General features: G+C 73.8%; 39 protein-coding genes (1 of these 39 running past the window's edge). 16 read left to right on the forward strand and 23 right to left on the reverse strand.

What is annotated here, in order from left to right:
• The 3 genes from IEZ06_RS14940 to IEZ06_RS14950 form a co-directional block, all read right to left on the reverse strand.
• On the reverse strand, window positions 1-1596 hold the 5' portion of the coding sequence (locus IEZ06_RS14940) for a polynucleotide kinase-phosphatase (RefSeq protein ID WP_268245603.1). 1068 nt of this gene lie to the left of the window's left edge; 1596 of the gene's 2664 nt are visible here — the first part of the coding sequence; its start codon is at window positions 1594-1596; the stop codon falls past the left edge of the window.
• 74 nt (window positions 1597-1670) lie between these two features.
• The gene (locus tag IEZ06_RS14945; RefSeq protein WP_189237293.1) at window positions 1671-3116 is read right to left on the reverse strand and encodes a 3' terminal RNA ribose 2'-O-methyltransferase Hen1; all 1446 of its coding nucleotides are present in this window, start codon (window positions 3114-3116) and stop codon (window positions 1671-1673) included.
• Between the two features lie 186 nt (window positions 3117-3302).
• The gene (locus IEZ06_RS14950) at window positions 3303-4226 is read right to left on the reverse strand and encodes an LLM class F420-dependent oxidoreductase (protein ID WP_189237294.1); all 924 of its coding nucleotides are present in this window, start codon (window positions 4224-4226) and stop codon (window positions 3303-3305) included.
• Between the two features lie 148 nt (window positions 4227-4374).
• On the opposite strand from IEZ06_RS14950, the gene IEZ06_RS14955 reads away from it, so the two are divergent.
• Window positions 4375-5439 (forward strand): glycoside hydrolase family 18 protein, encoded by a 1065-nt coding sequence (locus IEZ06_RS14955; RefSeq protein WP_189237295.1) that lies wholly within the window; start codon window positions 4375-4377, stop codon window positions 5437-5439.
• 40 nt (window positions 5440-5479) lie between these two features.
• On the opposite strand, the gene IEZ06_RS14960 is transcribed toward IEZ06_RS14955, so the two are convergent.
• Entirely contained in the window at window positions 5480-6736 is a 1257-nt protein-coding gene (locus IEZ06_RS14960) for a class I SAM-dependent RNA methyltransferase (protein WP_189237296.1), read from the reverse strand.
• A gap of 53 nt (window positions 6737-6789) precedes the next feature.
• Window positions 6790-8832, reverse strand: coding sequence for an APC family permease (locus IEZ06_RS14965; RefSeq protein ID WP_189237297.1), 2043 nt, complete (start codon window positions 8830-8832; stop codon window positions 6790-6792).
• Between the two features lie 116 nt (window positions 8833-8948).
• Here IEZ06_RS14965 and IEZ06_RS14970 point away from each other — a divergent pair, with 116 nt between their 5' ends.
• Together IEZ06_RS14970 and IEZ06_RS14975 are read left to right on the forward strand one after the other, a co-directional pair.
• Window positions 8949-9614 carry a potassium channel family protein gene (locus tag IEZ06_RS14970; RefSeq protein WP_068896028.1) on the forward strand — a complete coding sequence of 222 codons (666 nt, stop codon included), beginning with the start codon at window positions 8949-8951 and terminating at the stop codon, window positions 9612-9614.
• Window positions 9614-10273 (forward strand): potassium channel family protein, encoded by a 660-nt coding sequence (locus IEZ06_RS14975; RefSeq protein WP_068896030.1) that lies wholly within the window; start codon window positions 9614-9616, stop codon window positions 10271-10273. Before IEZ06_RS14970 ends, IEZ06_RS14975 begins: the two co-directional genes overlap by 1 nt.
• A 153-nt stretch (window positions 10274-10426) precedes the next feature.
• Here IEZ06_RS14975 and IEZ06_RS14980 read toward each other — a convergent pair whose 3' ends face one another.
• The 7 genes from IEZ06_RS14980 to valS form a co-directional block, all read right to left on the reverse strand.
• Window positions 10427-11086, reverse strand: a complete 660-nt coding sequence (locus IEZ06_RS14980; protein WP_189237330.1) for a DUF3159 domain-containing protein — start codon at window positions 11084-11086, stop codon at window positions 10427-10429.
• A 50-nt stretch (window positions 11087-11136) separates the two neighbouring features.
• Window positions 11137-11532, reverse strand: coding sequence for an OB-fold nucleic acid binding domain-containing protein (locus IEZ06_RS14985; RefSeq protein ID WP_189237298.1), 396 nt, complete (start codon window positions 11530-11532; stop codon window positions 11137-11139).
• A 113-nt stretch (window positions 11533-11645) separates the two neighbouring features.
• Window positions 11646-12311: a DUF3710 domain-containing protein gene (locus tag IEZ06_RS14990; RefSeq protein ID WP_189237299.1), complete on the reverse strand. Its 666-nt coding sequence runs from the start codon at window positions 12309-12311 to the stop codon at window positions 11646-11648.
• Window positions 12312-12351: 40 nt separating this feature from the next.
• Window positions 12352-12795, reverse strand: coding sequence for a dUTP diphosphatase (gene dut / locus IEZ06_RS14995; RefSeq protein WP_189237300.1), 444 nt, complete (start codon window positions 12793-12795; stop codon window positions 12352-12354).
• Window positions 12792-13346 carry a PaaI family thioesterase gene (locus IEZ06_RS15000; RefSeq protein ID WP_189237301.1) on the reverse strand — a complete coding sequence of 185 codons (555 nt, stop codon included), beginning with the start codon at window positions 13344-13346 and terminating at the stop codon, window positions 12792-12794. Before IEZ06_RS15000 ends, dut begins: the two co-directional genes overlap by 4 nt.
• Before the next feature lie 11 nt (window positions 13347-13357).
• A complete protein-coding gene (locus tag IEZ06_RS15005; protein ID WP_189237302.1) occupies window positions 13358-14704 on the reverse strand; it encodes an AI-2E family transporter in 1347 nt (448 codons plus the stop codon).
• 308 nt (window positions 14705-15012) lie between these two features.
• Entirely contained in the window at window positions 15013-17589 is a 2577-nt protein-coding gene (valS, locus tag IEZ06_RS15010; RefSeq protein ID WP_189237303.1) for a valine--tRNA ligase, read from the reverse strand.
• A gap of 107 nt (window positions 17590-17696) precedes the next feature.
• Between valS and IEZ06_RS15015 the strand changes: the two genes are divergently transcribed.
• Window positions 17697-17993, forward strand: coding sequence for a DUF4235 domain-containing protein (locus IEZ06_RS15015; RefSeq protein ID WP_189237304.1), 297 nt, complete (start codon window positions 17697-17699; stop codon window positions 17991-17993).
• A 93-nt stretch (window positions 17994-18086) separates the two neighbouring features.
• Here the strand turns inward: IEZ06_RS15015 and IEZ06_RS15020 are convergent, their stop codons facing one another.
• The 5 genes from IEZ06_RS15020 to IEZ06_RS15040 all read right to left on the reverse strand — a co-directional run bounded on the left by IEZ06_RS15020 (window position 18087) and on the right by IEZ06_RS15040 (window position 23219).
• A complete protein-coding gene (locus tag IEZ06_RS15020) occupies window positions 18087-19463 on the reverse strand; it encodes an alpha,alpha-trehalose-phosphate synthase (UDP-forming) (protein WP_189237331.1) in 1377 nt (458 codons plus the stop codon).
• 52 nt (window positions 19464-19515) lie between these two features.
• Window positions 19516-20322, reverse strand: a complete 807-nt coding sequence (locus tag IEZ06_RS15025) for a hypothetical protein (RefSeq protein WP_189237305.1) — start codon at window positions 20320-20322, stop codon at window positions 19516-19518.
• 90 nt (window positions 20323-20412) lie between these two features.
• Window positions 20413-20712 carry a DUF4193 domain-containing protein gene (locus IEZ06_RS15030; RefSeq protein WP_012893211.1) on the reverse strand — a complete coding sequence of 100 codons (300 nt, stop codon included), beginning with the start codon at window positions 20710-20712 and terminating at the stop codon, window positions 20413-20415.
• A gap of 271 nt (window positions 20713-20983) precedes the next feature.
• Window positions 20984-22285: a sensor histidine kinase gene (locus IEZ06_RS15035; RefSeq protein ID WP_189237332.1), complete on the reverse strand. Its 1302-nt coding sequence runs from the start codon at window positions 22283-22285 to the stop codon at window positions 20984-20986.
• Window positions 22286-22565: 280 nt separating this feature from the next.
• Entirely contained in the window at window positions 22566-23219 is a 654-nt protein-coding gene (locus IEZ06_RS15040; RefSeq protein ID WP_189237306.1) for a response regulator transcription factor, read from the reverse strand.
• A gap of 268 nt (window positions 23220-23487) precedes the next feature.
• On the opposite strand from IEZ06_RS15040, the gene IEZ06_RS15045 reads away from it, so the two are divergent.
• Window positions 23488-23652: a hypothetical protein gene (locus tag IEZ06_RS15045; RefSeq protein ID WP_189237307.1), complete on the forward strand. Its 165-nt coding sequence runs from the start codon at window positions 23488-23490 to the stop codon at window positions 23650-23652.
• Between the two features lie 132 nt (window positions 23653-23784).
• Here IEZ06_RS15045 and IEZ06_RS15050 read toward each other — a convergent pair whose 3' ends face one another.
• Window positions 23785-24579, reverse strand: a complete 795-nt coding sequence (locus IEZ06_RS15050; RefSeq protein WP_189237308.1) for an inositol monophosphatase family protein — start codon at window positions 24577-24579, stop codon at window positions 23785-23787.
• 165 nt (window positions 24580-24744) lie between these two features.
• Window positions 24745-26718: a S9 family peptidase gene (locus IEZ06_RS15055; RefSeq protein WP_189237309.1), complete on the reverse strand. Its 1974-nt coding sequence runs from the start codon at window positions 26716-26718 to the stop codon at window positions 24745-24747.
• 165 nt (window positions 26719-26883) lie between these two features.
• Here IEZ06_RS15055 and IEZ06_RS15060 point away from each other — a divergent pair, with 165 nt between their 5' ends.
• Window positions 26884-27852 carry a ferrochelatase gene (locus tag IEZ06_RS15060; RefSeq protein ID WP_203871933.1) on the forward strand — a complete coding sequence of 323 codons (969 nt, stop codon included), beginning with the start codon at window positions 26884-26886 and terminating at the stop codon, window positions 27850-27852.
• A gap of 86 nt (window positions 27853-27938) precedes the next feature.
• Here the strand turns inward: IEZ06_RS15060 and IEZ06_RS15065 are convergent, their stop codons facing one another.
• Entirely contained in the window at window positions 27939-29309 is a 1371-nt protein-coding gene (locus IEZ06_RS15065; protein ID WP_308427654.1) for a lytic transglycosylase domain-containing protein, read from the reverse strand.
• 117 nt (window positions 29310-29426) lie between these two features.
• On the opposite strand from IEZ06_RS15065, the gene IEZ06_RS15070 reads away from it, so the two are divergent.
• The 3 genes from IEZ06_RS15070 (at window position 29427) to sepH (ending at window position 34210) form a co-directional block, all read left to right on the forward strand.
• The gene (locus IEZ06_RS15070; RefSeq protein WP_189237311.1) at window positions 29427-30623 is read left to right on the forward strand and encodes an MFS transporter; all 1197 of its coding nucleotides are present in this window, start codon (window positions 29427-29429) and stop codon (window positions 30621-30623) included.
• A 15-nt stretch (window positions 30624-30638) separates the two neighbouring features.
• Complete coding sequence (locus IEZ06_RS15075; protein WP_189237312.1) at window positions 30639-31940, forward strand: D-arabinono-1,4-lactone oxidase; 1302 nt, start codon at window positions 30639-30641, stop codon at window positions 31938-31940.
• Window positions 31941-32545: 605 nt separating this feature from the next.
• Window positions 32546-34210 (forward strand): septation protein SepH, encoded by a 1665-nt coding sequence (sepH, locus tag IEZ06_RS15080; protein ID WP_189237313.1) that lies wholly within the window; start codon window positions 32546-32548, stop codon window positions 34208-34210.
• Window positions 34211-34339: 129 nt separating this feature from the next.
• Here the strand turns inward: sepH and IEZ06_RS15085 are convergent, their stop codons facing one another.
• Window positions 34340-35914, reverse strand: coding sequence for a PH domain-containing protein (locus IEZ06_RS15085; protein WP_229798164.1), 1575 nt, complete (start codon window positions 35912-35914; stop codon window positions 34340-34342).
• 119 nt (window positions 35915-36033) lie between these two features.
• Window positions 36034-36486 (reverse strand): PH domain-containing protein, encoded by a 453-nt coding sequence (locus IEZ06_RS15090; protein ID WP_189237314.1) that lies wholly within the window; start codon window positions 36484-36486, stop codon window positions 36034-36036.
• Between the two features lie 360 nt (window positions 36487-36846).
• Here IEZ06_RS15090 and IEZ06_RS15095 point away from each other — a divergent pair, with 360 nt between their 5' ends.
• Together IEZ06_RS15095 and IEZ06_RS15100 are read left to right on the forward strand one after the other, a co-directional pair.
• Window positions 36847-37830: an ATP-binding cassette domain-containing protein gene (locus IEZ06_RS15095; protein ID WP_189237315.1), complete on the forward strand. Its 984-nt coding sequence runs from the start codon at window positions 36847-36849 to the stop codon at window positions 37828-37830.
• Window positions 37827-38645, forward strand: a complete 819-nt coding sequence (locus IEZ06_RS15100; RefSeq protein ID WP_189237316.1) for an ABC transporter permease — start codon at window positions 37827-37829, stop codon at window positions 38643-38645. The genes IEZ06_RS15095 and IEZ06_RS15100 overlap by 4 nt, the downstream gene beginning before the upstream one ends.
• Before the next feature lie 110 nt (window positions 38646-38755).
• On the opposite strand, the gene IEZ06_RS15105 is transcribed toward IEZ06_RS15100, so the two are convergent.
• Entirely contained in the window at window positions 38756-42148 is a 3393-nt protein-coding gene (locus IEZ06_RS15105; protein WP_189237317.1) for an AfsR/SARP family transcriptional regulator, read from the reverse strand.
• Window positions 42149-42268: 120 nt separating this feature from the next.
• Between IEZ06_RS15105 and IEZ06_RS15110 the strand changes: the two genes are divergently transcribed.
• From IEZ06_RS15110 to IEZ06_RS15130, 5 genes are all read left to right on the forward strand, one after another.
• The gene (locus IEZ06_RS15110) at window positions 42269-42835 is read left to right on the forward strand and encodes a YbhB/YbcL family Raf kinase inhibitor-like protein (protein ID WP_189237318.1); all 567 of its coding nucleotides are present in this window, start codon (window positions 42269-42271) and stop codon (window positions 42833-42835) included.
• 183 nt (window positions 42836-43018) lie between these two features.
• Complete coding sequence (locus tag IEZ06_RS15115; RefSeq protein WP_189237319.1) at window positions 43019-44647, forward strand: hypothetical protein; 1629 nt, start codon at window positions 43019-43021, stop codon at window positions 44645-44647.
• A gap of 73 nt (window positions 44648-44720) precedes the next feature.
• The gene (locus IEZ06_RS15120; protein ID WP_189237320.1) at window positions 44721-47078 is read left to right on the forward strand and encodes a SulP family inorganic anion transporter; all 2358 of its coding nucleotides are present in this window, start codon (window positions 44721-44723) and stop codon (window positions 47076-47078) included.
• A gap of 6 nt (window positions 47079-47084) precedes the next feature.
• Window positions 47085-48101 carry an NAD-dependent epimerase/dehydratase family protein gene (locus IEZ06_RS15125; protein ID WP_189237321.1) on the forward strand — a complete coding sequence of 339 codons (1017 nt, stop codon included), beginning with the start codon at window positions 47085-47087 and terminating at the stop codon, window positions 48099-48101.
• Window positions 48102-48548: 447 nt separating this feature from the next.
• The coding region (locus IEZ06_RS15130; RefSeq protein WP_229798166.1) for a hypothetical protein at window positions 48549-49395 on the forward strand (847 nt) is incomplete at its 3' end.

The following is a 49395-nucleotide window of genomic DNA, read 5'->3' on the forward strand; positions in this document are numbered from 1 at the left end:
CCTGGCCAGCACGGCCACCGCCCGCGAGCCCATGTGCTTCTCCTCGCACACCACCCGCCTCACCCCGGCCGCCGCGAACTCGGCGAACGCCTCCGCCGGGTGCTCCAGGTAGCCGTCCAGCCGGGACGTCTCCGGCGGGGCCATCGTCGGCGGCAGGTAGACCAGCCAGCGCGGGTCCACCGCGAACCGGCTCATGATCTCCAGCGCGGCGGCGGAGTTCTCCTCCCTGACCTTGATCCGGCCGCCGCCGTGGCGCACCTCGACGTGCCGGGTGCCGCGCACGTCGTCGATGGAGAGCAGCCCCGGGTCCCGCCGGCCCGCCTCGTGGCCGGGGGCGGCCAGTGGCCGGGCGGGCTCGTACCAGACCTTCTCGGCGGGCACCGAGACGATCTCCCGGCTCGGGTAGCGCAGCGCGGTCAGCCGCCCGCCGAAGACCGCGCCGGTGTCCAGGCAGATGGTGTTGTTGACCCACTCGGGCTCGGTGACCGGCGTGTGCCCGTAGACGACCATGGCCCGGCCGCGGTACTCCCGCGCCCACGGGTAGCGGACCGGCAGGCCGTACTCGTCGGTCTCGCCGGTGGTGTCGCCGTACAGCGCGAAGGAGCGCACCCGGCCGGAGGCGCGGCCGTGGTAGGCCTCCTTCAGACCGGCGTGCGCGACGACGAGCCTGCCGCCGTCGAGCTGGTAGTGGCTGATCAGGCCGTCCATGAACTCCAGCGCGGCCTTCCGGAACTCCTCGGGCTCGGCGGCGAGCTGGTCGAGCGACTCCTGCAGCCCGTGCGCGACCCGCACCTTGCGCCCGTTCAGCGCGCGGGCGAGCTTCTGCTCGTGGTTGCCCGACACGCACAGCGCGGTCCCGGCGGCGACCATGCCCATGACCAGGCGGAGCACACCCGGCGTGTCGGGGCCGCGGTCCACCAGGTCGCCGACGAACACCGCGGTGCGGCCCTCGGGGTGGGTCGCGCCGTCCGGCCCGACCTGCCAGCCCAGCTCGCGCAGGAGCGCCTCCAGCTCGGCGCGGCAGCCGTGCACGTCGCCGATGATGTCGAACGGCCCGGTCAGCTCGCGCCTGTCGGTCCACGCCCGCTCCGTGACGACCTCGGCGGCCTCGATCTCGTCGACGCCGCGCAGCACGTGCACGCGGCGGAAGCCGTCGCGGGAGATCTTCCCCAGGGAGCGCCGCAGGTCCTTGCGCTGCCGCCGGACCACCTGCGGCCCGAAGTCGCGGTCGGGCCTGGTCTCGTTGCGCGCGATCGCGACCTCCTCGGGGACGTCCAGAACGATCGCGTCGACCAGGACGTTCTCCGACTTGGCCAGGTCGACGAGCTGCTTGCGGGCCTCCCACTGCACGTTGGTGGCGTCCACGACCGTGAGCAGGCCGCGGCGCAGCCGGGTGCGCACGATGTAGTGGAGCACGTCGAAGGCGTCCGGGGTGGCCGCCTGGTCGTTCTCGTCGTCGGCCACCAGGCCGCGGCAGAAGTCGGAGGAGACCACCTGGGTCGGCGCGAAGTGCCGGCGCGCGAAGGTCGACTTCCCGCTCCCGGACACCCCGACGAGCACGACCAGCGACATCTCCGGTACGGCGATCCTGGTCACCCCGCTCCTCCCCTCCTGTCCCGCGGCCTCGGCCAACGGTCCGTCTCCGCCCGTGAGAGCGGCGTTTTCCTCGGTCATTCCGTCCCTCCCAGGGTGAAGACGGCCAGCTGCGTGGGCGGGCCGACCTCGGGGTCGTCGTCCCCGACGGGCCGGAACGCGACGGTGCAGCGGTATTCGGCGCAGATCCGCTCCGCCCAGGCGGCGAACTCGGCCCGGGTCCACTCGAAGCGGTGGTCGGGGTGGCGCATGCCCGTCAGGAACTCGTAGCGGACGTTGTACTCGGCGTTGGGCGTCGTCACGATCACGTGGCCGGGCCGGGCGGCGCCGAAGACCACGCGTTCGAGGGCGGCCAGGCGCGGCGGGTCGACGTGCTCGACGACCTCCATGAGGACGGCGGCGTCGTAGCCGGAGAACCGGTCGTCGGTGTAGGTCAGCGCTCCCTGGAACAGCTCCAGCCGCGCCCTCTGCCGGTCGGGCATGCGGTCCAGCCGCAGCTTGCGGGCGGCGACGGTGAGCGCCTGGGACGACACGTCCGCCCCGGCGACCCTGGTGAACGACGGGTCCGCCAGCAGCGCCCCGACCAGCTGGCCGGTCCCGCAGCCCAGGTCGATGACCGTGCGAGCGCCCAGCTCGCCCAGTACGGCGAGCACGGCCTCCCGGCGCAGGACGTTCAGCGGCCTCCTGACCCCGGCCTCCGTCCCGTTCCCGTCGCCGGCGGGACCGTCCTGCGCGGGCACGGCGGCCTCCTCCTCGACGGGGGGCTCCAGCTCCTCCTCCAGGTCGTCGCCGAGCTCGGCCAGGCGGGCGAAGGCCGTCCGGGTCAGCGCCCAGCGGCGCCCGAGGTAGCGGCGGGTGATCAGCCCCCTCTCCGGGTGGGCGGCCAGCCAGGACTCGCCCGCGCGGATGAGCTTGTCCACCTCGTCGGAGGCGATCCAGTAGTGCTTGGCGTCGTCCAGGACGGGCAGCAGCACGTAGAGCTGGTTGAGCGCGTCGGCCAGCCGGACCTCGCCGCGCAGCGACAGCCGCACGTAGCGGGAGTCCCCCCACTCGGGGAAGCCCTCGTCCAGCGGTACGGCCCGCGCCTCCACCTCCCAGCCCAGCGGCTCGAACAGGCGGTGCGCCAGCTCGGGGCCGCCCCGGCAGGGCAGGGCCGGAAGCGTGATCTCCAGGGGGATGGGCCCGGCCGCGAGTTCGGGGCGGCTCGCGCAGCGCCCGGTGCGCGCGGTGCGGAAGACGTCGGCCAGCGCTCCGGCCAGCAGCGACGACGCGGCGTAGGGCCGGTCGTTGACGTACTGGCCCAGCGCGTAGTCGGGGGTGGACCGGCCGCGCGAGCGCACCAGGCGGACCGGGTCGACGTCGAGCATCAGCGCCGCGGTGCAGCGCTCCTCGCTCGCCTCCGGGTAGAAGACGCGGGCCGTGCCGTACGACTGGCCGAACTCCTGGACCCGGTCCGGATGCTTGTGCAGCAGGAAGCCGAGGTCGGTGGCGGGCCGTACGGTCGTGGAGATGGTGAGCAGCACCCGGGACAGTCTGCCGCATGTCCGATTCGCCGGGCCATCGGTTAACGGCCGGGGCAGCCGCGCGACGACCGGGGCACCGGTCGGCGGCCGGGGAGGCGGCCCGGTCGTCACCCGGTGCGGCCGGGGCCAGGTGGTTCCCGGCCCCGGCCGTTCCGGGCCTCCGCAGGCGTCCGCGGGCGTCCGCGGTCAGACCTGACGCATCACCTCGGCGGCGATGAGCTCCAGGTGCTCCAGGTCGTTCAGGTCCAGCAGCTGCAGGTAGACACGCTCGGCGCCCAGCTCCGCGAACCTGCCGATCTTCTCCGCCACCTCGGCGGGGGTGCCCGCCAGCCCTCCGGCGCGCAGCGCGGCGAGGTCCTGGCCGGTCGCCGCGGCCCGGCGGGCGAGCTCCGCATCGTCGGCGCCCACGCAGACGGTCTGCGCGACCGAGAGCACCATCGGGGAGCGGCCCGCCTCCTCGCACGCCTCACGGACCCGCCCGAAGGCCGCGGCGGTGTCCTCCGGCGTGCGGAACGGCACGTTGTACTCGTCGGCGAAGCGCGCGGCCAGCCGCGGGGTGCGCCGGGCGCCGAACCCGCCGATGATGATCGGCGGCCTCGGGCTCTGCGCGGGCTTGGGCAGGGCGGGCGAGTCGGCGAGCCGGTAGTGGGCGCCCTCGAAGGAGAACGTCTTGCCCGCGGGAGTGGTCCACAGCCCGGTGAGGATCTCCAGCTGCTCCTCGAAACGGGCGAAGCGCTCGCCGACCGGCGGGAACGGGATGCCGTACGCGGAGTGCTCGGCGTCGAACCAGCCGGTGCCCATGCCCAGCTCGACCCGGCCGCCGCTCATCCGGTCGACCTGGGCCACGCTGATCGCCAGCGGTCCGGGCAGCCGGAAGGTCGCCGGGGTGACCAGCGTGCCGAGCCTGATGGTGGAGGTCTCCCTCGCCAGGCCCGCGAGGGTCACCCAGGCGTCGGTGGATCCGGGGCCGGGGTCGCCCGCCCCGATCCGCATGTAGTGGTCGGAGCGGAAGAAGGCGTCGAACCCCAGCCGCTCCGAGGTCCGCGCGACCACCAGCAACTCCTCGTAGGTGGCGCCCTGCTGCGGTTCAGTGAAGATCCTCAACTTCATGGACCCCATTATCCGGCCGCCCCGCCCGTCATCCGCCGAAAGCTCGCGCCGCGGCACGCCGCCTTGCTAACGTTCGAACCCCGAATGCCGTAGGTGTTCGCCCGGATACCCTGAGCGATCACCCGGTGTCGTCGAGAGGGTGGATCACATGTCCGTGGTGACAGACCGCTCCTCCGCTCGCCACGCTCGCGAGCCGGGCACTCCGCCCCGTGCCCTCATCGTGCTCGCCTCGGGAGCGCTCGCCACCGTGACCGGCGCCGCGCTCTGGCTCCTGCCCACCGAGACCGGCGAGTGGGGCCGGCCCGCGCGGGCCAAGGCGGTGGCCCCGCTGCCCGCCACCCGCACCGCCTCCGGCCGGACGGACGCACCGGCCGCCCCCTCCCCCGCGGCCGGCCCGTCCGGCTTCGTGACGTTCGTCGACGCGGTCCACGACCCCCTCTTCCACCTGCCCCGGGCCGCCCGGCAGAGCGGGGCGCGCTGGTTCACGCTCGGCCACCTCACCGCCGGTCAGGACGGCTGCACCCCCCGGTGGGGCGGCCACCAGGACCAGGGGGTCAACCCGGTCGCCAACCGGCTGGGCCGGCTGCGGACGGCCGGGGGCGACGCCGGTCTGGCCTTCGGCGGCTCCGCGGGACGGGAGCTCGCCTCGGCCTGCCCCCTGCCCGACCGCCTGACCGCCGCCTACCGCCAGGTCGTGGGGGCCTTCGACGTCGCCCACATCGACTTCGAGGTCCGCGACTCCGCCGACCACGAGGCCGTACGGCGCCGCGCCGCGGCGATCTCGGCGCTCCAGCGCGAGACGGCGGGCCGGGGCCGGCCCCTGGCGGTGAGCTTCACCCTCCCGCTGACCGGGAGGGGTCTGGCCCCGCAGGACCAGCTGATGCTCCGCACCACCCGCGAGGCGGGCGCCCGGATCACCGCGGTCAACCTCATGGTGCCGCTGCGCCCCGCGGCTCCGGGGCGCAACCGCCTGCGTCCCGTCGCCGCCGCGGTGCGGGCCGCCCAGCCGCAGATCGCCCGCGCCCTGGGCGAGCGCTCGGCGTGGAGGCGCATCGCCCTGACGCCCGTGCTGGCCGGCCCGTCGGACCTCTCGCCCGCCGACGCCCGCAAGCTCGCCGGCTTCGCCGCCCGCCACGACCTGGCCTGGATCTCCACCCGGGGCGCCGTGCCCGCCCCCGAGGTCGCCCGGCTGCTGGCGGCCCCTCCCCTCTAGGGCTCCCTCCAAGGACCCGGCGGGAGGCCGCGGGGGGCGGTCAGGCCTCGCCGGGGACCAGCAGCGCCACGGACTCCACGTGGTGGGTCATCGGGAAGGCGTCGAAGGCGCGCAGCTCGGCCAGGCGGTAGCCCCGCTCGGCGAACCAGGCGAGGTCGCGGGCGAGCGTGGCGGGGTCGCAGGAGACGTAGACGATCCGGGAGGCCTCCAGGCCGGCGACGCGGTCGACGACCTCCCGGCCCAGGCCCGCCCGGGGCGGGTCGACGACGACCAGGTCGGCCTTCTCGATGCGGTGGCGGTCCAGGGCGCTCTCCACGTATCCCCGGACGAAGCGCGCCTGCGGCAGGTCGCGCAGGTTGCGCTCGGCGTCGCGGACGGCGACGGTCTCGGACTCGACGCCGAACACCGCCCCGTCGGGGCCGACCGCCTCCGCCAGGCCGGCGGCGAACAGGCCGACGCCGCAGTAGAGGTCGAGGGCCCACTCCCCCGGCCTCGGGTCGGCGAACTCCATGACGACCGCGTCCAGGGTGGCGGCGGCGCTCGGATGGACCTGCCAGAAGCCGCTGCCGGTGATGCGGAACTCGCGGTCGCCGACCTTCTCGGTCAGGTGGCCCGGCCCGTGGACCGACCGGGAGCGGCCCTTGCCCTCGTCGACGAAGACGGCCACGCTCTCGTCGAGGTCGGGCACGGCCACCGTACGGCGCGGCTTGGGCGCCACCACGACGGCCTGGTCCCCCGTGGAGGAGGCGATGACCTCGACCGAGGAGGCGCCCCGCCAGTTCATGACCTCGGCGCCGACGTTCTCCACCTCGGGGTGGGCGATCAGGCAGGCGTCCACGTGCTGGATGTCGTGGGAGCGGTGGCGGCGCAGGCCGAGCACGCCGTCGCGGTCCACGGCGAACTGCACGCGGGTGCGCCAGCCCAGGCCGTCGGGGGCGCCCGGGACCTCCTCGACCTGCCCCTTCCAGTCGATCCCGGCCAGCCGGCGCAGTTGCTCGGCCACCACGTCGGTCTTCAGCCGGCGCTGCGCCTCCAGGGAGGCGTGCTGCCAGTCGCAGCCGCCGCAGCGGCCGGGGCCGGCGAAGGGGCAGGGCGGGACGACCCGGTCGGGGGAGGCGTCGAGGACCTCCACGGCGTCGGCCCGCAGGAACCGGGCCGTCTCCTCGGTGACCTCGGCGAGCACGCGCTCTCCGGGGAGGGCGTGCCGTACGAAGACCACCCGGCCCTCGTGGCGGGCCACGCACCAGCCGCCGTGCGCCACCGGGCCCACCGTCAGTTCGATCGCCGTCGTCCCCATGTCCCGTCCTGTCCTTTCCGAGCCTCCCCTGCGTCGCAGAGCCACCTGCAAGGTTATGCCGTGCCGTCGTCGTGTCGCGCCGCCTTGCGGCGGGGCCGGCGCACCGCACCGGCGGCGAAGGGCTCGGGACGGCCCTTGAGCCGGTCGGAGGAGTGCAGCTGCCAGGGCACGCTGATGACCATCACGCCGGGCTGGAAGAGCAGGCGGCCCTTGAGCCGCAGCGCGCTCTGGTTGTGCAGGATGTGCTCCCACCAGCTGCCGACGACGTACTCGGGGATGTAGACGCTCACCACGTCCCGCGGGGAGCGCCGGCGCCGCGACTTGACGTACTCCAGGATCGGCCGGGTGATCTCCCGATAGGGCGAGTCGAGCGTCTTCAGCGGCACCGGGATGCCCCGCCGCTCCCACTCCTCCTGCAGCGCCCGGGCCTCCGAGCCCTCCACGCCCACGGTGACCGCCTCCAGCGTCGAGGGCCGGGTGGCGCGGGCGTAGGCGAGGGCGCGCAGGGTCGGCTTGTGGATCTTGGAGACGAGCACGACGGCATGGTTGCGCGCGGGCAGCATCGACTCGTCGATCTCGGCGTCCTCGTCGACGGCGAGCTCCCGGGCCACCTTCTCGTAGTGGCGGTGGATGCCCTTCATCATCGCGAACAGCACCGGCATCGCCACGCAGACGATCCACGCCCCGTGGGTGAACTTGGTCAGCAGCACGACCACCAGCACCAGGCCGGTCATGACGCCGCCGAAGAAGTTGATGGCCCGCGAGCGCTGCATGTGCAGCCGGGCCTTCAGCTCGGTCTGCGTCCGCATCTCCCGGGTCCAGTGCCGGACCATGCCGATCTGGCTGAGGGTGAAGGAGACGAAGACGCCGACGATGTAGAGGTTCAGCAGGCGGCTGACGTCGGCCTGGAAGCCCCACAGCAGCAGGCAGGCCCCGGCCGCCAGGATGAGGATGCCGTTGGAGAAGGCCAGCCGGTCGCCCCGGGTGTGCAGCTGGCGGGGCAGGAAGCGGTCCTGCGCGAGGATCGAGCCGAGCACCGGGAAGCCGTTGAAGGCGGTGTTCGCGGCCAGGAACAGGATCAGCGCGGTGACCCCGGAGATGGCGAAGAACAGCGGCGATCCGCTGCCGAAGACCGCCTCGGACACCTGCGCGATGATCGGCTGCTGGTGGTAGTCGAACCCGGCGGGATGGCCGTCGATGATCACGTCGCGGTGGGCGTAGGCGGGCTCGGCGACCTTGACGCCGGAGGCCAGCCCCAGCGTGATGATGCCGGTGAACATGGTCACCGAGATCAGGCCCATCATGAGCAGCGTCCTGGCCGCGTTCCGGCTCTTGGGCTTGCGGAAGGCGGGCACGCCGTTGCTGATCGCCTCGACGCCGGTCAGCGCGGCGCAGCCGGAGGAGAACGCGCGCAGGATCAGGAAGGCCGCGGCGAAGGAGGTGAGGTTGGTCTGCTCGGCGACGATCTGGTAGTCCGCGGTGGGCGCGCGCAGCTCGTCGCCGAGGGCGAACAGCCGGAAGAAGCCGTAGCCGACCATGACGAGGACCGCGGCCATGAACGCGTAGGTGGGAACGGCGAAGGCCACACCCGACTCGCGGATGCCGCGCAGGTTCACGAGTGTGAGCACGGCGACGATGAGGATCGCCACCAGCGGCTTGTGCGTCGCGACGTACGGGATCGTCGCACCGACGTAGTCGACGCCGTTGGCCACCGAGACGGCGACCGTGAGGACGTAGTCGACCATGAGCGCGCTGGCGACGGTGAGGCCCGCGTTCCGGCCGAGGTTGACGGTGGCCACCTCGTAGTCGCCGCCCCCGCTGGGGTAGGCGTGCACGTTCTGCCGGTAGGACGCGACGACCGTCAGCATCACCACCACGACGCCGCCCGCGACCCAGGGGCTGAAGTTGTAGAACGACAGGCCCGCCAGGGAGAGGATGACGAGGATCTCCTGCGGGGCGTAGGCCACCGAGGAGAGGGCGTCGCTCGCGAAGACCGGCAGCGCGAGACGCTTCGGCAGCAGTTGCTCGTGCAACTGGGTGCTGCGCAGTGCACGCCCGATGAACAGGCGTTTAGTCAGGTCCGTCGCTTTCGGCACGTCTGACGATGCTAGTCCCCTCCGGCTCCGTCCCCTCACGCGACGCCCCCGGAGCGGGCCATACTGACTGGGTACACCGGAGACAAGATCCGCCTCGAGCCGATCGGCGGGGGAGCATGCATATTGTGATCATGGGGTGCGGCCGGGTGGGCTCCACCCTGGCGCACATCCTGGAGGACGGCGGCCACTCGGTCGCGATCATCGATCGGGACCCGCAGGCGTTCCGCCGGCTGCGGGCCGGGTTCCGCGGGCGGCGGGTCACCGGGATCGGGTTCGACCGCGACGTCCTGGAGGAGGCCGGCATCGAGTCGGCCGGCGCCTACGTGGCGGTGAGCAGCGGCGACAACTCCAACATCATCTCCGCCCGGGTCGCGCGCGAGACGTTCGGCGTCGACAACGTGGTGGCCCGCATCTACGACTCCCGCCGGGCCGAGGTCTACCAGCGGCTGGGCATCCCCACCGTCGCCACGGTCCGCTGGACCGCCGACCAGATCCTCCGCCGGGTGCTGCCCGAGGGCGCCGAGCCGCTCTGGCGCGACCCCACCGGGACGATCGTGCTGGCCGAGGTGGCCTACCACCCCGGCTGGATCGGCACCAGGACCAGGGACCTGGAGGAGGCCGCCGGGACCCGCCTGGCGTTCGTCAACCGCATGGGCGAGACCCTGCTGCCCCGGCACGACTCCATGGTCCAGGAGGGCGACATCCTGCACGTCATGGCGGCCGGAAGCGACATGGACCGCATCAACAAGGTGCTGTCCGCCGCACCGGAGGAGGAGCACTGATGCGTGTCACCATCGCGGGCGCCGGAGCCGTCGGCCGCTCCATCGCCGCCGAGCTCCTGGAGAACGGCCACCAGGTCCTGCTCATCGACGTCGACCCCAAGGCCATCAAGATCGACTCAGTGCCGCGGGCGGAGTGGCTGCTCGCCGACGCCTGCGAGATCTCCTCCCTGGACGAGGCCGGCCTGGCCGACTGCCACGTCGTCGTCGCCGCCAGCGGTGACGACAAGGTCAACCTCGTCGTCTCGCTCCTGGCCAAGACCGAGTACGGCGTGCCGCGCGTGGTCGCCCGGATCAACCACCCCAAGAACGAGTGGCTGTTCAACGAGTCCTGGGGCGTGGACGTCGCCGTCTCCACCCCGCGCCTGCTCAGCGCGCTGGTCGAGGAGGCGGTGAGCGTCGGCGACCTGGTCCGCCTGATGACCTTCCGCCAGGGCCAGGCCAACCTGGTCGAGCTGACCCTTCCCGAGGACGCCCCGGTGGTCGGGCAGCGCGCCGGCTCGGTGCCGTGGCCGGCAGACACCGCCCTGGTCGCGATCCTGCGCGAGGGCCGGGTGCTGGTCCCCAGCGCCGACGACCCGCTGGAGGCCGGCGACGAGCTGATGTTCGTGGCCAGCCAGGAGGTCGAGGAGGAGCTCGCCCGGCTGCTCTCCCGTCACTGAGCACCGTACGGCCCGCCCGTCACTGAGCACCGCACGGCCCGCCCCCGCCCTTCCGGCGGGGGCGGGATCTGTGGCCGGGGGCTCCGGTGGCCTGCTGCGGCGCACGGGTCATCCGGGCCGGGAGGCCGCCGGTCAGGGCCGGGCGCCCACCGGTCAGGAGGCGGCGGGCCGGACCGGAGTGCGCCCGCGGGCCAGCAGCCACACCATGGCGCCCAGGGCGGCGATCTGCAGCGGCCAGCCCATCACGATCTTGAGGATGCCCAGCTCGGCCACCGCGTCGTTCCCGCCGATCAGGTAGACCGGTGCCTGCACGGCCACCCGGACCACGCACGGGATCATCAGCAGCCAGGTGAGCCGGGAGCAGAGCTTCACGACGGCCGGGTCGCTGCGCCAGGCCGTCGGGTCGCCGGTGACCGAGCCGATCAGGAAGCCGACCACCGGCCAGCGGGTGACGATCGAGATGAGCATCGCCACGGAGTAGCCCGCGTTGTAGAGGATGCCGGGCAGGTAGACGTCCTTGGCCTCGCCGGTGCGGGAGGCGAAGAACCAGCCGATGCCGATGCCGATCAGGCTGTTGATCACATACTGCGGGGTGGAGCGCTGGACCAGCCGGGCCGCCAGCAGGACCACCGCCGTGGAGGCGCTGACGATCAGCGAGAGCTGCAACCGGGACGTGGCGATCCACATGACGGTGAAGACGGCCGTGGGCACGGCCGCCTCGATCACGCCCCGGATCCCGCCGAACGCCTTGGCGAGCTGGGACCGGATCGCGGCCTCCACCGTGTCGTGCGCGTCCTGCTCGGTGGTGGTCATCTGCTCTTTCACCGTTTTCCCACTTGCCGGTTCCGGGCCCATCTGTCCCCTTACGCCCCGCCGGTAGGACGGAGCTCGTAACGCGGGTTGAACATCACCTTCCGGCCGTCCTGCAGGCTGACGAGCCCTTCGGCCAGCACCATCCGGCCCGGCTCGATCCCGGCGATCCGCCGTCGCCCGAGCCAGATCAGGTCGATCACATCCGAGCCGTCGTAGAGCTCCGCCTCGAGCGCGGGCGCGCCGCCCCTCGGCCTGAGGGTCACCGTCCGCAGTGTACCGGTCACACAGAACCGGCGGCGGCCGGCACACGCGGCGATGGGCGTCGCGCCCTCCTCCCGGTCGAGCTCCTGGCGCAGCTCGTCCGCCTCCAGCTCGGCCTGGCTCGTCGCCAGCCGCCGGAAGAAGCCCCGTAACCCGCCCCGTCTGTGCGGCTCCTGCGAACTCACGCCTTCTCCTTAACCCGCATATCGCCTCAGGGTACGCGATCCGCCCTGCCGGGGAGCTGCCGCCGGACCGGCGGCAGACGGCGGCAGACGGCGGCAGGGGCGTCTCCGGGTCGTCAGCGGAGCTCGGCGATCTCCGGGCCGCGCTTGAACGGGTTGAGGTCGGGCTTACCCGCCTCCGCCTGCCGGTCCATCGCCTGCCTGGCCTCGGGGGGCAGGCGCAGCTCGATCGACTCGTGCGGGGGCATGGGCTCGTCACCGCGGACCACCACGATGTCGCGCACGACGTCCTCGAGGATCCCGGCGGCGTCCGCGTCCAGCGCGGCGCGCCCGCTGACCGCCGCCCGGAGGAACCAGCGCGGCCCGTCGACCCCGAGGTAGCGGACCGGCTGCGGGCCGCCCTCGCCCGGGACCTTCGCGGCCAGCTCGGTGCCGAACGGCCCCTGCCGTTCCTCGGCCGTGCCGCCGGCGCCCTTGACCGCCGCGGCCAGCTCGGCCCGCACCTCGTCCCAGATGCCGTTCCGCTTGGGCGCCGCGAAGGCCTGCACCTGCAGCGCGCTCTCCTCGGCCAGCACGACCGCGCCCACGATGCGGTCGCCGGCCAGGTTCAGCTGGATCTCGAAGCCGGGGCCGACCGGCACCCGCAGCCCGCCGAGGTCGACCCGCTCCCGCTCGGGGTGCGGCTCCCCGGAGTCCCACGGGCCGGAGTCGCGGGCCGGAGCCTGCGCGACCTCCTCGACGGCGGCGGCCGGGGTCTCCTCGCGACGGCGACGTCCGAACATCTTCCTCACGCTCCTTGGAATGTCAGCGGCCGCTGAGACGTCAGCGGCCCGTGGACCCGAACCCGCCGGCGCCGCGCGCCGATCCGGGCAACCGGTCCACCTCGTAGAACGCGGCCCGTTCCACCTTCTGGACGACGAGCTGCGCGATCCGGTCCCCCCGGCGCAGCCGTACCGCGTCCTTGGCGTCGGTGTTGAGCAGCGTCACCCGGATCTCGCCCCGGTAGCCCGCGTCGACGGTGCCCGGCGCGTTCACGATCGTCACGCCGTGCTCGGCGGCCAGGCCGGAGCGCGGGTGGACGAACGCGGCGTAGCCGTCGGGCAGGGCGATCGCCACCCCGGTGCCCACCGTGGCCCGCTCGCCGGGGAGCAGCTCGACGTCCTGCGCGGCGCGCAGGTCCGCCCCGGCGTCGCCCGGATGCGCGTAGGACGGCAGCGGCAGTCCGGCGTCGAGCCGGTGGATCAGCACCTCGACCTGGTGGGTCACGGATTCACCTCGTACTCATGGTGCTCGGCGAGGATGGCCTGGGCGTCGCCGTGCTCGGCGAAGTGCTCCATGCCGACCTCGATGAAGAGAGCGGCGGCGCGCACGGCGACCGGGCCGTCCGGGGCGCCGACCCGCCCCTCCGCTTCAAGATATGCCTTCCGGCCGGCCATGCCGGTGCACCAGGCGCGCAGATGCAGCGTGGTGCCCACGGGGACCGGCGCCAGGTAGTCGGTCTCCAGCCGCCCGGTGACGTAGGGGCGCTGGAACAGCCAGACGGACATGCCGATGACCTCGTCCATCGCCGCGGCCAGCACGCCGCCGTGCGCGAGGCCCGGCGCCCCCTGGTGCGCCTGGCCCACCGTGAACTCCGCGGTCACCGTGACCCCGTCGGGGGTGACCGCCGACAGGTGCAGGCCGGTCGGGTGGCGGTCGCCGCAGCCGAAGCAGCGGCTGTAGTGCGAGCCGAGCGGGGTGCCGGGCGCGGGCGCTCCGGGAAGCGGCTCCGGCGGCGTCGCGCCGGGCGGAGGGGTGGTGATGGCGGAACGGGTCACGTGGGAGAACGTTACCCTCTGGACTGCGGCGATCCGTCATCCGCGGGCGGGCCCGGCTCGCGGCGCGCGGGCTCCGGAGCGGGCGGACCGCCGGCGGGATCCGGCGGGGACTGGGCGGAGGCCCGCGCCGCCACCACGGGACCGGCCGCGGGCACCGTGACGTCCGGCACCGGCTGGGCGCCCCCGGAGACGGGCTGCGCCGCCTGGGGCGCGGGCTGCGCGGCCTCGGGCACCGGCTGCGCGGGACCCGGCGGAGCGGATCCGGAGGCCGCCGGGGACGACGCGGGCGGCAGGGCGGCCGGCGCGCCCCTCATCAGCTCGGGCACGGCCCGGTAGACGACCGCGGCGATCGGCACGGCCACCGCGGCGCCGGCGATGCCCGCGATGATGCCGCCGACGGCCAGCACCAGGATGATGGCCAGGGGGTGGAAGTTCACCGCCCGGCCGACGATCAGCGGCTGCAGCACGTGGTTCTCCAGCTGCTGCTCGACCAGCAGGATGCCCAGGAAGACCAGGGCGTAGATCGGACCCTGGGCGCCGAGGGTCACCAGGGTGGCGACGGCCCCGGCGAAGAAGATGCCGACGATCGGGATGAAGCTCGCCAGGAAGATGAGCACGGCCAGGGGCGCCCAGAGCGGCACCCCCATCCCGGCCAGCACGATGCCCATGATGACGCCGTGCACCGCCGCGACCGCCACGGTCCCCTGGACGTAGTGGGAGAGCGTCACCCAGGCGGCCCGCCCGGCCCGGTCCACCCGGGGCGTGGCCGAGCCGAACGCCCGCAGGAACCAGGACCAGATCCGGTCGCCGTCCTTGAGCAGGAAGAAGGTGACGAACAGCAGCAGGACGAGCGAGGCCAGGACCTCCAGGGCGACGGTGGCGCCGGTGAGGACCGTGGTGGTGATCATCGCACGCTGCACGTTGATCAGCTCGGTGAGCTGCCCCACCCACTCGGAGAGCTGGTTCGGCTGCACGTGCAGCGGGCCGGTGTAGAGCCAGTTCTCCACCGTCTTGGCGGTCGCCTGCACCTGGTCGAGCAGGCGGGGGAACTCCTCGTTGGCCCGCACCCCGATGATCCACCCGGTGCAGCCCAGCACCGCGAGCGCGATCAGCATGGTGATCCACGTGGCGTAGATCGGCCGCAGGCCCATGAGCCGGAGCCTGCGGGTGACCGGGAAGAGCAGCGCGGTGAGCAGCAGCGCGATGGCCACCGGCAGCATGACGATGTGCAGGGTGGCCACGAACGACGCCGCGTAGAAGACGGCCCAGCCGATGATGATCAGGCACAGGCTCCACACGGCGAGGCGGAGCAGCGTACGGGGCACCAGCTGCGTCAGACGTTCCCGGTCGGAGATCACGGGTTCCAGACTGGCATGCTCCGGCCGCGAGCGCGCGCGGTTATCGCCCAGCGGGGAATCCGGGACGGGGAGGGGTCCGGCCGTCCGGGCCGGACCCCTCCGCGGTGGATCCGGATCAGCGCTCCCCCGGCGGCCCGGAGATCACCCGGTCCTCGAGGTAGCAGCTGCAGCTGCCGCATCCTGGCGTCATCTCTGTCCTCCCTCACCTGTCGTGGTTCGACCGTACGCCGGGAACGGCCGACGGGGAGGACAGAGTCGTGTGCCGCCGCGCGCCCCCCTCGAAGCGCTCTCCGCCGGCGCGCTCGCCGTCAGGCCAGGGCCACCTCCACGGCGAGGTCGCCCTCGCCGGGTTCCAGGACGAACTCCTCGACGGCGCCGGCGCCGCACAGGTCGTCCTGCGCCCTGCGCAGGAGGCCGGCCCGGGCGCCGCGGACGGTCAGCCGGGAGACCTCGGCGCGCATGGAGAGCTTGGCGTCGGACTTGGCCCTGCGGATCCGGCCGAGGACGCCGGCCACGACGGGGAGCAGTTCCGGGTCGCCGTCGCGGGCGGCGGGCACGGGCCAGGCGGCCCGGTGGACCGAGCCCTCCCGCCACCACGACCAGACCTCCTCGGTGACGAACGGCAGGAACGGCGCGAACAGCCGGAGCACGACGTCCAGCGCCTCGCGCAGCGCCGCGTGGGCCGAGCGGGCGGCCGCCCCGCCGGGACCGCCGGCCTCCCCCGGGCCGCCGGAGCCGTCGCCGTACGCCCTGGCCTTGACCAGTTCCAGGTAGTCGTCGCAGAACTCCCAGAAGAACCGCTCGGTCCGCTCCAGCGCCCGCGCGTAGTCGTAGGCCTCGAACGCCTCGGTGGCCTCGCGGACCACCTCGTCCAGCCGGGCCAGCATGGACAGGTCCAGCGGCTCGGTCACCTCGGCGGCCCGGGGCTCCGGCCCGCCGGGCTCCTCGGAACCGCCGAAGCCCAGGACGAACCGCGAGGCGTTCAGGATCTTGATCGCCAGACGGCGGCCGACCTTGATCTGGCCGGTGTCGAAGGCCGTGTCGGTGCCGGGGCGGCCGCTGGCCGCCCAGTAGCGGACCGCGTCGGAGCCGTACTCCTCCAGCAGGTGCATCGGCGTGACGACGTTGCCCTTGGACTTGGACATCTTCTTGCGGTCGGGGTCCAGGATCCAGCCGGACAGGGCGGCGTTGCGCCAGGGCGGCGCGGCGTGCTCCAGGTGGGAGCGGACCACGGTGGAGAACAGCCAGGTGCGGATGATGTCGTGGCCCTGCGGGCGCAGGTCCATCGGGAAGACCCGCCGGAACAGGTCGTCGTCCCGCTCCCAGCCGCCGGCGATCTGCGGGGTCAGCGAGGAGGTGGCCCAGGTGTCCATGACGTCCGGGTCGCCGGTGAAGCCGTCCGGCTTGCCGCGCTGGTCCTCGCTGTAGCCGGGCGGCACGTCGCTGGAGGGGTCGATCGGGAGCAGGGACTCGTCGGGGAGGATGGGCGAGGAGCGGTCGGGCTCCCCGCCCGGGTCCAGGGGATACCACACCGGGATCGGCACGCCGAAGAAGCGCTGCCGGGAGATCAGCCAGTCGCCCGCCAGGCCCTCGGCCCAGTTGTCGTAGCGGGCCTTCATGTGCGGCGGGTGCCAGGCCAGCTCGGCGCCCCGGGCCAGCAGCTCCTCGCGCAGCGCGCGGTCCCGTCCGCCGTTGCGGATGTACCACTGGCGGGTGGTGACGATCTCCAGGGGCTTGTCGCCCTTCTCGTAGAACTTCACCGGCCGCTTCACCGGCCGGGGCTCGCCCTCCATCTCGCCGGAGGCGCGCAGCAGCTCCACGATCCGCTCGCGGGCGCCGTGCGCGGTCCGCCCCGCCAGCTCGCCGTACGGCTCGGCGGGCACGCCCCGGGGCGGCTCGGGGAGCAACCGTCCGTCCCGGCCGATGACCCCCCGGGTGGGCAGGTCGAGCTCCCGCCACCACAGGACGTCGGTGAGGTCGCCGAAGGTGCAGACCATCGCGATGCCGGACCCCTTGTCGGGTTCGGCCAGGTGGTGGGCGAGCACCGGCACCTCGACCCCGAACAGCGGGGTGCGGACCGCGGTGCCGAACAGCGGCCGGTAGCGCTCGTCGTCCGGGTGGGCCACCAGGGCGACGCAGGCCGGGATCAGCTCGGGCCTGGTCGTCTCGATCCAGACCCGCTCCCCCGACGGCGCGGTGAAGCCGATCCGGTGGAACGCGCCGGGGTGCTCCCGGTCCTCCAGCTCGGCCTGGGCCACGGCCGTGCGGAAGGTGACGTCCCAGAGCGTGGGCCCCTCCGCCAGGTAGGCCTCGCCGCGGGCGAGGTTGCGCAGGAACGCCCGTTGCGAGGCGGCCCGCGCGCGGCCGTCGATGGTGGCGTAGGTCATGGACCAGTCGACCGACAGGCCCAGGCGCCGCCACAGCTCCTCGAAGGCCTTCTCGTCGGAGATGGTGAGCCGCTCGCACAGCTCGATGAAGTTGCGCCGGCTGATCGGGAGCTGCTGCCTGCCGGGCTCGGCGGGGGGCCGGAAGTCCGGGTCGTAGGGGACGGACGGGTCGCAGCGCACGCCGAAGTGGTTCTGCACGCGCCGCTCGGTGGGCAGGCCGTTGTCGTCCCAGCCCATCGGGTAGAAGACCTCGCGGCCGCGCATCCGCTGGAAGCGGGCGACCGCGTCGGTGTGGGTGTAGGAGAAGACGTGGCCGACGTGCAGGGAGCCGGAGACCGTCGGCGGCGGGGTGTCGATCGAGTAGATCTCGTCCCGCGTGCGCGAGCGGTCGAAGCGGTAGGTGCCCTCGGCCTCCCAGCGGGCTGCCCATACGGACTCCAGGCCGGCGAGAGTCGGTTTCTCGGGCATGGGCGCACGGCGCGATCGCTGGTTCGTCATGCCTCCCGATGGTATGGCTTCACCTGATCCGCCGCTGAAGGAGACTAGTGTTCGTTATCTGAGGGGAATCATCGGATGCGGCGCCGCCGTCGAGGAGGAGGAGCACTGTGACCGACGCGAAGGAGAAGCAGGACCTGGCGTGGAAGGCCGTCGGCGGCCTGGTGGGGTTCGCCACGGCGTGGGCCGCCAAGAAGGTCCTGTCGGTCGTCTGGGAGAAGACGACGGGCAAGAAGCCCCCGGCGGACCACGACTCCCTCGACGTCAGCCTCGCCGAGGCGATCGGCTACGCCGTGGTGATGGGCGTGGGCATGCAGGTGGCGCAGATCGTGATGGCCCGCACCGCCAGGAGGCGCTACGACGCCTGGCGGGCGCTGAAGGACGCCGCCCGCGACGTCGTCGACTGAGGCGGGCGCCCTCCCGGCGGTGCGGGTCACCGCGGGGAGCGGCCGGGGTTCCGGAGCCGCTCAGGACTAGCCGTTGCAGCGCTCCGGAGCCGCTCAGGACTCCAGGGCCGTGAGGAACTCCTTGGCCCAGTGGTCCACGTCGTAGGTGGCCACCCGGCGGCGCAGTGAGCGCATCCGCCGGGACAGGTCGTGCGGCGTGGCCCGCATGGCGGCCAGCATCGTCCGCTTGAGCCCGTCGACGTCGTACGGGTTCACCATGAACGCCTGGCGGAGCTCGTCGGCCGCTCCGGCGAACTCGCTGAGCACCAGCGCTCCGCGCAGGTCGTTCCGGCAGGCGATGTACTCCTTGGCGACCAGGTTCATCCCGTCGCGCAGCGGCGTCACCACCATCACGTCCGCGGCCAGGTACAGCGCGGCCAGCTCGTCCCGCCCGTAGGACTGGTGGAGGTACTGGACCGGCTGCTGGCCCAGCTCGCCCTGCTCGCCGTTGATCCGGCCGACCTGCAGCTCGATCGAGTCGCGCAGCCGGATGTACTCCTCGACCCGCTCGCGGCTGGGCGTCGCGATCTGCACGAAGGCCGCCTCGCCCGGCTTGACCGCGCCCTCGGCGAGCAGCTCGCCGAAGGCCTTCAGCCGCTGGCCGATGCCCTTGGTGTAGTCGAGGCGGTCCACGCCCAGCAGCACCTGCTCCGGCTCTCCCAGCTCGGCGCGGATCTCCTTGGCCCTGGCGATGATGTGCGGCTCGCGGACCAGGGAGTCGAGCTCGCCGAAGTCCACGGAGATGGGGAACGCCCCGGCCCGCACCGTCCGGCCGTCCTCGGCGTAGATCTCGTGCTTCTGGTGCGACATGCCCAGCATGCGCCGGCAGAGCCGGACGAAGTTGGACGCCCCGCCGGGCCGCTGGAAGCCGACGAGGTCGGCGCCGAGCAGGCCCTCCAGGATCTCCCGCCGCCACGGGAGCTGCTGGAAGAGCTCGCCGGGCGGGAACGGGATGTGCAGGAAGAAGCCGATGCGCAGGTCGGGGCGGAGCCTGCGGAGCATCGCGGGGACCAGCTGGAGCTGGTAGTCCTGCACCCACACCACCGCGCCGGGCGCGGCGGCCTCGGCGGCGGCCTGGGCGAAGCGTTCGTTGACCGTGCGGTAGGCGTCCCACAGGACCCGGGAGTAGACGGGCGTGGCGACCACGTCGTGGTAGAGCGGCCAGAGGGTGGCGTTGGAGAAGCCCTCGTAGTAGAGCTCGACCTCCTGCCTCGACAGCGGCACCGGGATCAGGTGCATGCCGTCGTGGTCGAAGGGGTCGAGCCGCTCGTCGGGGGCGCCGTGCCAGCCGATCCAGGCGCCCTCCCTGCGCTGCAGCACGGGGGCGATCGCGGTGACCAGGCCACCGGGGCTGCGCCGCCACATGTCGTCTCCGACCCGGTCGACGGGGAGACGGTTGGCGACGATCAGGAACGAGCTGGTGCTCGTCACAAAATCCTCCAGATAGTTGACTTGCTCCAGCAACTACCCCATTTAGGTGATTTTATGACTTTCCGGACGATAGAGCACGGTGCCGACGCAGGTCGTCACGGACCGTGACCGCCAGCTTCCGGGTGGCCGCCCGGTTGAGCGCGCCTCCGGCCACCGCTCCGGTCAGGAAGGGCCCGAACGTGGTGAGGTGCCGCCCGAGCGTGCGCATCAGCCGGTTGCGCAGCGCGGTCTTGGCCGCGGTGCCCAGGGCGATGGTGACGGAGGCGGGGGTCATGGGGTCCACGCCGCGCTGCTTGGACCAGGCCGTCACGAACGCGACGGCCCGCTGCGCGCCGGTGCCGGGGACCTGCACGCCGTACACCTCGTGGAGCTCGGCGATGAGCTTGACCTCGATCGCGGCGACCACCAGGGTCTCGGCCACGAGCTGGGCGGGGGCGGAGAGCAGCAGGGGCGGGGCGGCGAACTCGGCGGCCGCGAGGGCTCCGCCGATCGCGCCGACCGCCATGGTGGCCTTGGCCGCGGTGCGGGCGAGGTCGTCGGCCAGCTCTTCGGCGACGAGCCCGTGGTGGTGCTCGGAGAGGGTGGCCAGGTCGCGGATGGGGATGCGGGGCGCCACGGCCAGGAAGACGTCCGCGAGCCAGCGTCCCCGGCCGACCCCGGACTCCTTGGCCCGCTTCGCGCCGTCGGCGAGCGCCGCCGTCAGACGGCCGAGCAGCCGCCGCCGCTCGGCTCCGTCCATCTCGCCGGGACCGGCGAGCCTGCCGACGAGCTCGGCGACCTCACGCTCCGGTGCGTCGGCCGGCTCCCCGGCCGTGGAGCCGGCCGATGCGGCACCGGTCTGTTCGTTCTCCGACGTCATGTCGCGGAACCTCCTCAAGGCTGTCCTCGGTCGCGGCCCTCTACCCTTGGGTGAAGGGACACACCTTCGGACAGGCCGTCGGAACGGTCGTCAGGCCGCGCACTCCCGGCAGATCTGCTGGCCGTTCCTCTCGACGGCGAGCTGACTGCGGTGATGCACCAGGAAACAACGCGCACAGGTGAACTCGTCGGCCTGGCGAGGAATCACCCGGAGCGAGAGCTCCTCGTTCGACAGGTCCGCACCCGGCAGCTCGAGCGACTCGGCGAGGTCGGTCTCGTCGATGTCGATGCTGCCCGAGGACTTGTCGGTACGGCGCGCCTGCAGTTCCTGAAGACTGTCCTCGTTGAGGTCGTCGTCGGTCTTGCGTGGACTGTCGTAATCGGTAGCCATCGGTCTGCTCCATCCCCCTCATCTATCTGTCTGCGCTCGCTCGCGCGTTGTAACGTACGAGAGGTCCGTCTTGTGCCCGAACCGACGGAGAGATTCCTGCTTGGGTACCCCGTCGGAATGGCCGCTGAACCTCCTCACACGTGAGGGACCCGCCACCAATGGGCATGGTTAGCCAAATATGGCGTAAACCACAGCATTGGCAGCATGCACCACCGTGTTCGACGGCACATCCAACCACATGTACGGCGTGAGCGAGACGCCCCCCGCCGGATCAACGCGGCTGAAGTCTCACGGTCACCACGAGACCGCCCCCGTCCCTGGGGACGGCGGCCACGTTGCCTCCGTGAGCCCGCACGACCGCTCGGACGATGGACAGCCCGAGTCCCGCCCCCTTGGCCGAATCGACCCGGTCGGCATTGAGCCGCCGGAACGGCTCGAACAGGCTGTTCACCTCGTACGCGGGGACGTGCGGCCCCGTATTGGCCACCTGAACAACCAGTGCGCCTTCCACCATTCCCGTTCGCACCCAGACTTTTCCGGATTCGGGGAGATTGTGCTTGATGGCGTTTTCCACCAGGTTGGCCACGCACCGCTCGAGGAGCACCGGATCGCCGACGGTCTCGGCGCTCCTCAGCTCGGCGACGACCGTGACGCCCGCCTCCTCCGCGCGCGGGGCGAGCTGCTCCACCGCGGTCTCGGCCACCTCCTTCACGTCCACCGGCTTGCGCACGCTCAGCTCGCGCTCGCTGCGGGCGAGCAGGAGCAGGCCCTCGATGAGGCGCTCGTTGCGGGCGTTGACCTCCAGGAGGGTACGGCCCAGCGTCTTGAGGTCCGCCGACGCCTCGGGGTCGCCCAGCGCGATCTCCAGGACGGTCCGGTTGATCGTCAGCGGGGTGCGCAGCTCGTGCGAGGCGTTGGCCACGAACCTGCGCTGCGCGTCGAACGCCACGTTGAGCCGGGTCAGCATGGCGTCGAAGGTGTCGGCCAGCTCCTTGAGCTCGTCGTTGGGGCCCTTGAGGTCGATGCGCTCATGGGCGAGGGTGGAGTCGGAGAGCGTGCGGGCGGTGGTGGTCATCTGCTGGATCGGCTTGAGCGCCCGGTCCGCGACGACGTACCCGATGATCAGCGCGAGGATGCCGAGCCCGACCAGCGCCAGCAGGGACCTGGTGAGCATGTGGTCACGCGCGACGACGATCGCCGTGTAGCGGTGCGCCTCCCACCACCGGCGGAACTTCCACGCGTCCTCCTCCGGGTAGTCGACGAAGTCGCTGGCCGGAGGCCATGCCGCGTCGATGGCCCAGGCGACCATCATGTACATCACGAACAGCAGCAGCGCGCCCGCCACGAAGAACAGCGCGCCGTAGGTGAGGGTGAGCCGCCACCGGATGCTGACCCGGTCCGTGACCCTCTTCACCCGGTCCAGGGGGGAGACCTGGACCGGCGAGGCCCCTACCGGAGGCGGCCCGTCCCAGGCGGGCGGGCCGCTCGGCGGCGGCGGCGTCCCGGCCCTGCGCGCGGCGGTCACCGCCTGCGGGGCCCTGCGCTCCCCGCGCTCGGAGTGCGGGCTGATCATCGGGTGGGTCGGCACCGCCTGGCCGATCTCCTCCGCCGGTCCGAACGGCGGCCGTCCCACCTGGCCCACCTGGCCCGGCGACCCCGCCGGGTTCTGCGGATCCATCGGACCCGGCGGCGTCTCCGGCCGCTCCTGCGGCGCCCGCCCCTCCCGGCCCGGCGCCGCTCCCTCTCCGCCCGGGGCCCGCCCCTCCCGGCCCGGCGCCGACCGCTCCTCCGGAGCCCCGCTCACGACATCCCCCGTCCCGGCCGCGCACCGGCACGCGGCCCGCAGCACCCGCTCACAGCCGGTATCCGACCCCGGGCACCGTCTCGATCACCTGCGGCTCGCCCAGCTTCTTCCGCAGGGTCATCATGGTCACCCGCACCACGTTGGTGAACGGGTCGATGTTCTCGTCCCAGGCCTTGTCCAGCAGGTCCTCCTGGCTGACGACCGCACCCTCGGCGCGCATCAGCTCCTCCAGGACCGCGAACTCCTTCTTGGTCAGGGCGACCTCCGCGCCGTCCCTGGTCACCAGCCGCTTGCCCGGGTCCAGCCGGATCCCGGAGCGCTCCAGCACCGGCGGGAGCGCCGGGGCCGAGCGGCGGCCGAGCGCCCTGACCCGGGCGACCAGCTCGATGAAGACGAACGGCTTGGCCAGGTAGTCGTCGGCGCCCAGCCCCAGCCCCTCCACCTTGTCGTCGACGTCGCCCGAGGCGGTCAGCATCAGGATCCGGGAGGCGGTCCGCTCCGCCACCAGGCGGCGGCAGACCTCGTCCCCGTGGACCTTGGGCAGGTCCCGGTCCAGCACGATCACGTCGTAGTCGATGTAGCTCGTCCGCTCCAGCGCGCCGGCGCCGTCGTAGGCGACGTCCACGGCCATGGCCTCGCGCCGGAGCCCGGTCGCGATCGCGTCCGCGAGCACCCGCTCGTCCTCAACCACAAGCACCCGCACGGCCCCTGGCACCTCCACTGGAAAACCTCTGGGAAAACTTCGGAGAACGACGGGAGGCGGACGCGAGAACCCGCGCCGCCGGACGGTCTCCCGCCGTCACCCCATTGTCGCCGCAGCCTGCGTAAGCCTGCGGTAAGGCCCGCACCACGACGGGGGCGCCGCCGGTGATGTATCGCACACCCATGTTTAGGACATGCCGGGCACTGGGTACAGCGGTCCTACACCCTTTTGCCGAACGCCCTTCGGACCCCGTGAGAGAGAAGGTGAGATGGGCGAGTTCACGACCACGATCGAACACCGCCTCGACCAGGCCTACAAGAACCTGCAGGAGGCCAGGTCCACCGGTGACGACTACTTCGCCGACACGCTCACCGCAGAGATCGAGGATCTGCGCCGGCTAGCCACCGACAACGGCATCCCGCTCCAGCCCTGACCATCAGGCCCTGACGACCGCGGAAGGCGCCCTCCCCGCTCGGGGAGGGCGCCTTCCCGTGTGCCCGGGCCCCACCGCGGCCGGCCTCGGCGCGACCGCCGCGGGGGCCTTCCCTCGTGCCGTGACCCCGGGTCAGGCGTCCCGTTCGGGATCCAGCGGGGCCAGCAGGTCGTGCAGCTCCTCGAAGAGCCCGGGCGCCGCGCACAGTGTCAGCCCCGGGTTGCACGGCTTGCCGTGCAACCCGCCGAGCCTGGCCCCCGCCTCGGTGGCGATGAGCCCTCCGGCCGCGTAGTCCCACTCCTGCGGGCCGCGCTCGTAGTAGCCGTCCACCCGTCCGGCGGCCAGCGCGCACAGGTCCGAGGCCGCCGAGCCGCTCCGGCGGATGTCGCGCACCCGCGGCAGCACGTGCGCGAGCACCTCGGCCTGGACCGCGCGCCTGCCGGGCTCGTAGCCGAAGCCGGTGGCGATCAGCGCCTGCTCCAGCGGCACCCCGCCGTTGCAGCGCAGCCGCTCACCCGCCAGCCACGCGCCCCCGCCCCTGGCCGCGGTGAAGACCTCGCCCCGGGGCACGACGTTCACCACGCCCGCGACGATCTCGCCGTCGACCTCCACCGCGATGCTCACCGCCCACTCCGGCACGCCGTACAGGAAGTTGACCGTGCCGTCGATCGGGTCGACGACCCAGCGCACCCTTCCCTCGCCGGTGACGCCGCCCTCCTCGCCGAGGACCGCGTCGTCCGGCCTGACCTCCTTGATCCTGGCTCGGATCAGCTCCTCCGAGGCCCGGTCCAGCGCCGTCACCACGTCGGTGGGGCTGGACTTGGTGGCCAGCACCTCGGGCCGGGCCGGCCGCTTGGCCAGGAGCATCTCCCCGGCCTCGCGGGCGATCCCCTCCGCCAGTGCCAGGAAGTCCGCGGCAGTGCTCATGTCGTTCCCCGATCCTCTCACTCGTCGGCCCCATCGTGCCCGGTGCGCCGGTCCGCCCGCCGCACCGGGTTCGCGGCGGGCGGACCGGCGGCGCCGGCGACGGCGCCCCGCACGGTGTTCACGACAGTGTCCGTGACGGGGCCCGCGACAGGGTTCAGACGGGATTCACGACAGCGACTCGGGCCGCTTCCACTCCTGGCCGAGGACGTGCTGGGCGAGGAAGGCGAGCACGGTCTCGTACCAGACGACCGCGTTGCCCGGCTTGAGCACCCAGTGGTTCTCGTCGGGGAAGTAGAGGAACTTCGACTCCACGCCGGTGCGCTGCAGATCCCACCAGAGGCGCAGCCCCTCGCCGATCGGCACCCGGTAGTCCTTGTCCCCGTGGATCACCAGCATCGGCGTGGTGATCCTCTCCAGGGACAGGTGCGGGGAGAGCTTGGTGTACAGCTCGGTGCCGGGCCTGCCGAACTCGCGCTGCCAGTACATGGAGGCGTCGGTGGTCCCGGCGAACTGGTCCAGGTGCCAGAGCGAGGCGTGGGTGACGATCGCCTTGAACCGGTCGGTGTGCCCGGCCACCCAGTTGGCCATGTAGCCGCCGAAGGAGCCGCCCATCGCCGCGGTCCGCGCGGCGTCGACCTCGGGCCGCTCCAGCGCCGCGTCGGTGATCGCCATCAGGTCGGCGTGGGTGCGCGGGCCCCAGTCCGCCCAGCCGCGCCGGATCATCCCGGGCCCGTAGCCGGTGGACAGGCACGGGTCGGGCAGCAGGACGGCGTAGCCCTGCCGCGCCATGATCCACGGGTTCCACCGCCAGGACCAGTCGTTCCAGCTCGACAGCGGGCCGCCGTGGATCCAGAGCAGGAACGGCGCCGGGCTCTCCGCCGAGGCACCCTCGGGCAGCACCAGCCAGGCGCGGATCTCCGCGCCGTCGTCGGCGGTCGCGGTGACCTCGGTGAGGGTGCCGGGCAGCTCCAGCGCGGGCGCCGGGGAGGGCAGCTCCTCGACCGTGCCGTCCTCGACGGCGATCCGCACCGGGCCGGCCGGCCGGTCCACGGCGCTGCGCAGCGCGTAGACGCTCCCGTCGGGGGCCGCGTTGAGCGAGGAGTAAGCGGCGTCGCCGGGCGTGAGCCGTACGGGCTCGGAACCGTCGGCCGGGACGCGGAAGACGGGGCGGCGGCCGAGGTGGTCGGCGGCCACGTACAGCGAGGCCGAGTCGGGGGCCCACACCATGTCCGACGGCCACAGGTCGCCGCCCGCGGCGTGCCCCTCCCCGGTCTCCAGGTCGACGATCCAGAGCGTGACCCGGGGGATCTCGGTGACGGAGGCGTGGCTGCTGCGCACGCAGGCGACCAGGCGGCCGTCGGGCGAGACCGCGAGCGGCCCTTCGAAGTCGTGGCCGTCCTGGCTCGCCAGGACCCGGCGGGCCCCACCGTTCGCGGTCTCGATCGCGACCAGCTCGGTGCGGAGCTCACCGCCCGGCAGCGGGACCGTCCAGGTGGTGACGACCGTGCCGCCGTCCGGGACCACCTCGTAGGAGGCGTTGGTCAGCGCCCTGCCCGGCTCGGGGGTGAGGTCCCTGATCTCGGTCAGCCGGTCCCCGCCGAGGACGCCGGCGAACAGGCGGGGCTCACCGGGGCCCAGGTCGTGGTCCCAGTAGCGCACCGGGTAGCTCTCGTGCAGGATCGCGCTGATCCCGGCGTCCTTGCGGGCCTTGCGCCGGTCGGCCTCGGTGGCCTCGTCGCCGCCGAGCACGTCGGAGCCGAAGACCACGACGGAGCCGCCGGTCGCGAAGCCGGTGATCCCGCCGGGCCGGGAGGCGACCTGGCGGGCCTCTCCCCCGCCCGAGGGCAGCAGCCAGAGCGCGGGCACCTCGCCGTCGGGGTCGTCGGGGTCCTTGACCGTCGGGTCGGGGCGGCGCGAGCCGAACAGGACGTCGCCTCCGGCGGTGAACTCGGCACCGGCCTCACCCTTGACGGACCTGGTCAGCCGGTACGGCGAGCGCCCGTCGAGGGGGATCTCCCACAGCGACGTCCCGTAGCTCCTGCCGTCCGGGTTGAGGGACTGCACCACGCTCACCAGACGGGTCCCGTCCGGAGAGAGCCGCAGGGAAGCCACCCGCGGCACGCCGACATAGTCACGCATGTCAGAAAAAGGGGTCACGTTCCCGAACCTACCTCTCCATCGGGTCCCGGTTCATGCATCCGCGCGGCCGTCCGGCGCGAAACACCGGTCATGGCGATGCGAGGGGCGGGCCGGGCATACGGTTGGATGAAGGCCGTGGGCACCGTGGGAACCGTGGGGAGAGCTGTGGGGAGCTACGACGCGCTGCTCGTCGTCTCGTTCGGGGGTCCGGAGAAGCCGGACGACGTGATGCCGTTCCTGGAGAACGTCGTGCGGGGCCGCGACGTCCCCCGCGAGCGCCTGCTGGAGGTCGAGGCGCACTACCAGCGCTTCGGCGGGGTCAGCCCGATCAACCAGCAGTGCCGCGACCTGATCGCGGCCGTCGAGCCGACCGTCGATCTGCCGGTCTACTGGGGCAACCGCAACTGGCACCCCTACCTGGAGGACACGCTCCGGCGGATGGCCGCCGACGGGGTGAAGCGGGCCGCGGCCTTCGTGACCTCGGCCTACAGCTCCTACTCGGCCTGCCGCCAGTACCTCGACGACATCGCCCTGGCCCGCGCGGCCGTGGAGGGCGCCCCGGAGGTCGTCAAGCTCCCGCACTACCACGACCGCCCCGGCTTCGTCGCGGCCATGGTCGACCACACCCGCCAGGCCCTGGAGCGCCTGCCCGCCGAGCACCGGGACGGCGCGCGGCTGGTCTTCACCGCGCACAGCGTCCCGGTCTCGATGGCCGCGACGTCCGGGCCGGACGGCGGGGCCTACGAGGCGCAGCTGCGCCGGGCCGCCGCCCTGGTCGCGGCCGGGCTGGGCGGCGGCCGCGGGTGGGACCTGGTCTGGCAGAGCCGCAGCGGCCCGCCGCACGTCCCGTGGCTGGAGCCCGACGTCTGCGACCACCTGCGCGGGCTCGACGCCCCGGCGGCGGTGCTGGTCCCGATCGGCTTCGTCTCCGACCACATGGAGGTCGTCTACGACCTCGACGTGGAGGCGGCGGACCTCGCCCGGGAGATCGGCCTCCCGCTGTCCAGGGCCGCGACCGTGGGCACCCACCCGAGTTTCGTCGCGGTGGTCGGCGAGCTGCTGGCCGAGCCGGAGCCGCCGGCCTGCCCGCCCGGCTGCTGTCCGGCGCCGCCGCGCCGCCGCGCCCACGGGTAGGCCGGCGGGCCGCGCGGCCGGGACCCGGCGCCGGGGCCGGCGCTCCACGGGCGGGCGCGCTCCACGGGCGTGTGCGGCGGGCGCGGTCACGGATAGGTGCGGGCGTAGGCCTCGGCGATGCCCAGGACCTTCCTGACGTACGACCACGAGTGGTTGTAGAACCAGACGGCCTTCTCCAGCTTCTTCCCGCCCTGGCCCGCGCCGTTGGCGCACAGGTAGTTGGCCGCCCCGGGGACGGCGTCGTAGGGACTCCAGACGTCCTTGACGCCGTCGCCGTCGCCGTCCACGCCGTAGGCCCTCCAGGTGGCCGGCATGAACTGCATCGGCCCCTGCGCACCCGCCGAGGACGGGCCGTTGTTGCGCCCGTGCGAGCTCTCCACCTGGCCGATCGCGGCCAGCACGGTCCACGACAGGCCGGGGCAGATCTCGGCCGCCTTCCGGTACAGCTCCAGGTAGCTGCCGGGCCGCCCGACCGCCGCCCGGCGCGCCGCCTGCGGCCGGAGCGCCGTTCCCGTCCCGGTCCCCGTGCCGGCCTTCGCCCGCGCCGTGCCGCCTGTGCCGCCCGCACCGCCGGCGCCCAGCGGCACGACCTGCGAGCCCGCGCCCAGCAGCTTGCGCACCCCGGCGCCGAGCGCGTCCGTCGCCTTCGCCGGGCCGTGCACCAGCAGCGCCACGCCGGGCAGCAGCCCCAGCCGCCGGCCGGTCTCCTGCCCCACCAGGCCGTCCACGCCGGGCAGCCCGAAGCGGGCCGAGGCGGCGACCCTGAGCCGGGGCCCGCCGTCCACCTGGTAGTGCGAGCCGAGGACGAGTCCGAGCCGCCGGACCGCCGCGCCGTCGGCGACGAGCTCCCCCCTGGCCAGCGCGTCCCACACGCCCTGCTCGGCCGCCACCGCCCTCGGCGCCCAGGCGCGGAAGCGGACGGGGTCCACCGCGAGCAGGTTCAGCCCGGCCCCGGAGACCCGTACGGCCCCGCCGTCGAACACGTCGACCTTGCGGACGTGCTCCAGCCCCGCGATGTCGTCCCTGGTCTGCTGGGGCAGGGTGGACCGGGAGATCACCAGCAGCCGGGGCGGGGTCGGGGCGGCGCCGGGCGTGCCGGGGTCCCCGGTCCTTCCGGCGCCTCCGGGGTCCCCGGTCCTTCCGGCGCCTCCGGGGTCCCCGGTCCTTCCGGTGCCTCCGGGGTCCCCGCCCGCTCCGGTGTCCCCGGCGTCCCCCGTGGCGCGGACTGCCGGGGCGGAGGCCGTCGCCGTGGGGGCGGCCTGCGGGGAGAGCCCTCTCAGGTCGGAGACGCCGGCGCGTGCGGCGCCCGCCGTACCGGGGACGGATTCCGGAGCCGCGACCAGCCCGGTGGGCCGGACCGCCACCACCACCGCCCCGGTGGCGGCGGTCAGCACGACCAGTCCCGCCAGGATCATCAGGAACACCCGCAACCTGGGAAGACTCTGGCCCTCGGTCACGTTTGCCTCAGCGGGCCGTACAGCACACCGTTGCGTGGAAAATCACTTGCCGGGCTGCCGTTTGGTGCGAAATCGTCAATGCGATCCACGCCTGGGGCGTGCGGAAGGGGAAAATCGGTGGTCGGGCCGTACCGGGAGCTGTTCAGCACGCCCGGCGTCAAGGGTTTCGTGATCTCAGGCTTCGTCGGGCGGATGCCGATGTCGATGCTGGGACTGGGCATCATCGTGCTCGTCGAGACCCTGACGGGGTCGTACGGCATGGCGGGCGCGGTCGCAGCCACCGTCAGCGTCTCCTATGCCGTCGCCGCGCCCTTCTCCGGGCGCCTGGTGGACAAGTTCGGTCAGGCCAGGGTAATCGTCCCGCTGACCTTCGCGCACGGGAGCGCACTGATCGCGCTGATGCTCTGCGCGCAGGCCGGGGCGCCCGCCTGGACGCTGTTCGCCTCGGGCCTGGTGGCGGGTGCGACGGCGGTCTCCCTCGGCGCACTGGTGCGCGCCCGCTGGGCCCACGTGCTGAGCGGGTCGGACCGGCTGCACACCGCGTTCTCGTTCGAGTCGGTCGCCGACGAGGTCATCTTCGTCGCCGGTCCGGCGCTCGCCACCTCCCTGGCCACCATGGTCAACCCCTACGTCGGCCTGATCGTGGTGGTGGTCTGCGCGCTCGTCGGCACCGTCGCCTTCGCCCTGCAGCGCGGCTCCGAGCCGCCGGTCCTCCGGGGCGGGACGCACTCCGGCACCCCCATCACGATCCCCGGGGTCGCCCTGCTGTCGTGCGTCTTCCTCGGCATGGGCGCGGTCTTCGGCTCGGTGGACCTGATCACGGTGGCGTTCGCCGAGGAGCGCGGCGCCCCGGTCGCCGGCGGGCTGCTGCTGTCCGCACTCGCGGCCGGGAGCCTGGTGTCCGGCCTCTGGTACGGCGCGCGGCCCTGGAAGCTCTCCCTGCGCACCCGGTTCGTCCGGGCGCTGGGCACGTTCGCCGCCGGGCTCACCCCTGTCTTCCTCGTCGGCGACCTGCGGGTGATGGCCGTGGCGCTGTTCGTTGCCGGCCTCTCGATCTCCCCCACGATCATCACCGGTTACGCGCTGATCGAGCGGCTGGTCCCGGCCCGCCTGCTGACCGAGGGCATGTCCTGGCTCTCCACCGCGATCGGGTTCGGCGTGGCGCTCGGCGCGTGGGCCGCGGGACGGCTCACCGACCTGTTCGGCGCGTCCAACGCCTACGCCTTCCCCTTCCTGTGCGCCCTGCTGGCCGCGGCCGTCGGCGTCGCGGGCTCGACGTGGCTGCGGACCCCTGTCGCGGAGCAGAAATCATGAGTATCGTTCATATTCATGCGCGAGTTCCGTAACTGGGCGGGCAACCAGTCCGTCGTGCCCGCCGAGGTCCGCACCCCCTCCTCGGTCGAGGAGGTGGTGCGGGCCGTACGGGACGCCGCGGCGGCGGGGCGGCGGGTGCGCATGACGGGGACCGGGCACTCGTTCACCGGCGCCGCCCTCACCGACGGCCTGCTGCTCCGCCCTGACGGGCTGACCGGGATCCTGCAGGTGGGCGACGGCAGGGTGACCGCCGCGGCGGGCACCCCGCTGCGGGTCCTCAACGAGGAGCTCCACCGCATGGGCCTGGCGCTGGCCAACATGGGCGACATCACCGCCCAGACGCTGGCCGGGGCGATCCAGACCGGCACCCACGGCACCGGCCGCGACGTCGGCGGCCTGGCCGACCAGGTGCTCGCGCTGGAGATGGTGCTCGCCGGCGGCGAGGTCGTCACGGTCCGGGCGGACGCCGCCGACCGGGCGGAGCAGGACCTGTTCGACGCCGCGCGGGTCGGCCTGGGCGCGCTCGGCGTGCTGACCGCCGTGACCTTCCGGGTGGAGCCGTCGTTCCTGCTGCGCAGCACCCGGCAGCCGATGGCGCTGAGCGAGATCCTCGGCTCCCTCGACGCCCTCACCTCCGGCAACGAGCACCTGGACTTCTTCTGGCTGCCGCACACCGACACCTGCCTCACCAAGCGCAACAACCGCAGCACCGGGCCGGCCGACCCGCCGGGCGCCTTCAAGCGCTGGCTGGACAACACGTTCCTGGAGAACACGCTGTTCGGCGCGCTCTGCGGGATCGGCGCCCGCCTCCCCGGCGCGATCCCCCGGATCAACGCGCTCTCGGCGGCGGCGCTGTCGGCCTCCGCCTGCACCGACACCTCCTACAAGATCTTCACGAGCGTGCGGGAGGTGCGGTTCCTGGAGATGGAGTACGCCATCCCACGCGAGCACCTGGGCCAGGCGCTGCGCGAGACCCGCGACCTGATCGAGCTGCGCGACTGGAAGATCGGCTTCCCCGTCGAGGTGCGGGTCACCCCGGCCTCCGACGCGTGGTTGTCCACCGCCTACGGCAGGGACACCGCCTATCTCGCCTGCCACATCTACCGGCCCACGCCGCACCCCGAGTACTTCGAGGGCGTCGAGGAGATCATGACGCGGCTCGGCGGGCGCCCCCACTGGGGGAAGCTGCACACCCGCGACGCCGCCTACCTGGACGCCGTCTACCCGCGGTTCGCCGACTTCCTGGCGCTGCGGGACCGCCTTGACCCGGAGCGGCTGTTCGCCAACGACTATCTGGACGGGGTCCTGGGCCCCTGAGCGGCGCCCGCCCGGCCCGGGCCGCAAGGGCGCGCCCAAGGGTCCGCCAAGGAACGGCGCGCCCGCGTGTCCGCGCGGTCCCCTCCGCTCCTCCGCGGGCACACTGCGCAGTGTCCCGCGCCGCTCTACCCCGAGGAGCCCTGGAGATGACCTTCCTCCGCCGTCCCCGCCAGGCACAGCGTCCCGCCGCCCCGGCCCCGGCGGTCCCCGCCGCGCCGGCGGCCGCCCCCGCGCAGGACGCGGCGGAGGACGACAGGGCGCGGGACGGAGCACAGGACGAGGCGGGCGGGGCCGCCCCGCCGGTCGAGCCTTCCTCCCCGTCTTCCCCGCCCTCCTCGCCCCAGGCGCTTCCCGGCTCTTGTGCGAAGTCCGCGACGGGGCCGGAGATTATTCGGAAGAATCCGTCGGGGACCCGAATCCACTGCTCCGCACGAATGTCCTTCAATCGGACGAATAGAGCAAATGTGACTGGCGTCACATCGATGCGAGCCCTCTCCGGCAAGGCTATGTTCGGACATGCCGGGTACGGTGCTGGCAGGCAACCGGCACACGCGAGACACTCAAGGGTCCGGGGGAAGATTGAGCACGACGACGAAGGGACTCGCATGCAGGAGCTCCGACTCGTCGCGGTGAGTGAGGACGGGACCTATCTCGTGCTGGCAACGGCCGGCCGGGGCACCCGGTTCACGCTGCCCGTCGACGACCGGCTCCGTGCTGCCGTCCGCGGCAACTTCTCCCGTCTCGGCCAGTACGAGATCGAAGTGGAGAGCCCGTTGCGCCCCAAGGAGATCCAGGCCCGGATCCGCGCCGGCGAGACCGCCGAGGAGATCGCCACCACGGCGGGCATCCCCGTCGAGCGGGTGCGATGGTTCGAAGGGCCCGTGCTCCAGGAGCGCGAGTACATGGCCCAGCAGGCGCAGCGCTGCACCGTGCGGCTGCCCGACGCCACCGCGCCCGGCCCCACCCTGGGCGAGCTGGTCACCGAGCGGCTGACCCGGCGCGGCGTGCCCGCCGACGAGATCGACTGGGACTCCGCCAAGCGGGAGGACAACCTCTGGCGGATCAAGCTCGGTTTCGTGTGGAACGGCCACACGCGCCACGCCGAATGGCTCTTCGATCCGCGCCGGCGCCACATCACCCCGCACGACGACGAGGCCATGCGCCTGTCCGCCGGCGAGTACGTCGAACCGGCCGAGGACACCACGGTCACGCCGTTCGTGCCCCGGGTGGTGAGCAAGCTCGCCCCGGTCCCCCCGCTGGTTCCCGAGTCGCTGAGCCAGCCGCCCGTGTCGTTCCCCGCCGTGCTGCGCCAGGAGCCGCCGGCCGCCTCCCCGCTCGCCCGGACCCCCGCCGAGTCCGAGCCGGAGCCGCCCCAGGACGAGCCCGGGTTCCCGCCGGTCGCCGCCGACCTTCCCGCCGAGCCGACCGCACCGCCCGCTGCGTACGAGCGTCCGCCGATGCCCCCGCTGCCCGAGGGCTTCGAGGCCCCGCCCATGCTCTCGGTGCCGCCGCTGCGCGCTCCGGACCCCGCCGTCTCCGAGCCGGTCGCGCGGCCCGTCCTCCCCGCCGTGCTCCGGGAGACCGCGACGGCCCCCGAGTCCTCCCCCGCCGCGCGGACGCCGGTCGAGCCGGTCGCGGTGACCGGGGAGACCGGCCCGGCCGAGCTCCCGCCGGTCCCGGCCGCCGAGGCCGCCGGTCCCGGCGAACGCGCCCCCTCCGCCCTGTCCGGGACGGTCGCCTCCGAGCCCGTCACATCCGAGCCCATCACATCCGAGCCGGTCGTGCCCGCCGGGCGCACCGCCGACGACGGCGCCGAGCCCGCACCGCCGGAGCAGGACGCCGGCGGTGAGCCGGTGGAGGCGGAGCTCCCCGCCGCCCCTGCCGCAGCCGCCGCGGCGGCCGGAGCTCCTCCGGGAGCCGCCTCCGCCGCCGAGGTCCCGGAGGCCTCGGCGGAGAGCGCGGAGGAGAGCGGAGCGGTGGAGCCTCCGATCGCCGTGCCCGCCGCCCGGGTCAGCGCGGACCGGCCGCGCGGGAGGGTTCCGGTGACCCCGGTCAAGGAGACCGCCCGGGAGGACGCGGCCGCGGCTCAGCCGATCGAGACCGCGAAGCCCCCGGTGGAGAAGGCCGCGGACAAGCCTCCGGCCGACAAGCCCGCCGAGCCGCCGAAGCCCGCTCCGGCACCGGCCCGTCCGGCGAAGCGCGGCCGGGGGCGGCGCGCGTCCGTGCCGACCTGGGACGAGATCATGTTCGGTGCCCGCCGCCCCGACTGACCGGAGAACCGCCCGGTGCGCCCCCGGGCGCGCCGGAGACGCCCGGAGACGATCCGGTGATCTCGAGGACTCAGGAGCCGGTCGGACGGAGAACGGACCGGGCGGGGGGACACACCGGGCGGAGATGCCTCAGTCGGAGACGACGAACGGCGCGAGCCAGTCGGGCGTCACCTCGGAGACGAAGGCGACGCCCTCCTCCTCCCCGACGTCCAGCGCCGCGTACCCCCCGCTCCCCGCTCCGACTCCGGCCACCACGGTCAGCAGGCCGGCTCTGCGCTGGAACCAGGTCTGGCTGAGCGTCCAGCCGACGACCGCGCGCCGTTCCACCACCGCCTGCGAGCGCCGCAGCGATCCCGACCGCACCGACAGGCGCGAGCCGTCGTAGGCGTGCCCGAGCGAGCGGTAGCGGTCGAGACCGAGCGGGACGCCGAGCAGCGCGAGCGCCAGCGCCGCCGCCACCAGTCCCCACCAGGGGCCGGACCAGGTCAGGGCAGCCGCCAGGGCGCACGCCGCGACCACCACCCACGGGAAGACGGCCCGGAAGAGCCTGCGACGGCGCGCCGCCGGGGGATGCGCCCGCAGGCCGGTCGTGATCGGGCCGACCCCCTCCCCCACCACGTCCAGCGCGACCGCCCGGGGCACCACGGGCAGGAGCTGACCGCGGGTCTGCGAGTCCCCCAGCCCGGTCACGATGGCCCACGCCCTGGCCATTCCCGTCCTGCGCTCGACCAGCCCCTCGACCAGCTCGAACCCGCGCACCCTGCGCCGTTCCAGCGACACGCTCCGGCGGGTGAGCAGGCCCCGCTCCGCGATGAGGTAGCCGTCCCGGGCGCGCAGGGTGAAGTCCCAGTTGAACACGGCGTACATCACCACGCCGATGACCGGGGTGAGGAGCACCAGCAGCACCACGGCGGCGATCAGCAGGGGACGGTGCCCCCACAGCCACTCCGCGGCGCTCCACATGACCCGCCGGTCGACGCCGAGCTCCCCTCCCCACTGGAACGCGGCGCCCACCGCGCCGGCCACCAGCGCGAAGGGGGTGAGCAGGTAGGCCCCCGAGAGGGGACCGTAGGCGAGCCACCTGCGCGGCACCACCAGGAAGATCCGCTCCGGGGTCGTCTCGCCGACCTCGTGGTGGAGCGAGGAGGAGGCGTCGGAGTCCGCCGCCGGGAAGGCGGGGAGGGCTCCGCCGCCCGCCTCCGCACCGCCGGATGCCGTCGCGACGGGATCCGGGAACCCGGTCTCCGCGGGTTCGGGCGCGGTCCTGGCGCGCCGCGCCAGGCGGGCCCGGGCGTGCCAGAGCAGTACGGCCTTGAGCCGCTCCGCCTCGGCCTCGGTCACCCCGTCGAGCTCCCCCTCCTGCTTCTCGTCGCCGCCCGCCCCGGTGTCGATCCGGAGGACGGCGATGCCGAGCAGGCGGTGCAGCGGCGGGTGGCTGACGTCGACGCCGCGGATCCGCTCCAGCGGGACCGTCCGTACCGACCGGCTGACCAGGGCCCGGGTGAGCTCCAGCCGGTCGCCGACGACCTGGTAGGTGAAGGTCGCCCAGCGGACGGCGGAGTAGACGACCGAGCCGACGACGCCGAGCGCCGCCCAGGCGAACGAGCCCGACGAGAACCCTCCGAGGAACAGGACGCCGACCAGGGGCAGGAAGAGCGAGGGCAGCATCCGGATCGGATCGGTCAGCAGCACCTTCGGGCTCAACCGCAGCGCCCGGGCGACCGGCGGCGGCCCTCCGGGGCCGGGCGGGCCGGGATCCGCAGGCCCGTGACCGGGGAGCCCTGCCCCCGGAGGCCCGGGGTCCGGCAGGGGCGAGGGTCCGGTCATGTCGCGTCGTCCCTCAGTTCCTCGGCTCTGCGGGCGAGTGCCTCCGCGAGCCCCGCGGCCACCCCGTAGTCGAGGCCCTTGATCGTGGACGACCCCGCGTGGGAGGCCGTACGGATCTCGACCGTGGCCAGGCCGAGCAGGCGCTCGAACCAGCCCTGGGCCTTGTCCACCGTCTGGATCCGGCTGACCGGGACGAACACCCAGTCCCTGCTGAGCCATCCGGACCGCGCGTAGACCACGTCCCCGGTGAGCTCCCAGCGGTGCACCGCGTAGCGCCAGAGGGACTCGGTGACGGTCAGCACCGCGAGGACGGCCCCCACCGCCCACGGGAGCCACCCGATCTCGCCCACGATCCAGCCGGGCAGCCAGGACCAGCGGGCGTCCCCGATCCAGCCCGCCAGAAGGACGGAGCCGGCGACCAGGAGCACCGTCCAGACGGCTCCCTCCATCAGCCACAACGTGATCGCCTTGCGGGAGACGCGGTTGGCGGGGTCCCTCAGGGGGACGCGTCCGGACCCCGGCGCCGGCCGGACTCGGCCTCCGGTCCGGCCCGGCGGCTCCGTCACGTTCGTGACGTCCCCGTTCGTATCGGTTTGGTCGCTCACAACGCCAGCCTAGACGGTCGCGTTCCGGCGGCCGGAGCGCCGCCGTACCGGCACCCTCGCGGTGATCCGGCGGCGGTCCTCTCAGCGATCCGCCAGTGATCCGTCAGCCCCTCTCCCGCCGTCACCGGTGCCGTCAGCGCCGGCTCAGGAAAGTGTCAGTGGCGACCGGCACCCTGGGAGGGCACACGACGAAGGGAACCGATCATGCAGCATGCCATCCGGGCGGAGGGCCTGGTGAAACGCTACGGGGAGACCCGGGCACTCGACGGGGTCGATCTCGTCGTCCCGCAGGGACGCCTGCTGGGCGTCCTGGGGCCGAACGGGGCGGGCAAGACCACCGCGGTGCGGATCCTCGCGACGCTCCTCCGCCCCGACGAGGGCAGGGCCACGGTCGGGGGGTTCGACGTGGTGCGCCAGGCCCACCAGGTGCGCTCGCTCATCGGCCTCACGGGCCAGTACGCCGCGGTGGACGAGATGCTCACCGGCGTGGAGAACCTGGTCATGATCGGCCGCCTCCTCGGCATGTCGAGGGCCGACTCCCGGCGACGGGCCGCCGAGCTGCTGGAGCGGTTCGCCCTCTCCGACGCGGGCGGCCGGGCCACCAAGACCTACTCGGGCGGCATGCGCCGCCGTCTGGACCTGGCGGCGAGCCTGGTCGGGCGGCCGCAGGTGCTCTTCCTCGACGAGCCCACCACCGGCCTCGACCCCCGCAGCCGGACGGAGCTGTGGAGCGTCGTGCGCGGCCTGATGGCCGACGGGGTGTCGGTGCTGCTCACCACCCAGTACCTCGAGGAGGCCGACCAGCTCGCCGACGACATCGTGGTCTTCGACCACGGCAGGGTGATCGCCTCGGGCACCTCCGACGAGCTGAAGGCGACCACCGGCGCGCAGATCCTTGAGGTCCGGCCGCTCAAGCCCGCCGACCTCGACCTGGTCTCCCAGGTCGTCGCCGACGTCATCGGCGAGGCCCCCGACCTGACCGGCGGCAGGGCCACCGCCTCGGTGCACGACCCGGCGGTCGTGCCCGCGATCGTCCGCCGCCTCGACGACCTGGGCGTCGTCGCCACCGAGCTGGCGCTGCGCAAGTCCAGCCTGGACGAGGTGTTCCTGGCCCTCACCGGCCACCGGGCCGAAGAGGAGCCCGTCACGGAGAAGGCGGCCCCGGCGAAGGAAGAGGTTCCGGCATGACGGCGATGACGACGACCGCGGCTCCGGCGGTGGCGGCCCCGGCCGGGCACGTCGGCCCGCTGGCCACGCTCCGGCAGACGATGACGCTGGCCTGGCGCAGCCTGGTCCAGGTCAAGCACAACCCCTGGGAGCTGCTCGACCTGAGCATCCAGCCCATCATGTTCCTGCTGCTGTTCACCTACGTGTTCGGCGGCGCGATCTCCGGTTCGACGGGCGACTACCTGCAGTTCGCCCTGCCGGGCCTGCTCGTGCAGAACGCCCTGTTCTACACCCTGTCCACCGCGATCGGGCTGAACACCGACATCACCAAGGGCGTCTTCGACCGCCTCAGGAGCCTGCCGATCGCGCGGACCGCGCCGCTGTCCGGCCGGATCATCGCCGACACGGCCAAGCAGGTGTGGGCCTTCGCGCTGCTCGTCGGCTTCGGCATGGTGCTGGGGTTCCGGGTCGAGACGAGCGTGCTCGGCCTGCTGGGCGCCCTGGCGCTGCTGGTGGTGGTCGCCCTGGCCATGTCGTGGATGTCGGTGCTGATCGGACTCAAGGCCTCCAGCCCGGAGAAGGTGCAGATGATCTCCTTCTCCACCATGATGCCGCTGACGTTCACCAGCAGCGCGCTGGTGCCGTCGCAGACCTTCCCCGAGTGGCTGAAGGTCTGGTCCGACATCAACCCGGTCACGCACCTGGCCGACGCCATCCGCGGCCTGCTGATCGGCGGCGAGGTCGCCCACGCCTCGATGATCTCCCTGCTCTGGGCGGCCGGGTTCGCCGTGGTCTTCGCGCCCCTGGCGATCCGGGCCTTCCGCGTCCGGGTGTGACGCCCTCCCGCCGTGGGGGGCGGGAGGCCCGGAACCGGGAGCGGGGGCCGGGAGCCGGGTGCGAGGGCCCGGAGCCGGAAGCCGGGTGCGAGGGCCCGGAGCCGCGGCCCCTACCGCGAGGCGGCCGGCAGCTGCGGCGGGAGCCGGCCCGCCAGGGAGACGACGCCCTCGCGGGACAGCGCGCGGCCGCGCCCGTAGTGGAGGGAGAACCCCTCCTCGCCGAGCGCGGCCCTGGTGCGTCCGGTGATCCGCACATGGTCGAAGTCGACCACCGCCTCGACCCCCCGGACGGTCGCGGCCCCGCCGAGCAGCGACGCCGCGCCGGCCGGGTCGCCCTCCGACAGGACCAGGCCGGACAGGCCGATCAGCGCCATGCCGAGCGCGCCCGCGTCCGTCGAGCCCGCCGCCTGCTCCAGCGCCGCCTCCAGCAGGCGGCGGGCGCGGGCGAGGTCCCCCTCCTGCTCGGCCAGCAGACCGAGTGAGACATTGATCATCGCTCTGACCTGCACCGGCATGCTGGGCTCGGTCTCCACCATCCGCAGGGCGTCCGCGTAGTAGCGCCTGGCCTCGGCGAAGTCGCCGGCCTCGCGGGCGAAGTCCCCCCGGGCGGCGAGCAGCGACATCCCGCCGACCCGGTCGCCGTTGCGCAGGGCGAAGCGGAGCGACTCCTCCAGCAGCTCCCTGGCCGTCTCCCGGTCGCCCATCAGGTTGAGCGCGAACGCGAGTCTGCCCCGCATGTAGGCGAGCTCGTCGACCGCGGCGATCTCCTCCAGGACGGCGATGGCCTCGCGCAGCCTCTCCAGCCCCCTCTCCGGCTCACCGCGCAGGAAGTCCAGCTCCCCCAGCACCGCCAGCGCGTTGCCGGTGCCCCAGCGCTCGCCGAGCCGGCGGAAACCGTCCAGGCAGGCCAGCATCTCCGCCTCGCAGGCGTCGAGCCGGCCCGCGGCGAGCTGCTCGGCCCCGAGGAACAGGTGGAGCAGGGCCCTCACCCACGGGTCGGGATGGGCGGACATCTCGTCGAGGTGACCGTCGTCCGGGGTGGCGCCCAGGAAGAGCGCGACGATCGGGCCCGCCAGCGCGACCAGCGGATGCCAGGGCGGCGGGACCTCCTCCCTCGCCAGCCGGATCGCCTCGGCCAGTTCGGCCCGCGCGGCGTCGAGTGCGATCCCCGCGCCGACCGCGTTGATCCCGTACGCCGACCGGGCCAGGGCGAGCGGCCCGGGGTCGGCGCCGCCCGCCTTGCCGAGCACCTCACGTGCCCGGTGGGCGCCCTCGGTCCGGTGACCGCGCAACCACCAGTACCAGCCCAGCGCGCCGACCAGCCGCAGCGCCAGATCTACGCGGCCCTCCTCGGCGGCCCAGCGCAGCGCCGCCGACAGGTTGTCGTGCTCGCCCGCCATCTCGGCGAGGCAGGCCGCCTGCCGCCGGTCGCGGAGTCCCGGATCGGCCGCCTCCGCCAGCTCGGTGAAGTGGACGGCGTGCGCCAGCCGCAGCCGTTCCCGCTCGCCCGAGGCCGCCAGCCGCTCGGCGGCGTACGCGCGGATCGTCTCCAGCATCCGGTAGCGGGGCACCGGATCGTGGCCCGCCACCGCCACCAGCGATTTGTCGACCAGGCGGGCCAGCACGTCGAGCACGTCACCCCGCGGCAGTCCCTCCCCGGCGCAGATCCGTTCGGCGGCCTCCAGGGCGATGCCCCCGGTGAAGACGGACAGGCGGCGCAGCAGCGTCCGCTCCGGCTCGTCCAGCAGGTCCCAGCTCCACTCCACCACCGCGCGCAGCGTCTGGTGCCGGGGCAGCGCCGTACGGCTGCCGCCGGTCAGGAGGCGGAACCGGTCGTCGAGGCGGTGGGCGATCTGCCCGGCGGACAGGGACCGCAGGCGGGCCGCGGCCAGCTCGATGGCGAGCGGCATGCCGTCGAGCTCACGGCAGATCCGCACCACCGCCTCGATCTCCGCCTCGGGGCGGTAACCGGGACGGACCGTCGCGGCGCGCTCGGCGAACAGGCGGACCGCCGGATAGTCCGGCGCGGCGTCGGCCGGGCCGCCGTCCGTGCCGCCGGCCGGAGGCGGGATCTCCAGCGGCGGCACCGGCCAGGTCAGCTCACCGGTGATGCCGAGAGGCTCGCGGCTCGTGGCCAGGACCCGCACGTCGGGGCAGTCGGCGAGCACGCGGTCGGCGAGCCGCGCCGCCGCCTCGATCAGGTGCTCGCAGTTGTCCAGGACGATCAGCAGCCGTTTCTCCGCCAGGGCCGAGAGCAGGCGGGAGAGCGGATCGCGGGCCGGCGGGGGGAGGGCCCCGGGCCGCACGAGCGGGCCGTCGCGCAGCTCCAGCGCCGAGAACACGGTCTGCGGCACCTCCGCGGGATCCGCCACCGGGGCGAGCTCCGCCAGCCACACCCCGTCCGGCAGCCCTCCGGCCACCGCCTCGGCCGTCTCGACCGCCAGCCTGCTCTTGCCCGCGCCGCCGGGGCCGAGCAGGGTGACCAGCCGGTACCGGGCGAGCAGTTCCGCCGTGCGGGCCACGTCGTGATCCCGCCCGACGAAGCTGGTGAGCCTGGCCCTCAGGTTGCCCCGCCGCGGGGACCCCGCCGCTCCCGGCGCGGGTGCGGATCCCCGGCCGGCCACGGCATCGACCGCCGGAGCGGGCACGGCCCCGGACGCCGGGCGGGGCGCACGGCCGGGACCGGGCGCGGACGCCGGGCGGGGCGTTCCGCCGGGTACGGGCGCGGACGGGGGCTCGGGGACGGGCGTGCGCTCTCTCCCGTCCACCGGTTCCCCGCGCAGCATGGACAGGTGGAGATCGGCCAGGCCGGGTGAGGGGTCGGCGCCGAGTTCCTCGGCGAAGAGCGCGCGAGCGTCCTCGAACGCGGCCAGCGCCTCGACCCGGCGGCCCGAGCCGTACAGCGCGCGCATGAACTGGCCGCGCAGCCGCTCGCGGAACGGGTGGGCGGCGATCAGCGCGGGCAGTTCGGCGGCCAGGCCGGTCTCCCGGCCGAGCAGCAGGTCGGCCTCGATCCGATCCTCCAGCGCGGCCAGGCGCAGGGCCTCCAGCCGGGCGAGGGCGGAGGCGGCGATCTCGTCACCGCCCAGGTCCGCCAGGGCCGGCCCCCGCCACAGCTCCAGCGCGGCGCGGAGCGTGGCCGCCGCCTCCGCCGGGGAGCCCGCGCCGAGAGCGGCCCGGCCCTTGGCCGCCAGCCGGGCGAACCGGTGCGCGTCCACCTGCTCGGGGCCGGCGGCCAGCCGGTAACCGGTCGCCGTCGCCTCGACGAGACCCCGCGGGTCGCCCAGCACCGCGCGGAGGCGGGAGACCAGGGCCTGCAACGCGTTCGTCACCGCGGCCGGAGGCCGGTCCCCCCAGACCCCCGCGACCAGCCGGTCCGTCGGTACGGTCCGCCCGGCGTCGAGGGCCAGCAGGCAGAGGAGGGCCCGCAGGCGCCGGCCGGTGATCTCCACGGCCTCACCGCGGCGGTGGATCTCCAGGGGTCCGAGGACGGCGAAATTCACCTCGGCACTCCCCCTCACCCCGTCCATCCATTGATTCTGTCTGATTCCGGGACGTTTCCGAGCCGTGGAACCTCGCGATCCGGTCGGTGCACCTTCCAGATCCGCGTAGCATCATCGGGCATGGGGAAGTCGAACACGTCTACACGCGCGCGCCGGACCGTCATGACGACGGTGTCCGCGGCGCTCGTCGTCGTCTCCTCCGGTTGCGGCATGGTCGGCAGCGCCGCCTCCGCCGAGCGGCTCCAGCTGGAACCGCTCAGCGTCTCAAGCCCCACGCTGCGGGACGGTGGCCCCCTGCCGTCCGACTACTCCTGCCGCGGCTCGGTCGGCAACCCGCCGCTGCGATGGTCGCGGGTGCCCGAGGACGCGAAGTCCGTGGCGATCGTGGTCGACAACGACAACGCCCAGGCCGGTGCCGAGGTGCACTGGGTGGTGTTCGACATCAACCCGCGCACGAACGAGCTGGCCGAGAGCACGCTCCCCCCCGGAGCCGTGGAGGGCAGCACGACCAACGGCAAAGTGGGCTATGCGCCTCCGTGCCTGCCTCAGGAGAACTATCGTTTCACTGTCTACGCGCTCAACGGGAAGGTCGAGCTCGCGAAGGGTGCCCCCCTCTCCGCGACCCTGAAGAGCATCGCGGACAAGACGATCGCCTGGGGACGGCTGACCGCGACGCACATCGAGTGACGAGCTGAGCACCGGAGGTAGTAATGGTTACCGATTCTTCACTTAGGGTGTGACAACGCTCATAGTGGTCCGACACAATCAGATCCAATGTCCGAGCGCAGGTGATCACAGGGGGCAGGTCGCGTCGATGGCCGCGCGACCTCACCGGCGCCGCTGGGAGGCCATGGCCTTGAAGGTGGTGCAATGATCCTGGTCATAGTGGGCCTGGTGGCCGTCGTGCTCCTCGTACTGGTCGTCGTGGCCATGGGAATGCGGTCGATGAACCGCAGGGAGAGCGCACTCCCCGCGGAACGCCTGCGGGAGATGGCCGAGAAGGAGGCGTCGACGCCTACGCGGTCCATCGACGACTTCGCGACCCGTGAACCCAAGATGGACCATTTCACGCCGGACCTCTCCCCGTTCGACGAGCCCAAACCCCGTCCGCCGCGCCCGACGGGCGCCCGCGGCAAGCGCGGCGTGAACGAGTTCGGCGAGCCCGACGACTACGACGACGACTACTGGACGCGGCTCCAGGCGGACGACGGCGGCTTCGGCGGCTCCCTCGGGGCCAAGATGGGCGCCAGCCGCCCCGTCGAGCAGCCCGACCGCCCGGAGGTCGACGCCGACGCGGTGACCGTGCAGGCCCCCCTGCCGAACAGGTCCCGCCCCGGCCGGTCCGCGCCGGTCCCCCCGGCTGCTCCCCCCGCCCCCGCCCCCGCCCCCGCCGTCGCCTCGGCGTCCCTGCCTTCGGGCCTCAGCGACCTGGTCGAGCCGGTCCAGCCGAACCCGGCCCCCAGCGCCGCTTCGCTGGCCGAGCAGAAGACCGTCACCTTCGCCGCGCCGACCCCCGGCACCTTCGGCGACGGCCGCACCCCGCGGTCCGGTTCCCGCCGGAGCAACCGTTCGTCCTCGTCGAGCGCCCCGGGCGGCGCGGGCGGCTCCCGGACCGGCGGCCCGGCGCGCCCGGACCCGCTGAACGACCCGCTCGGCGGCTCCTACCCGCGCGGCACCGCCCCTTCCACCGCCCCCGGCGGCCCGGTCCCCCCGTCCGGTCCCGCCGCCCCCGGCGACCCGGCCACGACCGGCGGGCGGAGCCCGGCGCCCGGTCCGATCACCGGCGAGGCCGCGGCGATGCCCCCCCTGGGCCCCACCACCAGCGGCGGTTTCCCCGCCATGTCCCCGGTGCCCCCCGCGACCTCGGCCTCCCCGGCGACGGACCCGCTCTCCTCCCCCTACGGCACGACGCCCCCGGCAACCCCGGCGCCCCCCGTCGCCGACAATCCCTGGGCCAAGGCCACGGCCCCCGACTCCGGCGGCTGGGCCGCGATGAACACGGCCGACATCCTGGACGACCCCGCCCCCGGCTACGGCTCGTACCAGACACCCGTCTACAGCGCCCCTCCCGCCGCCCCCTCCTACGAGGTGAGCCCCGGCTGGGCGACCATCGACGACGACGTGCTCACCGGTCCGAGCCCCGCGATCTCGACTCCGACGGGCCCGTCCCGGGTCGTCGCCCCCTACGACGACCTCCCGGCGGGAGCCTCCGGCCCCGCGACCGGCGGGGGTTACGGCTACGAGACCGGCCGGTACGCCTCTCCCGCCAACCCCGTCGCCTGGCCCGAGCCGGCCCCCGCGGGTCCCGCCGGCGGTCCTCTCGCAGGCCCCGCCACGGGTGCCGCCGCCGGGAGCGCGAGCTGGCCCAGTTACGGCGATCTCTACGGCGCCACCGCCGAGACCGCCGCGGCCCCCGACGGTCCCAGCCGCGCGGGTTCACGGGGCGGCCACCACCGCAGCCAGGACCAGGATCAGGACTACCCCGACTATTACCGCTGATTTCCTCCGTCATCCGTAAAGGCCTCCGGTAACCACCCCCGCCGCCGGAGGCCTTCGGCATAAGGTCTGTCCCATGGGGACGGACACGAAGAGTGACTCATCGACCACTCCAGGTGGTCTCACCTCCGTGCTACGGCACGACCTGCCCGCCTCCCTGGTGGTCTTCCTGGTGGCGGTGCCCCTCTGCCTGGGCATCGCCGTCGCCTCGGGGGCGCCTCTGGCGGCCGGGCTCGTCGCCGGTGCGGTCGGTGGCGTCGTGGCGGGCCTCCTCGGCGGCTCGGCCGTCCAGGTGAGCGGTCCCGCCGCCGGACTCGCCCTGGTGGTCGCCGATCTCGTCACACGGTACGGCTGGCGCGCCACCTGCATGATCACCCTGATGGCGGGCGGGCTCCAGCTCCTCCTGGGGGTCTTCCGGGTCGCCCGCGCGGCCCTGGCCGTCTCCCCGGCCGTGGTGCACGGCATGCTCGCCGGCGTCGGCGTGGTGATCGCCCTGTCCCAGCTGCACGTGGTCCTCGGCGGCGCCCCGCAGTCCTCGGCGGTCGAGAACCTCGCCGAGCTCCCCCGGCAGATCGCGGACCACCACGGCCCTCCGGTCTTCGCCGGGCTGCTGACCATCGCGGTCCTGGCCGCCTGGACCCGGCTGCCGCAACGGCTCCGGGTCGTCCCCGCCCCGTTGGCGGCCCTCGCCACCGCCTCCGTGACCGCCGTGGTGCTCGGCTGGGACGTCACCCGGATCGACCTCTCGGTGGGCCTGAGCGAGTGGTCGGCCCCGGCCTGGCCCCTGGGCGACTGGCACGGGATCGCCACCGCGGTGCTGCTCGTCGCCCTGCTCGCCGGGGTGGAGTCCCTGCTCTGCTCGGTGGCGGTCGACAAGCTGCACGACGGCAGGCGCGCCGATCTCGACAAGGAGCTGACCGCCCAGGGCGTGGCCAACATGGTGAGCGGCGTGCTGGGCGGCCTGCCCGTCGCCGGGGTCATCGTGCGCAGCACCGCCAACGCCCGCGCCGGAGCGCGCAGCCGCTGGTCGGCGACCTTGCACGGCGGCTGGATCCTGCTGTTCGCGCTCGGCCTGGGCTGGAGCGTCGCCTTCATCCCCATGGAGGCGCTGGCCGCGCTGCTGGTCTTCATCGGCGTCCAGATGGTCAACGTCGGGCATGTCCGCAACCTGCGCGGCCACGGTGAGGTGCCGGTCTACTTCGTCACCCTCGCCGGCGTGGTGCTGCTCGGCCTCGCCGAGGGCGTGCTGCTCGGCCTGGGGCTCGCCGCACTGCTGGCGCTGCGCCGCCTCACCTGGGTGACCGTGCGCGCCGCGCCGGAGGCCGACGGCCGCTGGCACGTGCTGATCGGCGGCTCGCTGACCTTCCTCGGCGTGCCCCGGCTCACCTCGGAGCTGCGCGCCATCCCGGCGGGGACCGCGGTCGACCTCGATCTCAACATCGACTTCATGGACAACGCGGCCTTCGAGGCCGTCCACACCTGGCGGCAGAACCACGAACGCGGCGGCGGCACCGTGGACATCGACGAGATCCACGACGAGTGGTACGCCATGGCCGCCAGCGGCGCCCGGATGTTCCCGGCCAAGACCCCGCCGGTGGCCCCGGACCGCTGGTGGCTGCCCTGGTCCCACCGGCGCCGGAGCCGGCCGATGTCCGCCGGCGGCCTGATCCCGGTCCGTCACGCGTCCGGCGGCGCCCCCGGCGACGGGGCCACCGGCGACCCCGGCGGTCCCGCCGTACCCGACCTGCTGGCCGGCGCCCGGGAGTTCCACCGCCGTACGGCGCCGCTGGTCCGCCCGGTGCTGCACGGCATGGCCCGCAAGCAGGAGCCCTCCCACCTCTTCATCACCTGCGCCGACTCCCGCATCGTGCCGAACCTCATCACCGCCAGCGGCCCCGGCGACCTGTTCACCGTCCGCAACATCGGCAACCTGGTCCCGCGCCGGGGGGCGGCGCCCGCGGACCACTCCGTCGCCGCCTCGATCGAGTACGCCACCGGCGTGCTCGACGTCCGGACCATCACGGTCTGCGGCCATTCCGGTTGCGGAGCCATGGCGGCGCTGCTCGACGGCGGCGGGAAGACCGCCGAGCTGCCCGGCCTCGGCCACTGGCTGCGGCACGGCGCCCCCAGCCTGGCCCGGTTCGTCTCCACCGGGGGCGACGACGCCGGGAGCGGCCCGCTCGACCGGCTCTGCAGGGTCAACGTGATCCAGCAGCTGGAGAACCTCCGCACCCACCCCGAGGTGGACAGGCGCGTGCGCGCCGGACGCCTGGAGCTGGTGGGCCTGTACTTCGACATCGGCGCCGCCAGGGTCCACGTCCTCGACCACTCCCCCGCCTCCGCCGACGACGCCCCCGGCCGCTCCGCTCTCGGCGTACGGCTTGCGCCGGAGGTGAAACAGGCTGTCCTTCCGCCCGGACGGCACGAACAATGAGACGCCATGAGAACTCTGATCATCGGCGGTTCGGTGTTCCTCGGCCGGGCGATCACCGAGGAGGCGCTGCGGCGCGGACACGAGGTGACGACGTTCAACCGGGGCAGGAGCGGCGAGGACCTGCCCGGCGTCGAAGCCGTCAGGGGTGACCGCGAGTCCCCCGAGGACCTCGCGCGGCTCGCGCACGGCCGGGAGTGGGACGCCGTCGTCGACGTCTGCGGGTTCGTCCCCCGCGTCGTCGGCGACTCGGTCCGCGCGCTCAACGGGAAGGCCGCCACCTACGCCTTCGTCTCCAGCATCTCGGCCTGCTCCCTCTGGCCGGCGAAGGGCCCGACCGACGAGGACTCGCCCCGGTTCGAGTGCGCCCCCGACGCCGGACCGGACGACGGCGACTACGGCACGCTCAAGGCGGGCTGCGAGCGCGCGGTGGAGCAGGGCTTCGACGGCCACTCCCTGATCGTCGAGCCGGGCCTCATCCTCGGCCCGCACGAGAACGTCGGCCGCCTGCCCTGGTGGCTGACCCGGATGGCGCGCGGCGGGAAGGTGCTCGCGCCGGGCGATCCCGGGGTCGAGATGCAGATCATCGACGCGCGCGACCTCGCCGCCTTCACCCTGTCGCAGGCCGAGGCGGGCACGCAGGACCGGTTCTTCGCCGCCGGGGTCCGCGACGGCCTCACCTACGGCGGTTTCCTGGAGGAGTGCCGGGCGGCGACCGGATCGTCCGCCGAGCTCGTCTGGATCGACGACCGCTTCCTGCTCGACCACGGGGTGCAGCCGTGGACCGAGCTGCCGCTCTGGGCCCCCGGCATCCCCGAGCTGGCGGGCGTGTGGCTGCCCTCCTCGGCCAGGGCGGTGGCCGCCGGACTGACCTGCCGACCGGTCGCGGAGACCGTCCGCGACACCTGGGCCTGGCTGCGCGACGTCCCGGAGGAGCGGCGGTCCTTCGGCACCGAGCGCATGCGGCACGGCATCGACCCCGGCAAGGAGGCCGAGATCCTGGCCGCGTGGGAGCGGCGGGCCTGAGAGGAGCGGAATCCCGCCGCATGGGAACAGCGGGCCTGAGGAGAGCGGGATCCCGCCGCGCGGGAGCGGCGGGCCTGAGTGCATTTCTCCGCAGACGCATCTCGCCCTGCCCGCCTAGGTTGGCCGGTGTCCGGCCTCGTTCCCCCGAATGCCGGACCGCGGCCGGCGCTCCCTGGGCCGTGGGCGGAGGGCGGCCGGGAGGTGCCGGCCGCCCTCCGCCGTCCGACGGGACGGCCCCTGAGCACGTACGGCCGGCGACGTCGTCCCCGTTCTTCGTCAGCTCCTCCGTTCCGCTGCCGATGAGGGATCCGCCGGACCGGAGGAGCCTCCAGGTGATCCCGTCCGGCGGTCGCACGGCACCCCCTCGGCACCCGCCGTGCTCGCGCCGTACCGCCGGGAGGCCGTTCCGGCACCCGGTTCCAGCGCATGGTGATCGAGGAAGGGAACATGAGCCGGACATCGCGTGGCACGGTCGCCGCCGCCTGCTCGCGCCTCGCGCGCGAGCCGTACGGCCGGCCGGTGTTCCTCGCGGTCGCGGGCCTGCTCGCGCTGGCCACCCCGCTGTTCTCCCCGCCCCTGGACGTGCTGCCCTGGGTGCTGCTGCAGGGGGTCGCGGCGCTGGCCGTCGTCTCCGGGATCCGCCGGCACCGCCTGGGCCGTCAGTGGCCGTGGCGGCTGCTGGCCACGGGCAGCGTCATGAACTGGCTGACGACCACGCTGGTCTGGGCCGTCGGCTGGGTCTGGCTGGAGATCCCCGGCGCCATGAGCGTCTACAGCACCCTGGTGGTGGTCTGCTACTCCTTCGGCCTGCCCGCCCTGGTGCTGCTGAGCAGGCAGCGGAGCCGTTCGCTCCGGGCCGCGCTGCTGGACGCCGCCATCATCACCGTCGGCGTGGCCATGCCCTTCTGGACGTTCTTCATCGACCCGGTGGTCGACCGCAGCGGCTACGCCGGCGCGCAGCTCGCCCTGGCACTCGCCACCCCGGTCATCGACCTGTTCCTGCTCGGCCTGGTCGCACGGCTGGCGCTGGCCAGGGGCCGGGGTCCGTGGCTGCTCCTGCTCAGCGCCGCCCAGGGCGCCCTGTTCGTCGCCGACAGCGCGCGGCTGCTCGACCTGGCGACGGGCCGGCCGTCCGGCGCGGTCACCACGGTCGCCTGGCTGGGCGCCTCGATCCTCATCGGCGGCGCCGCGCTGCACCCCAGCGTGGCCCGCACCTCCCCGGCGTTCTCCGAGGTCTCCAGCCGGGCGCGGGCCGCCACGTTCCTGGCCCTGGCCCTGCTCGGCCCCCTGGCCT

The organism is Planomonospora antibiotica, assembly GCF_014647955.1.
In the GTDB taxonomy this organism is placed as follows: Bacteria; Actinomycetota; Actinomycetes; order Streptosporangiales; family Streptosporangiaceae; genus Planomonospora; species Planomonospora parontospora.

Coding starts and splice junctions, on each gene's coding strand:
- IEZ06_RS14950 (WP_189237294.1), bottom strand. CDS start 4,226: ATGAAGTTGAGGATCTTCACTGAACCGCAGCAGGGCGCCACCTACGAG.
- IEZ06_RS14955 (WP_189237295.1), top strand. CDS start 4,375: ATGTCCGTGGTGACAGACCGCTCCTCCGCTCGCCACGCTCGCGAGCCG.
- IEZ06_RS14960 (WP_189237296.1), bottom strand. CDS start 6,736: ATGGGGACGACGGCGATCGAACTGACGGTGGGCCCGGTGGCGCACGGC.
- IEZ06_RS14970 (WP_068896028.1), top strand. CDS start 8,949: ATGCATATTGTGATCATGGGGTGCGGCCGGGTGGGCTCCACCCTGGCG.
- IEZ06_RS14975 (WP_068896030.1), top strand. CDS start 9,614: ATGCGTGTCACCATCGCGGGCGCCGGAGCCGTCGGCCGCTCCATCGCC.
- IEZ06_RS14980 (WP_189237330.1), bottom strand. CDS start 11,086: ATGACCACCACCGAGCAGGACGCGCACGACACGGTGGAGGCCGCGATC.
- IEZ06_RS14990 (WP_189237299.1), bottom strand. CDS start 12,311: ATGTTCGGACGTCGCCGTCGCGAGGAGACCCCGGCCGCCGCCGTCGAG.
- valS (WP_189237303.1), bottom strand. CDS start 17,589: ATGACGAACCAGCGATCGCGCCGTGCGCCCATGCCCGAGAAACCGACT.
- IEZ06_RS15025 (WP_189237305.1), bottom strand. CDS start 20,322: ATGACGTCGGAGAACGAACAGACCGGTGCCGCATCGGCCGGCTCCACG.
- IEZ06_RS15030 (WP_012893211.1), bottom strand. CDS start 20,712: ATGGCTACCGATTACGACAGTCCACGCAAGACCGACGACGACCTCAAC.
- IEZ06_RS15035 (WP_189237332.1), bottom strand. CDS start 22,285: ATGATCAGCCCGCACTCCGAGCGCGGGGAGCGCAGGGCCCCGCAGGCG.
- IEZ06_RS15045 (WP_189237307.1), top strand. CDS start 23,488: ATGGGCGAGTTCACGACCACGATCGAACACCGCCTCGACCAGGCCTAC.
- IEZ06_RS15050 (WP_189237308.1), bottom strand. CDS start 24,579: ATGAGCACTGCCGCGGACTTCCTGGCACTGGCGGAGGGGATCGCCCGC.
- IEZ06_RS15055 (WP_189237309.1), bottom strand. CDS start 26,718: ATGCGTGACTATGTCGGCGTGCCGCGGGTGGCTTCCCTGCGGCTCTCT.
- IEZ06_RS15075 (WP_189237312.1), top strand. CDS start 30,639: ATGCGCGAGTTCCGTAACTGGGCGGGCAACCAGTCCGTCGTGCCCGCC.
- sepH (WP_189237313.1), top strand. CDS start 32,546: ATGCAGGAGCTCCGACTCGTCGCGGTGAGTGAGGACGGGACCTATCTC.
- IEZ06_RS15090 (WP_189237314.1), bottom strand. CDS start 36,486: ATGGAGGGAGCCGTCTGGACGGTGCTCCTGGTCGCCGGCTCCGTCCTT.
- IEZ06_RS15095 (WP_189237315.1), top strand. CDS start 36,847: ATGCAGCATGCCATCCGGGCGGAGGGCCTGGTGAAACGCTACGGGGAG.
- IEZ06_RS15100 (WP_189237316.1), top strand. CDS start 37,827: ATGACGGCGATGACGACGACCGCGGCTCCGGCGGTGGCGGCCCCGGCC.
- IEZ06_RS15110 (WP_189237318.1), top strand. CDS start 42,269: ATGGGGAAGTCGAACACGTCTACACGCGCGCGCCGGACCGTCATGACG.
- IEZ06_RS15115 (WP_189237319.1), top strand. CDS start 43,019: ATGATCCTGGTCATAGTGGGCCTGGTGGCCGTCGTGCTCCTCGTACTG.
- IEZ06_RS15120 (WP_189237320.1), top strand. CDS start 44,721: ATGGGGACGGACACGAAGAGTGACTCATCGACCACTCCAGGTGGTCTC.
- IEZ06_RS15125 (WP_189237321.1), top strand. CDS start 47,085: ATGAGAACTCTGATCATCGGCGGTTCGGTGTTCCTCGGCCGGGCGATC.